Annotated in this window: 48 protein-coding genes and 1 pseudogene (2 of these 49 only partly in view); 11 read left to right on the forward strand and 38 right to left on the reverse strand. The window is 70.5% G+C overall.

The window, feature by feature from the left end; genetic code table 11:
- Together ACF088_RS02950 and ACF088_RS02955 are read right to left on the reverse strand one after the other, a co-directional pair.
- Window positions 1-392, reverse strand: the beginning of a protein-coding gene (locus ACF088_RS02950; RefSeq protein WP_392373591.1) for an APC family permease. 1,324 nt of this gene lie to the left of the window's left edge; 392 of the gene's 1,716 nt are visible here — the first part of the coding sequence; it begins with the start codon at window positions 390-392; its stop codon lies beyond the left edge, outside the window.
- A 507-nt stretch (window positions 393-899) separates the two neighbouring features.
- Window positions 900-1,652 carry a GntR family transcriptional regulator gene (locus tag ACF088_RS02955; RefSeq protein ID WP_392373592.1) on the reverse strand — a complete coding sequence of 251 codons (753 nt, stop codon included), beginning with the start codon at window positions 1,650-1,652 and terminating at the stop codon, window positions 900-902.
- Window positions 1,653-1,989: 337 nt separating this feature from the next.
- Between ACF088_RS02955 and ACF088_RS02960 the strand changes: the two genes are divergently transcribed.
- Both ACF088_RS02960 and ACF088_RS02965 read left to right on the forward strand, forming a co-directional pair.
- Entirely contained in the window at window positions 1,990-2,739 is a 750-nt protein-coding gene (locus ACF088_RS02960) for a PIG-L deacetylase family protein (RefSeq protein WP_392373593.1), read from the forward strand.
- 326 nt (window positions 2,740-3,065) lie between these two features.
- Window positions 3,066-3,734: a carbonic anhydrase gene (locus tag ACF088_RS02965; RefSeq protein ID WP_392373594.1), complete on the forward strand. Its 669-nt coding sequence runs from the start codon at window positions 3,066-3,068 to the stop codon at window positions 3,732-3,734.
- Between the two features lie 112 nt (window positions 3,735-3,846).
- On the opposite strand, the gene ACF088_RS02970 is transcribed toward ACF088_RS02965, so the two are convergent.
- Window positions 3,847-4,449, reverse strand: a complete 603-nt coding sequence (locus ACF088_RS02970) for a helix-turn-helix domain-containing protein (protein ID WP_392373595.1) — start codon at window positions 4,447-4,449, stop codon at window positions 3,847-3,849.
- 18 nt (window positions 4,450-4,467) lie between these two features.
- Here ACF088_RS02970 and ACF088_RS02975 point away from each other — a divergent pair, with 18 nt between their 5' ends.
- Window positions 4,468-5,706 carry an MFS transporter gene (locus ACF088_RS02975; protein ID WP_392373596.1) on the forward strand — a complete coding sequence of 413 codons (1,239 nt, stop codon included), beginning with the start codon at window positions 4,468-4,470 and terminating at the stop codon, window positions 5,704-5,706.
- Here the strand turns inward: ACF088_RS02975 and ACF088_RS02980 are convergent.
- The 24 genes from ACF088_RS02980 to ACF088_RS03095 all read right to left on the reverse strand — a co-directional run bounded on the left by ACF088_RS02980 (window position 5,695) and on the right by ACF088_RS03095 (window position 39,149).
- Window positions 5,695-6,600, reverse strand: a complete 906-nt coding sequence (locus tag ACF088_RS02980) for a LuxR C-terminal-related transcriptional regulator (protein WP_392373597.1) — start codon at window positions 6,598-6,600, stop codon at window positions 5,695-5,697. The two genes, ACF088_RS02975 and ACF088_RS02980, sit on opposite strands and share 12 nt — an antisense overlap.
- Window positions 6,601-6,798: 198 nt before the next feature.
- Window positions 6,799-8,142 carry an MHS family MFS transporter gene (locus ACF088_RS02985; protein ID WP_392373598.1) on the reverse strand — a complete coding sequence of 448 codons (1,344 nt, stop codon included), beginning with the start codon at window positions 8,140-8,142 and terminating at the stop codon, window positions 6,799-6,801.
- Window positions 8,139-8,918, reverse strand: coding sequence for a thioesterase II family protein (locus ACF088_RS02990; protein ID WP_392373599.1), 780 nt, complete (start codon window positions 8,916-8,918; stop codon window positions 8,139-8,141). Before ACF088_RS02990 ends, ACF088_RS02985 begins: the two co-directional genes overlap by 4 nt.
- Complete coding sequence (locus tag ACF088_RS02995) at window positions 8,915-9,676, reverse strand: thioesterase II family protein (RefSeq protein ID WP_392373600.1); 762 nt, start codon at window positions 9,674-9,676, stop codon at window positions 8,915-8,917. Before ACF088_RS02995 ends, ACF088_RS02990 begins: the two co-directional genes overlap by 4 nt.
- Window positions 9,673-10,572 carry an alpha/beta hydrolase gene (locus tag ACF088_RS03000; protein WP_392373601.1) on the reverse strand — a complete coding sequence of 300 codons (900 nt, stop codon included), beginning with the start codon at window positions 10,570-10,572 and terminating at the stop codon, window positions 9,673-9,675. The genes ACF088_RS02995 and ACF088_RS03000 overlap by 4 nt, the downstream gene beginning before the upstream one ends.
- An 11-nt stretch (window positions 10,573-10,583) precedes the next feature.
- Complete coding sequence (gene pat / locus ACF088_RS03005) at window positions 10,584-11,135, reverse strand: phosphinothricin N-acetyltransferase (RefSeq protein ID WP_392373602.1); 552 nt, start codon at window positions 11,133-11,135, stop codon at window positions 10,584-10,586.
- 82 nt (window positions 11,136-11,217) lie between these two features.
- Window positions 11,218-13,122, reverse strand: a complete 1,905-nt coding sequence (locus ACF088_RS03010) for a non-ribosomal peptide synthetase (protein ID WP_392373603.1) — start codon at window positions 13,120-13,122, stop codon at window positions 11,218-11,220.
- Between the two features lie 33 nt (window positions 13,123-13,155).
- Window positions 13,156-14,478, reverse strand: coding sequence for a pyruvate carboxyltransferase (locus ACF088_RS03015; protein ID WP_392373604.1), 1,323 nt, complete (start codon window positions 14,476-14,478; stop codon window positions 13,156-13,158).
- Window positions 14,475-16,127 carry a PhpK family radical SAM P-methyltransferase gene (locus ACF088_RS03020; RefSeq protein ID WP_392373605.1) on the reverse strand — a complete coding sequence of 551 codons (1,653 nt, stop codon included), beginning with the start codon at window positions 16,125-16,127 and terminating at the stop codon, window positions 14,475-14,477. The genes ACF088_RS03015 and ACF088_RS03020 overlap by 4 nt, the downstream gene beginning before the upstream one ends.
- A 62-nt stretch (window positions 16,128-16,189) precedes the next feature.
- A complete protein-coding gene (locus ACF088_RS03025) occupies window positions 16,190-17,590 on the reverse strand; it encodes an aldehyde dehydrogenase family protein (RefSeq protein WP_392373606.1) in 1,401 nt (466 codons plus the stop codon).
- Window positions 17,591-17,664: 74 nt separating this feature from the next.
- A complete protein-coding gene (gene bcpA, locus ACF088_RS03030; RefSeq protein ID WP_392373607.1) occupies window positions 17,665-18,552 on the reverse strand; it encodes a carboxyvinyl-carboxyphosphonate phosphorylmutase in 888 nt (295 codons plus the stop codon).
- Window positions 18,553-18,626: 74 nt separating this feature from the next.
- The gene (locus ACF088_RS03035) at window positions 18,627-19,814 is read right to left on the reverse strand and encodes a hypothetical protein (RefSeq protein ID WP_392373608.1); all 1,188 of its coding nucleotides are present in this window, start codon (window positions 19,812-19,814) and stop codon (window positions 18,627-18,629) included.
- Window positions 19,811-21,145 (reverse strand): CMP-5'-phosphonoformate--3-phosphoglycerate phosphonoformyl transferase, encoded by a 1,335-nt coding sequence (locus tag ACF088_RS03040; RefSeq protein WP_392373609.1) that lies wholly within the window; start codon window positions 21,143-21,145, stop codon window positions 19,811-19,813. The genes ACF088_RS03035 and ACF088_RS03040 overlap by 4 nt, the downstream gene beginning before the upstream one ends.
- The gene (locus ACF088_RS03045; RefSeq protein WP_392373610.1) at window positions 21,126-21,683 is read right to left on the reverse strand and encodes an adenylyltransferase/cytidyltransferase family protein; all 558 of its coding nucleotides are present in this window, start codon (window positions 21,681-21,683) and stop codon (window positions 21,126-21,128) included. Before ACF088_RS03045 ends, ACF088_RS03040 begins: the two co-directional genes overlap by 20 nt.
- The gene (gene aepY / locus ACF088_RS03050; RefSeq protein WP_392373611.1) at window positions 21,680-22,885 is read right to left on the reverse strand and encodes a phosphonopyruvate decarboxylase; all 1,206 of its coding nucleotides are present in this window, start codon (window positions 22,883-22,885) and stop codon (window positions 21,680-21,682) included. Before aepY ends, ACF088_RS03045 begins: the two co-directional genes overlap by 4 nt.
- A complete protein-coding gene (gene aepX / locus ACF088_RS03055) occupies window positions 22,882-23,823 on the reverse strand; it encodes a phosphoenolpyruvate mutase (RefSeq protein ID WP_392373612.1) in 942 nt (313 codons plus the stop codon). Before aepX ends, aepY begins: the two co-directional genes overlap by 4 nt.
- A 43-nt stretch (window positions 23,824-23,866) precedes the next feature.
- Window positions 23,867-24,877: a C-terminal binding protein gene (locus tag ACF088_RS03060; protein WP_392373613.1), complete on the reverse strand. Its 1,011-nt coding sequence runs from the start codon at window positions 24,875-24,877 to the stop codon at window positions 23,867-23,869.
- Between the two features lie 10 nt (window positions 24,878-24,887).
- Window positions 24,888-26,219: a 2-hydroxyethylphosphonate dioxygenase gene (hepD, locus tag ACF088_RS03065; RefSeq protein ID WP_392373614.1), complete on the reverse strand. Its 1,332-nt coding sequence runs from the start codon at window positions 26,217-26,219 to the stop codon at window positions 24,888-24,890.
- Entirely contained in the window at window positions 26,210-27,412 is a 1,203-nt protein-coding gene (locus ACF088_RS03070) for an iron-containing alcohol dehydrogenase (RefSeq protein WP_392373615.1), read from the reverse strand. Before ACF088_RS03070 ends, hepD begins: the two co-directional genes overlap by 10 nt.
- 108 nt (window positions 27,413-27,520) lie before the next feature.
- Window positions 27,521-30,211, reverse strand: a complete 2,691-nt coding sequence (gene acnA, locus ACF088_RS03075; protein WP_392373616.1) for an aconitate hydratase AcnA — start codon at window positions 30,209-30,211, stop codon at window positions 27,521-27,523.
- A gap of 121 nt (window positions 30,212-30,332) precedes the next feature.
- On the reverse strand, window positions 30,333-33,584 hold the full coding sequence (locus ACF088_RS03080; RefSeq protein WP_392373617.1) for an amino acid adenylation domain-containing protein: 3,252 nt from the start codon (window positions 33,582-33,584) through the stop codon (window positions 30,333-30,335).
- Window positions 33,585-33,652: 68 nt separating this feature from the next.
- On the reverse strand, window positions 33,653-35,311 hold the full coding sequence (locus tag ACF088_RS03085; protein ID WP_392373618.1) for an OPT/YSL family transporter: 1,659 nt from the start codon (window positions 35,309-35,311) through the stop codon (window positions 33,653-33,655).
- Window positions 35,308-38,943, reverse strand: coding sequence for an amino acid adenylation domain-containing protein (locus ACF088_RS03090; RefSeq protein WP_392373619.1), 3,636 nt, complete (start codon window positions 38,941-38,943; stop codon window positions 35,308-35,310). Before ACF088_RS03090 ends, ACF088_RS03085 begins: the two co-directional genes overlap by 4 nt.
- On the reverse strand, window positions 38,940-39,149 hold the full coding sequence (locus ACF088_RS03095) for an MbtH family protein (RefSeq protein WP_392373620.1): 210 nt from the start codon (window positions 39,147-39,149) through the stop codon (window positions 38,940-38,942). The genes ACF088_RS03090 and ACF088_RS03095 overlap by 4 nt, the downstream gene beginning before the upstream one ends.
- Before the next feature lie 688 nt (window positions 39,150-39,837).
- Here ACF088_RS03095 and ACF088_RS03100 point away from each other — a divergent pair.
- A complete protein-coding gene (locus ACF088_RS03100; RefSeq protein WP_392373621.1) occupies window positions 39,838-40,218 on the forward strand; it encodes a CPCC family cysteine-rich protein in 381 nt (126 codons plus the stop codon).
- Window positions 40,219-40,409: 191 nt separating this feature from the next.
- Here the strand turns inward: ACF088_RS03100 and ACF088_RS03105 are convergent, their stop codons facing one another.
- From ACF088_RS03105 to ACF088_RS03125, 5 genes are all read right to left on the reverse strand, one after another.
- Entirely contained in the window at window positions 40,410-41,090 is a 681-nt protein-coding gene (locus ACF088_RS03105) for a hypothetical protein (protein ID WP_392373622.1), read from the reverse strand.
- Window positions 41,091-41,265: 175 nt separating this feature from the next.
- The gene (locus ACF088_RS03110) at window positions 41,266-43,311 is read right to left on the reverse strand and encodes a hypothetical protein (protein ID WP_392373623.1); all 2,046 of its coding nucleotides are present in this window, start codon (window positions 43,309-43,311) and stop codon (window positions 41,266-41,268) included.
- The gene (locus ACF088_RS03115) at window positions 43,236-43,766 is read right to left on the reverse strand and encodes a peptide deformylase (RefSeq protein WP_392373979.1); all 531 of its coding nucleotides are present in this window, start codon (window positions 43,764-43,766) and stop codon (window positions 43,236-43,238) included. Before ACF088_RS03115 ends, ACF088_RS03110 begins: the two co-directional genes overlap by 76 nt.
- A gap of 161 nt (window positions 43,767-43,927) precedes the next feature.
- Window positions 43,928-44,458 (reverse strand): NUDIX domain-containing protein, encoded by a 531-nt coding sequence (locus ACF088_RS03120; RefSeq protein WP_392373624.1) that lies wholly within the window; start codon window positions 44,456-44,458, stop codon window positions 43,928-43,930.
- Between the two features lies 1 nt (window position 44,459).
- Window positions 44,460-45,827, reverse strand: a complete 1,368-nt coding sequence (locus ACF088_RS03125) for a tetratricopeptide repeat protein (RefSeq protein ID WP_392373625.1) — start codon at window positions 45,825-45,827, stop codon at window positions 44,460-44,462.
- Window positions 45,828-46,037: 210 nt separating this feature from the next.
- On the opposite strand from ACF088_RS03125, the gene ACF088_RS03130 reads away from it, so the two are divergent.
- The 4 genes from ACF088_RS03130 to ACF088_RS03145 all read left to right on the forward strand — a co-directional run bounded on the left by ACF088_RS03130 (window position 46,038) and on the right by ACF088_RS03145 (window position 49,082).
- Window positions 46,038-46,787: a hypothetical protein gene (locus ACF088_RS03130; RefSeq protein WP_392373626.1), complete on the forward strand. Its 750-nt coding sequence runs from the start codon at window positions 46,038-46,040 to the stop codon at window positions 46,785-46,787.
- Between the two features lie 76 nt (window positions 46,788-46,863).
- Window positions 46,864-47,775, forward strand: a complete 912-nt coding sequence (locus ACF088_RS03135) for an aminoglycoside phosphotransferase family protein (RefSeq protein WP_392373627.1) — start codon at window positions 46,864-46,866, stop codon at window positions 47,773-47,775.
- A 1-nt stretch (window position 47,776) separates the two neighbouring features.
- Window positions 47,777-48,469 carry a class I SAM-dependent methyltransferase gene (locus ACF088_RS03140; protein ID WP_392373628.1) on the forward strand — a complete coding sequence of 231 codons (693 nt, stop codon included), beginning with the start codon at window positions 47,777-47,779 and terminating at the stop codon, window positions 48,467-48,469.
- Between the two features lie 34 nt (window positions 48,470-48,503).
- Window positions 48,504-49,082 (forward strand): HAD domain-containing protein, encoded by a 579-nt coding sequence (locus tag ACF088_RS03145; protein WP_392373629.1) that lies wholly within the window; start codon window positions 48,504-48,506, stop codon window positions 49,080-49,082.
- A 61-nt stretch (window positions 49,083-49,143) separates the two neighbouring features.
- On the opposite strand, the gene ACF088_RS03150 is transcribed toward ACF088_RS03145, so the two are convergent.
- From ACF088_RS03150 to ACF088_RS03165, 4 genes are all read right to left on the reverse strand, one after another.
- Window positions 49,144-50,844, reverse strand: a complete 1,701-nt coding sequence (locus ACF088_RS03150; RefSeq protein WP_392373630.1) for a relaxase/mobilization nuclease domain-containing protein — start codon at window positions 50,842-50,844, stop codon at window positions 49,144-49,146.
- Window positions 50,834-51,409, reverse strand: coding sequence for a hypothetical protein (locus ACF088_RS03155; protein ID WP_392373980.1), 576 nt, complete (start codon window positions 51,407-51,409; stop codon window positions 50,834-50,836). The genes ACF088_RS03150 and ACF088_RS03155 overlap by 11 nt, the downstream gene beginning before the upstream one ends.
- Window positions 51,410-51,724: 315 nt before the next feature.
- A complete protein-coding gene (locus tag ACF088_RS03160) occupies window positions 51,725-52,903 on the reverse strand; it encodes a DUF3631 domain-containing protein (protein WP_392373631.1) in 1,179 nt (392 codons plus the stop codon).
- Between the two features lie 592 nt (window positions 52,904-53,495).
- On the reverse strand, window positions 53,496-53,690 hold the full coding sequence (locus tag ACF088_RS03165; RefSeq protein WP_358978449.1) for a helix-turn-helix domain-containing protein: 195 nt from the start codon (window positions 53,688-53,690) through the stop codon (window positions 53,496-53,498).
- Between the two features lie 121 nt (window positions 53,691-53,811).
- On the opposite strand from ACF088_RS03165, the gene ACF088_RS03170 reads away from it, so the two are divergent.
- A complete protein-coding gene (locus ACF088_RS03170; RefSeq protein ID WP_392373632.1) occupies window positions 53,812-54,312 on the forward strand; it encodes a helix-turn-helix domain-containing protein in 501 nt (166 codons plus the stop codon).
- 24 nt (window positions 54,313-54,336) lie between these two features.
- Window positions 54,337-55,455 (forward strand): tyrosine-type recombinase/integrase, encoded by a 1,119-nt coding sequence (locus tag ACF088_RS03175; protein WP_392373633.1) that lies wholly within the window; start codon window positions 54,337-54,339, stop codon window positions 55,453-55,455.
- A 108-nt stretch (window positions 55,456-55,563) separates the two neighbouring features.
- Here the strand turns inward: ACF088_RS03175 and ychF are convergent, their stop codons facing one another.
- The gene (gene ychF / locus ACF088_RS03180) at window positions 55,564-56,652 is read right to left on the reverse strand and encodes a redox-regulated ATPase YchF (RefSeq protein ID WP_392373634.1); all 1,089 of its coding nucleotides are present in this window, start codon (window positions 56,650-56,652) and stop codon (window positions 55,564-55,566) included.
- Window positions 56,653-57,250: 598 nt separating this feature from the next.
- Here ychF and ACF088_RS03185 point away from each other — a divergent pair.
- Window positions 57,251-57,589: pseudogene (locus tag ACF088_RS03185) on the forward strand (DUF6542 domain-containing protein); the annotation flags it as partial.
- A 13-nt stretch (window positions 57,590-57,602) separates the two neighbouring features.
- Here ACF088_RS03185 and ppgK read toward each other — a convergent pair.
- Window positions 57,603-57,671: the 3' end of a polyphosphate--glucose phosphotransferase gene (ppgK, locus tag ACF088_RS03190; RefSeq protein WP_392373635.1), read on the reverse strand. It continues 825 nt past the right edge of the window; the window shows 69 of its 894 coding nt (coding positions 826-894); the start codon falls outside the window, past its right edge — the gene reads right to left on this strand; the stop codon is at window positions 57,603-57,605.

Consider the following 57,671-nt stretch of genomic DNA (forward strand, 5'->3'; position numbering starts at 1 on the left):
CAGCCGAAGTCCCAGGAACTCATGTACTGGACGGAGGCGGTGGCCTCACCCGGGATGACCGAGACGATCGCGATCCAGTTCGCCCAGGCCGCGAGGTACCCGGCGAGCGAGCCGTGCGAGTACTGGCCGTAGCGGACCATGCCGCCGGCCTTCGGGAACATCGAGCCGAGCTCGGTGTAGGTGAGCGCGATCGTGAGGGCGACGAGCGCCCCGATGACCCAGGCAAGAATCGCGGCCGGGCCCGCAATGGCGGCGGCGCGTTCGGCTCCGAAGAGCCAGCCGGAGCCGATGATGGACCCGAGACCCGTGGCGGTCAGGGCGATGGTCCCGAGGGACCGACGGTAATTCGAGTGCGAGCCCTGCTCCGCGCTCGGGGTCTTCGTCGTGCTCACGTGCTTGGTCTCCTGGTCTTCCCCCGTGCCGTGCACAAACTTCGCCATCGTAAGAGCGAATCGGAGCGTCGGCTTCCCACAGCAGCCCGAAAAAGGCGCCTAGTTGAGACTCTGTGAGTTATCCAACACAAGGTTTCAGCCATATTTTGCGTACGAATAGTCACAAACCGGACGCTCATCTGAGAACCGGGACCGAGATCAGGGCGTCTCGCGCACGCGCACGGGCCGATTCGAGACGCGTCTCGCGCACGCGCAGGGGGATTTAGCGGGAGGCGTCTCGTGGACGCGCACGCGGATTACACGGGAGGAAGCTCGCGCACGCGCACGCGCACAGGAGGGGCGAGGGCTTCCCGCGCTCGCGGGAGGCGGGAAGCGTCTCGTGGACGCACACGGGAGACGCACGCGCACGGGCGAGGAGACGAGAGAGGCGGAAGGTGTCTCGCCGCAGGCGCAGGCGCACGGGGGTGCGGGGGTGCGGGGGTGCCGGGGTGCGGGAGCGGTCCGCGGCTACTTCACCGGCAGGTGATACGTGACCCGGTACCGGTCCGCGAGGGTGACGACATCGGCCGTCTCGACCGGCCTGCCGCCCGCGAAGTACGTACGCGAGACGACCAGCACCCCGTGCCCGGGGACCCCGCCCAGCGTCATGGCCTCCTCCGCCAGCGCGGGCCGCGCCCCGACCTCCTCGACGACGTTGTCCACCACCACATCGATGGCCGCCATCCGCTCGACCACCCCGCGCCCCGCCAGCGGCCCTTCCTCCGGCAGCATCACGGGCGTCCGGCCGGTCACCTCCAAGGGCTCCCAGGAGGTCGAGAGCATCGATGGCTCCCCCTCCGCCCGGAAGACATAGCGCGTCCGCATCACCTTGGCGTCCTGCGGGATGCGCAGCCGGGCGGCGATCGCCGCTCCGGCCGGCTCCTGCTCGCTGTGGGACTCCCAGGTGCCCCGTACCCGCTCGTCCGTCTGCTCCTGCCGGAACGGCGTACAGCCGCCGGCCGAGTGGAAGCCGACGCGGGCGATACGGCGCGGAACGGGCTGTTCGCGTACGTAGGTGCCCGACCCCGAGCGCCCCTCGACCAGCCCCTCGGCCATCAGGACCTTGCGCGCCTCCAGAGCGACGGTGTCCGAGACGCCGTACTCCTCGCGGATGCGCGCCTGGGAGGGAAGGCGGGTGTGCGGTAGCAGCACCCCGTCGACGATCTTCTGGCGTAGGTCGCCGGCGACGCGGAGGTACGCGGGCTGCTCACCGAAAGGCACGTGCCCCTCCCAACAGCTTGACGGTCAGCAACAGCCTGGCAACCCCGCGTTGCCGACCGCAAGCTTGGGCCAGATGTTCACCTGATGTGATGAAACCCAGCTCAGCCCGTGTAAACGACCGAGACCGGGCACCGTGGGCTCTCGTACCCCCACCCCGCGCCACCCCACCCTTCCTTTCCACCCGGTAGCCGGCGCCCATGCGTGTCACGATCGAAAAGGAAGCACGGTCGACTCGAAGAGAGTCGAGTGGAGTCGAAGAGAAGAGACGGCCGAACGGCGCACAGCACCCGGCAACGGAACGCGGGACGCGGTATCAGGACGGGAAGGAAGGGATCCCATGCCCGCCGAACCCCAGCTCTCCCCCATGCCCAGGGACTGGCAGCGGGCACTCGCCGTGGTCGCGCACCCCGACGACCTCGAATACGGCGCCGCGGCCGCCATCGCAGAATGGACCGCCGCGGGGCGCGAGGTCAGCTATCTCCTGGTCACCCGCGGTGAGGCCGGCATCGACGGGCTCGCACCGGGGGAGGCCGCCACGGTCCGCGAGACCGAGCAGCGGGCCGGCGCCGCGCTGGTCGGCGTCCACACCGTCCAGTTCCTCGACCACCACCACGACGGCATCATCGAGCCCGGCCGGGCACTGCGCCGCGATCTGTCCGCGGCCGTCCGGCGCCACCGCCCCGAGCTGCTGCTCACCCTCAACCACCACGACACCTGGGGCGGCGGCCACTGGAACAGCCCGGACCACCGGGTCGTCGGCCGCGCCGTCCTCGATGCCGCGGGTGACGCCGGCAACCGCTGGATCTTCCCCGAACTCGCCGGCGCCAAGGGACTTGCACCCTGGAACGGCGTCCGCTGGGTGGCCGTGGCGGGCTCCCCGCATCCCACGCACGCCGCGGAGGTCGGCCCCGGCATCGACCGCGCGGTCGACTCACTGGCGGCACACGGGGCGTACATCAAGGGCCTGCGCGGCGCCGAACAGGATCCGCGCGCCTACGCCCGCACCTTCATCGAGCAGATGCTGCGCACCGGCGGCGAACGCTACCGGGGCCGCCCCGCCACGCTCTTCCAGCTCTTTCCCCGCTGAGGGGGGCGCGCCCTCTCCGGCGGCCCGGGCCGGCGCGGCCGCATGTGCGGGCGGCAGCCGGTAGCCGCCGTCCCCGGGCGGGTAGTCGACGATGCCGCCGGCCGGGCCGGTTCTGTGGGCCGTCGGTGGCACAGAAGGCCGCGTCCGCTGGCGCCTACCGCCGAGCTCCCCCGCCGCGCTGAACAATCGCCCTGGCCAGGACCTACGTACGCGTCTCAGCCGACTGAGGGGAACAACCGATGGACGGAGCGGGACATCCGGATCGCAGGGCGCTGCTCGCCGGCGGACTATTCGTCGCCACGGCTGCGCTCACGGGGTGCTCACCGATGAGCGCCGACCCGTTGCCGGCCGGCGCTTCACCGCAGGGGCGGCCGGCTTCGCCGCAAGCGCGGCCGACCACGCCCGCCGCGGCATTCGCGCGGCTGATGGAAGGCAACAAGCGCTGGGTGAGCGGGGACCTCCAGCATCCCGACCGGGATCCGGACCGGCGCGAGTTCGTGGCCCAGGAGCAGCAGCCCTTCGGGTCGGTCCTCTCGTGCATCGACTCGCGGGTGCCGCCCGAACTCCTCTTCGACACCGGGCTGGGTGACCTCTACGTGATGCGCACGGGCGGGGAGGCGGTCGGCCCGGTGGTCACGGGCTCCGTGGAGTACGGGCCCATGACCAGTGGCACGCCGCTCATCGTGATCCTCGGGCACCAGCGTTGCGGCGCCGTCGAGGCGGCGTACAAGTCGCTCCGCGACGGCAAACCGCTGCCCGGCAACCTGGAGGCCATCGCCAGGGCGCTGCGGCCGGCGTACGAGCAGACGGTCGGGAGAGGCGGCGCCGACCCGGTCGACACCATGGCCCGCGCCCAGGTCACACTGACCGCGGCCGACCTGCGCTCCAACAGGGACCTGGCACCGCTCGTGAAAGAGGGCACCCTCGCCGTGGTCGGCGCCTACTACTCACTCGACAGCGGCACGGTGGAAGTCCTGGCCGGCGCGCCGTCCTGACCGAAGCGCGATCTTCCCGGCTCTGGCACACCGGGCAGGTTTCCCGGCCACGACGAAGAGCCGAAGTCCACCCCACCGGTCTCGGCAAAGCCCTCAGCCGTGACGGTGCCGTTCAGTCAAGCGCGACCGGGCCCTGGGGAGAGCGCGCAGCAGTGCCGCGAGAGCGTGGGCGCATGATCAGCGCCGCGACGTAATAAGTGCACGCCGTCCGGCCCGGGTTCGCGTACGCGTGCACCGCGTCCGCGGCGAAGTAGGCGGAATCCCCCGCTTCCAGGTGGACGGTGGTCTCCCCGACGGTCAGCCGCAGGGTGCCGGACTCCACGAAGACGTACTCATGGGAACCGGTGGCGTAGGCGGGGTACTCGCCGACGTCGCAGTGCGGCGGAAGTACCGAGCGGATCCACTCGAAGTTCACTCCCGCTACGACCGGCGTCAGAATCGTCCGGCTCCAGCCCCCGGGCTCTTCGACGACTTCTTGTTCGGCCGCGCGCCGCACGCTGAGGTGTTCGGGTTCCGCGAGCAGATGGGCGGCGGTGACGCCGAGCCCCTCCGCGATGCGCCCCACCACCGTGACCGTGGGCGCTTTCCGGCCGCGTTCCACGGAGGAGAGCATGCTCACGCTCACCCCCGCGCGGTCCGCGAGGTCCTGCAGCGTCAGGGACTGAGCCAGCCGAAGTTCCTGAATCCGGCTGCCCAGTGTTGCCAGGGCAATCATCGTAAGTACTATAGCGATGTGATTTTCTCTATAGAGAACAGGAGGGGGGAACTCCTCCGGTCCACACCGTCGGAGGAACCGGAGTTACGCCGCGTTCTCCTCGCACTGTCCGTCACGGAGATCATCAGCTGGGGCACGCTCTACTACGCGTTCCCGGTGAGCTTGCCCAGCATCACCCGCACCACGGGCTGGTCGGTGACCGCCACCATGTGCGCCTTCTCCCTGGGGCTGATCACCAGTGCGGTGGCCGGCATTCCGGTGGGCCGGCTACTGGACCGGTACGGCCCACGCACGGTGATGAGCGCGGGATCAGTTCTCGGCTGCGTAGCACTGACAGCGGTGGCCGCCGCGCCGGGGCTGGCGTGGTTCGCCGCGGCGTGGGCACTCGTCGGCGTCGCCCAGGCCGCCGCACTCTACCCGCCGGCCTTCGCGGCACTCACCCGGTGGTACGGCTCCCGTCGGCTGCGTCCCCTCACGCTCCTGTCCCTGGCCGGCGGCCTCGCCAGCGTTCTCTTCGCGCCGCTCACAGCGGCTCTCCTGGCCCACCTGGACTGGCGCACCACGTACCTCCTGCTCGCCGCGGTCCTGCTCGCGGCGAACACACCACTGCACCTGCTCTGTCTGCGCGTGCCATGGCCCGGAGCAGGAGAAACGCACCCCAGCTCGTCGTTCGCCGAGGTGCGTCCCGTGGTGCTCAGCAGGGAGTTCATCCTCCTGTCGACGACACTGGCGCTCGCCGCCCTCGGTCTCTACGCCACCACTCTCAACCTCGTCCCGTTCCTGGTCGACAGAGGTCTCAGCACCGGCACCGCGGCCATCGCCCTTTCCCTCTGCGGGACGGGGCAGATCATGGGGCGGCTCGGCTATCCGACCCTGACCCGCCGCACCGGCATCCAGCGTCGGATGACCGTCCTGCTGACGGCCGGGGCCCTCGCCATAGCACTGCTCGCGGCTCTCCCCGGGCCGGCGCCGCTGCTCTGCGCGGCGGCCATGGCCGCCGGGGCGGTACGCGGCATGTACACCCTGCTGCAGGCCACGGCGGTCAGCGACATCTGGGGAGTGCAGCGGTACGCCACGCTCAACGCCTTCGCCACGGCTCCCGCCACCGCCGCCCTCGCGGTGGCACCCGCCCTGGGAGCGGTGCTCGCCGCCGAATTGAGCAGCTATCCCCTCGCTTTCTTCGGGCTGGCCGGGTGCGTCGCGGCCGGTGCCGTACTGACGTCCACCACTAACCCAGGAAAGGAGCTACCACAGTAAACTGCATTCGGCGGCACGTGCTCCCAGTTGAAATCTGCTGCTGACCCCGAGCTTGCCCATGAGATCCGTTATCACCCGCCGGAGGGTCCGCGTGGAAATCCCGAGAGAGCGCGCCATGGCCACGTCCTTCATGCCGTTGGCCAACAAGCGCAGAATGATAATCTCGCGGTCGGAAACATCAATAGCATCGGCCGTCTCGCACGCCTTCGATGACGTTCTCGTCACCCAGCAGTAGTCGAATACCCGGTGCACAAACCGGCAGGTTTCCGGACTTCTGATCTCCAGCGTCGAATTCTCGCCGTGGCAGTCGACGAAACTGACGTAGGCGAACATCCGGTCCACAAGCATGAGCCGGAACGGCAACAGGGGGGCCACCCGGATCTCCGCCCCCGCCGCCTGGAGCTCCTGGAGGTACGACTGGCCACCCGGCAGGTTGACCATCGACTCCGCGCAAATGCACCGTGTGGTCACCCCCCGTAGGGAGGCTCCATGGACGCACTCCAGCAGATAGGAGAAACGTTCCTGCTCCAGATCGGCCGGGTCCAGACAGAGCAGCACCTCGCCTTTGGCAGCCACGAGGGGATCCATCGCGAAACAGCCCACCGCGCATTGTTCCGCTTCGAGCGACGCGCAGTCGGTGCGCGACAGGGAACTGCGCACCAGCTCGCCGAGCGCGGACTCCAGGGCTTCCAGCAGCCGACTCTGATCCGCCACCACTTTGCGGTGGGCACTCAGCAGGCGCGTCACGGCCCCCTCGGCGTCCCCCGCCTGCGGGTCGGCGAGATCGGGGGGCGTGAGGTCGGGGGCCGTGAGCGGACCTTTCCCCCCAGCCGGCCCATCGGATTCCCACACCGCATACGGGATCTCATACGCCGCCATCTGATGAAAAGTCAATGCCGCCTCCCCGTAAACTCCACGTGCGGCACCCTTGACGCACAAAATCAGATGTAAATCTTCAGTGTAGAGAGTCAGCCCGTCGAGGCAAGATCATCCGCCCTGTGAACAGGGTATGTCTTGAAATTGACCTGGAGGATCCAGACCCCTCCGGCGAACCTCAGACGCAATGCCACTATCACCTACACAGACGGAAAATCAGGCATGCCGCTCGAAGTCCGGAGGTAAATGCTGCGCCGGCGAGGCCGGTCCGTCGCACGTATCGGGCACCGGCCGCGGCAGCCCGATCGCCGTCAGGGCCGTCAGCAGGCACAGCACCGCCACATACCAAGGGAAGAAGTCATTCAGGCCCATGGATTTCAGCCATGTGCCCACGTAGGGCGCGGTGCCGCCGAACAATGCTACCGACGCCGCGTACGGAAGCCCGATGCCGCGCCCTCTCAGCTCTTGCGGGAACAGTTCGGCGTTGATCGCGCCGGAGACCGACGTGTACGCGGTGAGGACCAGCATCCCGGCGCATTGCACAGCCAGCACCGACCAGAACCATCCGGACATCGCCGTCAGGAGGGGCACCGTCAGCACGGCGGCGGCGACGCCGAAGCCGATCATCATGGCCCGTCCGCCGATCCGTTCGTAGAGCAGGCCGCCGAGTGGCTGGATCAAGCCGAAGAAAATGAGCGAGACGGTGCCCGCCAGTACGGCGCTGTCCTTGTCCGCGCCCGTGCTCACCGTGGCGTAGGTGGGCAAGTAGGTGGTCCACGTGTAGAAGGCGACATTGCCGCCGATGGTGAGGCCGACAACCAGCAACGTCTGCCTCGGGTGGGAGCGCAGCGCCGCGAACGCGCCCGTGCGGGTCTTCTTTCGGCCACCTTCCGTCCCAGTGGGCAAGGTCTCCTCTGCCGTGCTCCGGATGGCGAGCCCGGCCAGGCAGATCACCGCACCCCAGACGAACGGCAGCCGCCATCCCCAACGGTCCATGCCGTCCCCGGAAATCTGGGAGGCGGCCAGCGTGGACAGTCCCGCCAAGATGTGGCCGACCGACGACGCCACGTACTGGAAGCTGCTGAACAGCGCCCGGCGGCCGGGGGCCGCGGACTCGACGAGGAAGGTGGTCGCGGCGCCGTATTCGCCGCCGAGCGAGAAGCCCTGGACCAGGCGGGCCGCTATCAGCATCGCCGGGGCGACCGGCCCCGCCGTCGCGTAACTCGGGGTGAGCCCGATCATCAGGCTGCCGAGGCCCATGAGCAGGATGGTCACGATCAGGGCGCTGCGGCGGCCGAAGCGGTCGGCGTACCAGCCCATCACCGTGGCACCGACCGGGCGGGCGGCGAAGGCCAGCGCGAAAACGGCGAAGGTGTTGAGCAGCGGCACCAAGGGGTCGCCGGACGACTTGGGGAAGATGTCGTCCGAGAAGTAGACGGCGAGGAAGGTGTAGACGTACCAGTCATGCGACTCGACGGTGTGGCCTATGCCGCCGCACACCAGCTGGCGAAGGGACCGGGACCGCGGAACGGTCGTCCGGTCGCTCTCCCTCACGGTCATCTACGGGCCTCCCGGGACAGAGCGGGTATCAGCTCGGACAGCAGGTCCTTGGTGTGCGAGAACAGGTAGAAGTGATCCCCTGGCATCTCCAGCAGGCGGAATGCGCCGCTGGTGGCCTCGGCCCAGGAACTCATCAGGGCGGCCGGGCTCGCCGGATCGGACCGGCCGGCGAAGGCGAGCACGGGTGCCCGCACCCGTGTGACGGGGGAAGTCGGGTGGGTCTCCAGCAGACGGCAGTCGTCGCGTAGCACGGGCAGCAAGAGCTCTCGCAGCTCCGGGTCGGCGTAGGCGTCGGCGTTCGGCTGGATGCCCATGCCCCGGGTACGGGCGACCAGGGCGTCGTCGTCGAGCAGGTGCAGTCCGGCGTGGTCGACCTGGAGCGGGCCCTCCCGGGCGGAGACGGCGAGCAGAACCGGCCGGAAATCGTGGCTGTTCTCCAGCCGTACGGCGACCTCGTGTGCGATGACCGCGCCCATGCTGTGGCCGAAGAGCGCCAGGGGGACGTCTCGGCCAAGTCCCGCGGCGACCGCCGCCGTGAGGTCGTCGGCCAGTTCGCCCAGGCTGGTGGCGAAGGGATGCGCCAGCCGGTCTTCGCGTCCGGGGTAGCGGGCGGCCCACAGCTCGGCGTACGACGGCATGTCCTCGGCCCACGGCCGGTAGACGCCGGGCCCGGCACCAGCGTGCGGAAAGCACAGCAGCCGGACCTGAGGATCGGGCACCGTGCGATGGGCCCGCAGCCACTGGGCCGGGTCGGCCGGCCGCTGCTCTCCCGTCACTCGGACCTCCCCGGCTGCGCCGCCCTCGCGCCGGCCAGCGCCAGGGCGCGGACGCGGGAGACCGCGTCATCACTCTCGTGCAGGAAGAAGTGCCCGCCGGGCAGCGCCCGCGCGGTGAACTCCCCGGTCGTGTGGCGCTGCCAGCCGTGCAGGTCGGTGACCGTCACGTAAGGGTCGTCGGCGCCGACCAGCGCATGGATGTCCACGGAGAGGGGTTCGGTCAACCGGTGGCGGTAGCCCTCGAACGCGGCGAAGTCCGCGCGCAGCATGGGCAGCATGAGCTCGAACAACTCGTCCTCGTCGAGCACGGCGGGCGGGACGCCACCGACCTCGCGCAACCGCTGGCGCAGGTGTTCGGCGCTGCCGTCGCCGTAGGGGCGCTCCGTGCGCAGCCGGTCGGGTGCCGGGTAGGAGGCGACGACCAGGCAGTCGGGCGGGGCGGCGCCCCGGCGGCGCAGGGCGCAAGCTGTCTCGAACGCGAGCAGGGCGCCCATGCAGTCACCGAAGAGCACGTACGGGCGGGCAGGCAGGGTGGTGAGGGCGGCGGCCACCTCTTCGGCGATCTCGTGCAGATCGCTCAACGGTGGCTCGTGGAAGCGGTCGAGCCGTCCCGGCAGTTGGACCGCCGCCAACTCCACGTCATCACCCATGGGTTCGCGCCACCGGTCGAAGTCGCGTGCGCTGCCGCCCGCCCGGGACAGGCACACCACCCGGGCCACGGCGTCGGGCGCGGAAACGCTCTGGATCCAGTCGGTCACTTCAGGCCCTCCCCCGTGGCCGTGCGCAGAAACGCTCCGGCCGCCTCGATGGCCCGGCGCCCCTCGGGCAGCACCGGGTGGTACCAGTGCCAGACGTGGAACATCTCCGGCCACTCCTCGAAGGTGACGGGTACGCCGGCCTTCAGCGCGGCCTGCTCCAGCGCCCGCGCGTCGTCAAGGAGGACCTCCTCGGAACCGACCTGGATGAGGAGGGGCGGCAGACCGGTCAGGTCGCCGTGGGCGGGTGAGGCGAGCGGGTGCCGGGGGTCGGTGCCGGCCAGGTAACGCTCCGCCATACGGCGCAGGTCCGCTGTGTCCAGCAGGATCTCCCGCGCCTTGCGGGTGGTGTGCGACGCCCCCTCGCAGGCCAGGTCGGCCCAGGGCGAGATGCACACCGCGGCGGCCGGCAGCGGAGTCCCGGCGTCCCGCAGGGCCTGCAGGGCCCCGACGGCGAGGCCGGCGCCGGCCGAGTCTCCGGCAAGCGTGATCCGGCCCGGCGGGCAGCCCTGTTCCAGCAGCATGCGGTAGGCGGCCACGGCGTCCTCCAGCGCTGCCGGGAAGGGTGACTCGGGCGGTCTGCGGTAGTGCAGGGCGAGCACCGCGGCTCCGGCCGCGCCGCCGAGGGCGCTGGAGAGATGCCGGTGCGACTGCGGTGAGCCCAGCGCGTACGACCCGCCGTGCAGGTACAGCAGTGTCCTGCCGTCCTGCCGTGCGGGCCGTACCCACTCCGCGGTGCAATGGCCCACGGTGACGACTTCGCCAGGGGGGACGCCGAGGTCGCCGAAGGCCTCCTGGGCACGGTCGTACGCGATCCGCCGCGGTGCCACCTCACCATTGCGGGTATGCCAGTTGAGTTCGATGAGTTCCCGTACCAGCTCCAACTCGGGCGATGCCACGTGCACTCCGTTCAGGTCTCGGTGACGGGCAGGACCGGACGGGGCGGTACCGGCAGTGTGAAGTCCAGCTGCCAGAAACCCACGTCATGCCAGTTCCCGTGCTTGAAGCCGGCCGCCCGCAGCATGCCGCGGGGGGCATATCCGAGCGCCTCATGCAGGCGCACGCTCGGGTCGTTGGGCAGCCCGATGACAGCGACCACGCTCTTGAAGCCCTGCGCCTCCAGGGACTTCAGCAGGTGGGTGTAGAGGGTGGAGCCCAGTCCCGTCCGCTGGTGGCGGGGGGAGACGTACACGGTCGACTCGGCCGTCCAGTCGTAGGCGCTGCGTGCCTTCCAGGGGCCCGCGTAGGCGATGCCGGCGACCTCGCCGTCCACCTCGGCGACGAGCCAGGGATAGCGCTCCCGGAGACGGACGAGGTCGTCCGTCCACTCCTGCGGAGCCTGCGGCTCGGTACGGAAATTGACCGTGCTCGTCTCGATGTAGTGGTTGACGATGGTGCAGACCGTCGGCATGTCCGCCTCGGTGGCAAGGCGGATGTCGGCCGGGCGTCGTTCTGGGCTCACGTGTGGTCTTCCTTCGGTCTTCCTCGGCGCCGGAACCGGGCCTCCTCGCCCCGTGTCCGGACTCGTGTACTGGTCGATCGTTCTACGCGTCGTCGAGTCCGCGCAGTACGGATTCGGCCACCGCTTCCAACGATGGCGTCTCGAAGATGACAGCGAGCTTGAGCGGGACCCCGAACTCCTTACGGATGCGGGAGACGACCCGCAGTGCCGAGATGGACGTGCCGCCGAGGGAGAAGAAGTCGTCTCCCGCCATCACGGGTCCGGCGCCGAGGATGTCGCTCCAGATATCGGCCACCTGGGAGATCACCTGCCCCCGGCGGTCGTCGGAGTCCTCGCCGGACCCGGCGGCCGGTGGGGCGGGAGCCGTTGGAGCGGCGGTCGCCGGGGCGGGAGTCGGCTCGGCGGCAGGCGTCGCTGTGGCGGTCGTGCCGGAGGAGGACGCGGTCGCCGGGTCGGGGAGCGCCTTGCGGTCGATCTTGCCGTTGCGGGTCCGTGGCAGCCGGGGCACCACCAGGACGGCGGCGGGCACCAGATGGGCCGGCAGGGTCCCGGCCAGGGCGCGCCGGAGTCCTGCCTCGGTGAGGTCAGGGTCCTTCGCGACCACGTACGCGGCGAGTTCGGTCTCCGCGTCGGCCGCCTGGAAGGGGACGACCGCCACCTCGGCCACGCCGGTCACCGCGGAGACGGCGGACTCGACCTCGATGGTCTCCACTCGGTAGCCACGCACCTTGACCATGCCGTCGGCGCGGCCGAGGTGGACCAACAGACCGGCTTCCTCCAACTGGCCGCGGTCGCCGGTGCGGAACTCCTGGCGGGCCGGTCCACCGCCGGGGCCGGCCCCCGGCACGGGCTCGGCAAGGGGCCGGGGTCCCTCGGCCGTCCACTCGGCTCCGTGCAGGTACGGGCTGCGCACGACGATCCGCCCGGCCTCGCCCACGTCCGCCGGCCGGCCCGACGCGGTCTCCACGCGGACCTCGACGCCGGGCACCGGCCCGCCGACGGGCACGGGGTCGGGCACGGCGGTGTCCGGGGGAATCAGGTGGAGCCGGGTGAGGCCGGTCTCCGTGGAGTTCAGCCCGACCGCGATGGTGGCGGCCGGGAACAGCCGCCGGGCGGCAAGGACGTCGCTGCGGTGCACGCTCTCCCCGCCGAGGTAGGCCAGGCGGACGCGGCTCGCCGTGCGTCCCTCGGCCACCGTGGCCGCCTGCCTGAGGAAGGACGGGAAGGAGTAGTAGACGGTGACCCCCGCCTCGTCCAGGCGCTCGACCAGATCGTGCACGCCGTCGCCCTGGAAGGAGTACGGCACCAGGGCCGCGCCGTTGAGGAGCGCCATGTACGGGTTGGACACCGCGGCGACGAAGCCGTCGGCATTGATCAGGGTGACCCGGTCGTGCGGTCCGATGCCGAGCGCCGCGTGCCGCTCGACGTTCTGTCGCATGTCGGCCCGGTTCTGCAGGATGCCCTTGGGCGAGCCGGTCGAGCCCGAGGTGTACAGCGCGTACGCCCACTCGTCCGGGCCGGTGGCGGCGTTCGGCGGGCCGGGCGTGCCGGGCCGCGCGTCGAGGTCGGCGATGCGGAGCACGGTGGCGTCGGTAAGCGGCTCCGGGACGCCGGGGGCATCGGTGACGACGAGGGCGGCGCCCAGCCGGTCCAGCAGCTCGCGGTTGCGGGCCGCCGGGTGATGCGGATTGAGCGGAACGTAGAACTTGCCCGCCTTGAGCACGCCCAGGCATGCAGCGAGCATCCAGGCCGGGTCCAGCACCATCAAGGGGACCGGCTCGGTCCCCTCGCCCCGGCAGTCGATGAGCGCGCGGGCGACGGCGTCGGCGCGCGCGCCCAGCTCCCGATAGTCGACCGTCCCGCCGGGCAGGATGACGGCGGGCCGGTCCGGGCCGGTGTGCACCTGGTGCTCGAACTCCGCGACGACGGGGCAGGACGGCGGACGGCCGGTGCTGCCCGACGCCTCACCGGATGTGGCGACGGTCATGAGCAGTTGCCTCCTCGCGCCGGTCCGTTCATGTCAGCCCACCCCTTCCTCGGTGGCGAACGCCTTCTCGACCACCGGCTCCAACTCGCTCCACTCGACGGCCGAGACCCGGCCGGCGTCCCACTGCCGGTCCATCCAGGCCAGCACCTCCGCGACCCGCGGGTCGCCCTTCTCCAACTGCAGCCCGAGCCGCTTGTTCAGGACGAACAGCAGCCCCGCCTGGCCGGAGTCCTTGGTGAGGGCGACGTCCAGCTCCCGGCCGGTGAGCAGCGGGGCGTTGAACGGTGCGTACATCCACCAGAACTTGTTCAGGCCGTCGGCGTGGATGCCGGCCCGGGTGACGTAGGCGTCGCGGCCGAAGAAGGGGTACTTCTGCGACGGGCCGGCTCCGATGCCCTCGTACAACTCGACGAGCTTGTTGACCGCGGGCAGGTTGACCCGGGCCCCGGGCCAGTAGCCCATCCCGAGCAGGTGCACCATGACGGCCTCCAGCGGTGCGTTGCCGGTGCGTTCACCCGTGCCCAGCGTCGTCCCGCTGATCACGCCGCAGCCCTCGCGGATGGCCGCCAGGCAGTTGGCGACGACCAGCCAGGTGTCGTTGTGCGGGTGCAGCTCGATCTGGGCCGGGGAGAGACCGAAGCCGCGCAGCAGCCGGATCCAGCGGGGGATGCTGCGGGGCAGGCTCACGTCGTCGTAGGGCAGGCCGATGCCGAGGGTGTCGCAGACCCGGAAGCGGGGCTGGAGTTCGGCCGGATAGCGTTCGGCGGTCTTCAGTACCTCTTCGACCAGGGAGCGGACGAAGTCGGGAGAGGACCGGGTCGTGTCCTCCAGGTGGACGCGGGGCCGGATGCCGTGGTCGAGCGCCATGGTCACCGCGTCCAGGTACATCGACGCGGCCCGGGTCCGGCCGCCCGAGCCGAACTTGTGGAAGGTGTGGTAGTCGGAGGAGGAGCTGAGCAGGCCGGTCTCGATGACGCCGATCCGCTTGATCAGCTCGACGTCCTCCCGGCGGGCCCGGATCCAGGTGGTGGGCTCGATCGGAGCGCCGTCCCGGTGCCTTTCCAGGGCGTAGATCAGGGCGTTGCGGTCGGAGTCGCGGTAGGGGAAGAACTCGGCGTGCCGGATCGCCGTGGAGTCGTCCGTGATCTCGCAGAGGATGTCGTAGATACGGCGGCTGGTGTCCAGCGACAGAGGCAGTCCCCCTTGCTGGCCGTCCCGGTGGGTGGTCTCCGACAGCCACACCTCGTGCGGCAGGGTGATCGGCCGCATGCCCTCGTCCCAGGCGTACCGGGGGAAGGCGTCTTGGGGGAAGACCTCCGGGAAGTACTCGGGTTCCTGAGGATTCTGGACGGTCATCGAAACTCACTCCCTGCGGTGCGGTAGCGGGCGGGTGCAAGGTCCAGGCCGGTGACGAAGTCGCGGAACCGGCGTTCCGCGGTGGCGGCCTCCTCCGCGCTGCCGCGGGAGACGTTGGCCACGGTGAGCGGTTTGGCGAGGTCGAGGAAGCGGACGATCTCGGCGTGGCTCAAGCCCTTGCCCAGGAGGTAGGGGACGCCCCAGAAGTCGAGTCCGTTCACGGGCATCCAGGCGGCGTTGACCACCGAGTCGAAGATCTCGTCGGCGGCTTCGAGCGCCTGATGGGAGTTCATGGTGCGGTGCGACCAGGTGTGGCCGTTGCCGGTGAGGTCGAACTGGGGCGCCCGGACGTGGATGGGCGTGGACTGCATGTAGTACCAGTGGTTGACCGCGAAGGTGTCCGGTCCCGCGGAGTTGATGAAGTCGATGGTGTTCTGCACGGTCTGGGGGCTCTCCCCCGGGAAACCGACGACGAACGAAGCATGAGTGAAGATGCCCCGGGCCTTGAGCTGTTCAATACCGTTCTGGTAGTGCGCGGTGGTGGCCCGCTTGTCCATGTTGAGCAGCACTTGGTCATCGCCCGACTCGATGCCGAGCAACACGCCCCGGCAGCCGGAGTCGTACATCAGGTCGTAGACGTCGGGGTCACGGGCGTGGCCGCAGCGGAAGTACGAGAACCACTCGATGCCGAAGTCGCGGCGCACCAGCATCCGGCACAGGTCCTTGAACCGGCGCATCGGCACGTTGAAGGTGTCGTCGATGAAGGCGACGCGCTTGACCCCCAGGCCGGCCAGTTCCTCCAGTTCACGCTCGACCGTGGACAGGTCGGCCAGGGTGAGGGCGCCTGCCCGTTCCGGGTAGTCGCAGAAGGCGCAGCTGAAGGCGCAGCTGCGGGCGGTGCGGGTGGACAGCGTCGGCCCGAGGACGGTGGGGTCGAAGCGGTTCCAGCGCACCGAGAAGGCGTTGAGGTCGTTGGCCTCGGGGCGCTTGCGCGTCAGCCGCCACTCGCCGGTGGCGGCGGAGCGCAGGAAGACGTTGGGCACCTCCGTGGGGGCGTCACCGTTGACGATGGCGCCGACCACGGCGGCCAGAGCGGCCTCGCCCTGGGACTCCCAGACGTAGTAGTCGGCTCCGACCCGGTCGAAGAACCGGTTGAGCTTGTCGCCACGGCCCTCCCGGCACTGGTTGTCGACGAGCGGGCCGCCGACGATGATCGGCACGTTCGCGTTGTGCCGCCGGATGAAGCGGATGATCTCGATCACCGGGGCGGGCATCATGTAGAAGGTCGTGGTGATCGCGACCGATGCGGGGTTGTCGGCGAGCAGTTTGACCAGCTGGTCCTGCTCGAAGCTGAAGCTGTTGACGAAGTCGGCCGGATGGCCGTGCTCCTCCAGGTAGTTGACGAGGTACAGGGTGCCCAGGCTCGGCAGCTCGGAGACGGTGTAGGCGTGGTCCGTTCCCGGGCCCTCGTTGCGCACCAGGCTGAGGGCGTCCATGTACGAATAGTGGCTGCCGCCGAATGTGATCTTGGTGCGGAGCATGCTGCGGATGGGCGCGGGCAGGTCGTCTCCCCCGTGCTCCAGGGCCAGTTGCAGCTCCTCGCCGGACATGTCGGTCTCGTGGTAACCCACGACTATGCAGTGCTTCACCGTCTTCTCCTTTCGCGTCCTTGCGCGGAACCAGCTGAACCAGGCCGCCGGCCTGGGTGAAATCAGTTGGTTCCGTAGGGGCCGGGGAGGGTCACCGTCTTGGTCACGGTCATCTCGGCGATCGCGTACCGGATGCCCTCCCGGCCGATGCCACTGGCCTTGACACCGCCGAAGGGAATGTGCGGCGAGTCGAAGTGGGGGCCCTCGCCGAGGTTCACGGCACCCACCCGCAGACGGGCGGCGAGATCCCAGAATTGGGCGCTGTCCCGGGTGACCACGCCCGCCTGGAGGCCGTACGCCGTCGAGTTGGACAGCCGGACCGCCTCGTCGGCACTCCGCACCCGGATCACCGGCGCCACCGGGCCGAAGGTCTCCTCGCGCACCAGTTCCGTGTCGGCCGGCACCCGGTCGAGCACGGCGGGGTGCACCAGCGCGCCGTCCCGTTCGCCGCCCGTGACCAGACGAGCGCCGTCCCGGACCGCGTCGGCGATCCGGCGTTCCACCACGAGCGCCGCCTCCTCGCTGATCAGGGGGCCGAGGTCGGTGTCGTTCCGTCGCGGGTCGCCGGCCTGTTTGCCGGCGACCTCGGTGCTCAGCAGCTCGGTGAACTCGTCGGCGACCTCCTCCCAGACGAAGATCCGCTTGATGCCGCGGCAGGACTGGCCGGCGGTGGCGCAGGCGCCGCCGGCGGCCAGCCGTGCCGCGTGCGGCAGGTCGGCGTCGGGGAGGACGAACAGCGGGTCGTTGCCGCCCAGTTCGAGCAGCTGCCGCTTGCCTGCCGCCAGTGCGGCCACCGAGTGACCGGTGGCGACACTGCCGGTGAAGGTCACCATGGCGACGTCCGGGTGGGACGCGAGGAGCGGTCCCAGTTCACCGGGGTCGCCGGTGACCACGCCGAGCATGTCCTTGGCACAGCCGGCTTCGATGAGCAGTTCGGCGAAGGCCAGTGCCGTCAGCGGGGTCTTCTCCGATGGTTTGAGCAGGAGCGGACACCCGGCGGCCAGGGCAGGCGCCGCCTTCACCACGACCTGATTGAGGGGCCGGTTGAAGGGCGTGATGCCGAGGACGACGCCCACCGGCTCGGGCAGCGTGACGGCCAGCCGGGTGCCGTCGGGCAGGGGGATGGACTCGCCGCGGATGCGTTCCGCCTCCGCGGCGGCCACCTTGAGGTTCCCTGCCGCGCGGGACACTTCGCGAAGCGTCTCCTTGCGGCACACCCCCGACTCGGCGGTGATGAGTGCCGAGAACTCCTCCGCCCGGGACTCCAGCAGGGCGGCCGCACGGCTCACGACGGCCGCGCGCTGCTGCGGCGTCATGGCACCGCGCGCCGCGGCCAGCGCGGAGACGGCGGCCGACACCTCCGCCGCACCGTCCCGCGGGACGGATCCGATGGACTCGCCCGTCCAGCGGTCGTACACAGGGATGTGGTGGCGGGCCGGCTGCAGTGCTCCGTCGACGAACATGGTGTCTCCCGTGCCGCGTGGGGTCGAAGGAATTTTTGGGGGACTTCGAGGGGGGTTGCCGAGCAGGCCCGGGGTCAGTCCTGGTCGCGGACGAAGCGGGCCTCAAGCTCGGAGATCTTCGAGTACTCGAAGACCTCGAAGAGTTCGGCGAAGGACATCTTCAAGCCCATGTCGTCCCAGAACTTCTGGGTGGTGCCGGCCTCCCTCAGCTCGGTGAACAGCTTGCGCAGCACCGAGGCGGCGGCCATCCAGCCGGACAGCGGGTAGATCGCCAGGTTGTAGCCGATCGCCTCCAGTTCCTTGGTGGTCAGCCAGGGCGTCTTGCCTCCCTCGACCATGTTGGCGAGCAGGGGGGCGTCGATCTCGTCGCGTACCCGCTTCATCTCCTCGACGTCGAGCATGGCCTCCAGGAAGATGCAGTCGGCGCCGGCCGCCACGTACTCGCGGGAGCGGCGGATGGCCTCGTCCAGGCCGAACGACTCGCGGGCATCGGTGCGCGCGATGATCGTGAAGTCCTCGTCCTCGCGGGCCTCGACGGCCGCCTCGATCTTGCCGGTCATCTCCTCGGTCGAGATCAGCCGCTTGCCTTCGAGGTGGCCGCAGCGCTTGGGGTTCACCTGGTCCTCCAGGTGGTAGCCGACGATGCCGACCCGCTCGAACTCCCGGGTGGCCCGCCACACCGACATGGCGTTGCCGTAGCCGGCGTCGGCGTCCATGATCACCGGCACATCCACGGCGAGCACGATGTTCTTGGCGTTGGTGGCCTGCTCCGAGACGCTGGTGAAGCCCAGGTCGGGGAGGCCGAGCATGCTGGCTGACGTGCCCGAGCCGGTCATGTGCACCGCGGGGAAACCGGCCTGCTGGATGACCTTGGCGCTCAGAGCGTCGTACGCACTGGGGACGACGAGGATCTCGGGGGCGTTCATCAGCTCGCGGAACGTACGTGCCTTGGTCACGGCCATCTGTTCTCTCCTCGGTGTGCTGTGTCGGAGCCGGCGCGGGGCCGCACCAGCGGTTCATGGAAGTCAGGGGCGGGTCACGGGGCCGCCACGGACTCGTCGAGCCGGAGAAGCTGGTTGTACTTGGCCAGGCGGTCGCCCCGGCGCGGACCGCCCACCTTGATGAGCTCCGCGCCGACCGCGACGGCGAGGTCGCACATGGCGGTGTCCTCGGTCTCGCCCGAACGGTGGGAGACGGAGAGCAGCATCCCGGCGCGGCGGGCCGCCTCGGCGGCGGCGAGCGTGGCGGTGACGGTGCCGGCCTGGCTGAGCTTGAGCAGGATGCCGTCCGCCCTCCCCGGCTCGATCCGGGTGGCGTCGGTGGCGAACAGGTCGTCGCCCACGACGCTGGTCGTGGCCGGGAGGGCACCGCGCAGCCGGGCCCAGCCGGCATCGTCCGCCGCGTCGAAGGGGTCCTCCAGGAAGCTCATCCGGAAGCGGCGTGCCAGGTCGGCCAGGTGGTCGGCGAAGTCCGGGGCGGTGAGGACCCGGTCGCCGAACCGATAGCGCCCGGACTCGGTGAGCAGGTGTTCGGCTGCCACGTCGACACCGAGCGTGCACACCTCGGTGTGGCCGGTTTCGGCCACCGCAGCCTGCAGCAGGTCGAGTTGTTCGGCGCTGTCCAGCGGGACCATCAGCCCGCTGGAGGCGGAGAGCGGCACGGGCCCGAAGCGGCGCTCGACGCTCCGTTGGGCGGCGGTGAACACCCGGTCGGCCACCTCGAAGTCGGTGTGGAGCCGGCCCGTGGCAGGCAGCACCATCACCTGCTGGAACCCGCGCGGCGGCCCGGTGCGGTGGATGCCGCCGGAGAACACGTTGACCATCAGCCGGGGCAGCCCCGGCGCGGTGAGGCTCCCGTACAACTGCCAGAGGTGGGTGTGGAGTGGGATGCCCCGGGCTGCCGCTTCGGCCCGGGCGTGGGCCAGGGACACCGCCAGGGTGAGGTCCGAGCCGGCCTCGTCCGCCTCGTACAGGCCGACGAGCCGTGTGTCGCACTGCCGTTGTCCCTGGACGGTGCCATCGGTGAGCGCCGCGGACACGGCCGGAGCGGTGATCGGGCCGAGTGCCGGTTCAGGACCGCGTCGCCGCTCCAGCCGGCCGGGGGCGATCGCCCGGGGGGCGGAACCGGTGCCGGTGTGGCCGGAGGCGAGGGTGACCTCGGCCTCCAGGGTGACGCGGGCCCGGGAGTCGAGGATGCCGCGGAGCCTGACGGCGGTGATCGTCATCCGCGCTCTCCGTCCGGCCCGTGCAGCAGGGCGGCCAGGAGGTCGCTGGCACGGTCCGCGCCGAGCGTGCCGCCGAGTGCGGCCTTCTCACCGAACCCGGCCACCCGGTCGGCGGCCACCCCTGGGCCGACGGCGACCGCCGGCACCGGGTCGGGGCTGTGGATGCCCAGTTCGCAGGGGGTCGCGTGGTCGCAGGTGACGACCAGCGTGTCGGCCGGGGTGAGCGCGTCGGCCAGCGGGCCGACGAAGTGCGCGTCGATCTCCTCGATGGCCCGGACCTTGTCATGGGGCCGACCGTCGTGGCCGGGCTCGTCCGGGCCCTTGAGGTGGACGAACACCACGTCCGCGGGGTCGGCGAGCAGCTGGGGCAGCAACTGCCGGTAGTAGTCGGGCTCGCTCTGGCCGCGGGCAGGCCGGGAACGGGTGAAGCGTGCCCCGATGAGCCGGGCCAGGCCGCGCTCGGCGGGCACCTGACCGTACATGGACAGCGACAGCCCGGTGCGTTCGGTGAAGCCGGGCAGCCGGGGCAGGGTGTCGCCCGCGTCCCGCACCAGCAGCAGGTTGGCGGGGCGCCGGCCGGCGGCCCGGCGGCGCTCGTTCACCGCGCTGCGCTGCATCACGTCGGCGCTGGCACGGACGAACCGGTTGACAAGCCGTGCCGTGGCCGCGGCGGCCGGGTCCTCGGCGAAGGGCGTGCAGGTGGCCGGGGTCGCAGCGGGGGTGTTCACGGGCACGCCGAACGGGCCCCGGCTGACGAAGCCCGGGTCGGTATTGGTGACCTGACCGGACAGCGGAACCGTGCTGCTGGTCAATGCGAGGATCCCGCGGTGCCGGCCGAAGCCGGTGAGGCGGAAGGCGACGTCGTCGCCGAGCGTCACGTGCGCGGTGATCTCCTCGACCAGAGCGGTCTGGTCGTCTTCCTCCAGGTCGCGGGAGGTGCGCCGGTCGAGCCGTCCGGTATCCGGGTCCCAGCTGGCGAAGTTGACCCGGAAGGCCACCGAGTAGCCGTCCGGCTGCCAGAAGTCCATGCCGAGGCCTTCCAGCGGGCCACGCCCGGTGTAGTGGGTGACCGGGTCGTAGCCGAGCAGGGCCATGGCACCCGAATCGGACTCCGGGGGGATGTCGGGGGCGATCACCTCCAGCGCGGCGGAGCTGCCGCGCCGGGCGAGGTCGTCCAGGTGGGGGGTGGCCGCTGCCTCGAAGGGGGTCAGGCCGCCGAGTTCGGCCACCGGCCGGTCGGCCCCGCCGCACAGGACGGTGATGAACAGCCGCCCCCGGGACGGTACGGCGCCCGGCTCGGTGGGGCGGGTGTCAGCCCCGGATGCGCTCATCGATTCCACACTCCTTCACGACCTTCGCGACGGCGGGCGGCACCAGGTGCTCCCAGGGCTCTCCGGCGGCGATCGACCGGCGGACCCGGCCGCCGCTGATCGGCTTGTCCTGCTCCGTACGGCGCCACATGACCTCGGTGCGTAGCCCGAGGTCATGGAACCGGTCGAGTTTCGCGTCGCCCCAGTCGTCGTAGACGGTGACCAGGTACCGGGCATCCGCCGGCGCGTAGTGCGCCAGCCGCTCCGGGAAGCTGTGCGGGAACGGGACGATGCGCAGGCGCTCGCGGGCGATCCCGGCCTCGGTGAGCGCGCCCTCGACCATGAGGTAACGCTCGTAGAAGGTGCACGGGTTGGACTCGGGCAGGCCACGTTCGGGGTCGGTGGCCTCGTTGGTGGTGGTCCATGGATCGGGGTTGGTGATGCCGACGATCAGGGTGTGGCATCGTTCGGCGCCGGCCAGCAGGTACTCCAGGTGGCCCAGGTGCAGGGGCTGGAAGCGCCCGTGGATGACGCCTGTCTCGGCGACCGGCGCGCTCATCGGTCACCCGCCCTTCCGGCCGCGGCCCGGGTGCCGGAGCCGACCGCGGGGGCGGGCCATGGCTCGGTGGCGAACTCACGGAAGCGGCGGGCCACTTCGTGCGGCTGCACCGTCGGCCGGCCCAGTGCGGCCAGCGACCCGGGTCTGATCGGCAGGTGGACGAGGGTGGGTCCGTCCGTGGCGAGGGCACCGGCGAGGGCGGCGGTCAGGTCGTCGAGGGAGCCGCAGGCATGGACCGCCCGGTAGCCGCAGGCGGCAGCCACTGCGGGCAGGTCGACGGCGGAGGACAGGGTGCGCTGGCCCCCGGTGGAGTCGTGGACTCCGTTGTCGAGGATGAGGTGGACCAGATTGCCGGGGGCATGGGCGGCGACGGTGGCCAGGCTGCCCAGCCGCATCAACGCCGAGCCGTCGCCGTCGACGACCACCACCGGCCTGGGCGTGTGCAGCGCGACGCCGAGACCGACGGTGGCCGCCGAGCCCATCGCCCCGACCAGGTAGAAGTGCTGGTCCCGGTCGTCGAGGGTGTACAGCTCCCGGCTGGTCTTGCCCGTGGTGGACACCACCGCAGCCGCCGGGGGCAGTTCGGCCAGCAGCCGTTCCAGGGCCGCGACCCGGGTGGGTGCGGCGGCGGACGGCCCGGTTCGTGCATGCCGTACCAGCCGTCCGGCTCGGGAGCCGGGTGCCTCCTCGTCCAGCGGCTCGTCAGCGATGACCCCCTGCGGGAGCAGGAAGCCGTACGGCAGTTCGCGGCGTGCCAGCGCCTCACGGCACACGTCGAACTCGCCGCGCAGGGCGTCCGGGGTGTCGGGGAGCACGGACCACTCCATGTCGCACAGGCCGAGCAGGTCTCCGGTGACACGGCCCATCAGGTGGTGCTGGGGCTCGTCCTTCTCACCAGGACGTCCCCGCCAGGTGGTGATCACGACGGCTGGAATCCGCGCGGGGTGCAACAGGGAGGTGAGCGGGTTGGTCATATTGCCCAGGCCGGAGTTCTGCGTGATGGCGCAGCCCAGCCCGCCGCCGAGCCAGGAGCCGGCGGCGACGGCGGCGGCCTCGCCCTCCTGCGTGACCGTCAGGTAGCGGGTCGCGCGGTCGCTGATGACCCGGTTGATCAACGGGGTCAGGTAGGAGCAGGGCACCCCGGCGACGGTGGTGACGCCGAGGCCGGTGAGCCCCGCCAGCATGTCGGACGCACTGATCATCCCTGCACCGCGGCCAGGTCGGGGGCCGGTGTGTAGCAGTTCTCGTCCTTCTCCAGGCCCTCGTAGTCGAAGAGGCCGAAGATCTCCTTCAGGGGCGCCACCTGCTCCTCGACGCCGAAGATGCCGCGATCGGTGCGGATCCGCTGGCAGACGTCGCGCATCGCGGCGAACGCGGCCCGCATGCTGTGGTTGGCCCAGATGCAGCCGGCGATGCCGAGCGCGGCGAAGTCGTCGACGGACGGCGTGTGGTAGGTGGTGGGCGCGATCAGGATGGGAGTACTGCCCTCCCACCGCTCCATGAAGGTGGCGATCTGCTGCGGGGTGCTCATCCGGGAGTGGATGAACAGGGCGTCGGCACCGGCCTCGGCATAGGCCGCGGCCCGGTCCAGCGCCTCTTCCATCGGCAGGTTGGAGATCAGTGCCTCGGTCCGCGCCACCACGACGAAGTCCGGGTCACGCTGGGCGTCCTTGCAGGCCCGGATCTTTCCGCAGAACTCGGCGACCGGGGCCAGCTGGTGGCCATCGCCGAAGAAGGAGTTCATCTTCGGGAAGACCTTGTCCTCGAAGCACACCCCGGCCGCGCCGACCCGCTCCGCGCGGCCGGCGAACCGGCGGGCGGTGTTGAAGTTGCCGTAGCCGGTGTCGCCGTCGACGAGGACGGGCACGCCGGGGACGGCGTCGGTCATGGTGCCGACGAGCGTGAGCAGTTCCGTCCAGGACGCCTCATCGCTGTCCCGGACGCCACGCGCTGTGGACATGCACAGGCCGGACGCCCACAGCGCCTCGAACCCCTCGGCGACGGCAATCCGCGCGCTCAGTCCGTCGTGCACACCCATCAGCTGGCAGGCGCCTGGAGTGTGCAGCAGGTGCCTGAGCTGGCCGCCGGCGGATCGTGTGGTGCCCCGGTCGCCGCTCGCTGCCTGCTCCGTCGCGTTCATGAGTGCCTCCAATGGGGGACGTGCGGTGCTGTGTTGGTTGGGGTCATGCCACGCGGCCCTCGGCGGGCGGGTTACCGTCCCGGAGCACCGAGCGAACCCCCTCGGCCACACGGCGGCGCAGGCTCTCCTCCGACTCGGCGGACAGGAACGCGCGGTGGGAGCTGACGACGACGTCGTCGCGTTCCAGGAGCTTGCGGGCGACCGGTGAGTGGTTGGGGTCCTCGGGGGAGAAGACGTCCGAGGCGAAGCCGCCGAGCTGTTCGCTCTCCAGGGCCCGCAGCACGCACCCCGGGTCGACGAGGGCACCACGGGCGGTGTTGACGAGGAAGGCGCCCGGTTTTGCCTGTTCCAGGATCGATCCGCTGATCAGGTTGCGGGTCTCGTCGGTGAGCGCGGTGTGCAGGACGACCGCGTCGCACCGTTGGAGCAGTTCCTCCAGCGTGTCGACCGGCGTCACACCGTGGCCGGCCATGACGTCGGCGTGGACGTGTGGATCGACGGCGAGCACCTGGCGGTAGAACGGCTGGAGCTTGCGGGTGGTGGCGCGGCCGATGCGGCCGAAGCCGACGATCCCGACGGTGCGCGCGCAGGTGCGGCGCGGGATGCCGCCCCGGTGGATCCCCCACCGGTCCGCGCGGACGAGCCGGTCCTGCACGCTGACCCCGCGTTCCAGGGCGAGCAGCAGGGCGAGGGTGTGCGTGCTCACTTCGTCGCCGCAGTAGTCGGGGACGTTGAAACCGATGATCCCGCTGTCGGCGAGCAGGGGAGCGTTGAGGTTGTCCACGCCCACACCGCTGCGGGCGATGACCTGGCAGCCGGGTGAGACGGCGTCGAGGAGTTCCGGGGTGACCTGGCAGCGGTAGATGACGAGGGCGTCCGCGCCGCGCACGTGCTGGAGGAAGCGGTCGCCGGAGGTGACGAAGGAGTCTTCGAAGCAGCCGAGTTCGATGTCGATGTCCGGGCCGAGCACGGAGCGTTCGACAGCGGCCAGGGCGGGGTCGGGACGGCCATCGGCGTCCAGGGCCCAGGCGGGGTCGGTGTAGACGACGCGCACGGGTCTCCTCCTAGTTGTCGTAACCCCAGCCGGCGACGTCGTGCCGGCCGCGGCGCAGGGTGGCCGTGGGTTCGTAGGTGTGGGTCAGCTCCAGCCAGTCCTGGTAGCCGAGGTGGGCACCGGAGCCGAACTTCAGGACCGTGCCGTCGCCGTGCCAGCGGTGCCGGACGAACGGGGCCGTCCAGGCCGAGCCGTCGGGCCCCAATTCCACCGAGGCGGGGCCGTCGGGGCCGTCCCATTCGAGGGTGAGCCGCCCGTCGGCCACGAAGTAGTGGTTCTCGGCGTGGTCGATCAGATCGGCGCCGTTGCCCTCGCCGGAAACCCGAAGGAAGGTTCCGGTCAGGTCGGGGAGGTGGGAGGCGGACGCCATGGAGGCCGCCTGATATGTGCCCCAGGCGCGCGCCGAGCGACGGGAGTCGTCGATCGTGGTCCAGGTCTTGCCGACGCCGTCGTGCTGGTCGTCGGCGGGCAGCAGGACCCGGTAGTCGAATCCAAGGGCGCGACCGAGCCGCCGCAAGACGTCGATGCCGTGCTCGGAAAGGGGAGCCCGCACCGCCTCTTCCAGTTCGCGCGGTTCGAGTCCGGCCACCGCGGCGGCGGAGGTGCGGGTGTGGACGCGGCGAGCGAGGAAGAGGTCCAGGACCGGGCCCGCGGTCACCTTGCCGGACAGGGCCTTCAGCGCCTCCTCGAACGCCCCGGGAGACCAGCTGTTCGCCTCTGCCATGAGGGGAGCCACGTTCGACTGGGCGGTGTAGGAGACGATCCGGGCGGGCGCCTCGCCGGCGAGCGAGTAGCTGTGCGGGCAGTACGACGGCTCGACGTAGGAGTCGCCGACGATCCACTGGTCGGTTCCCTGGTTGGCGTGCAGCACCCGCCAGGTCTGCGGAGTGATCTCCTCGCCCCACCGGCCGTTGATGTCACCGGGGCCCAGGTTGACGGTGATGGCCGGTTCGAGGTGGCCGTTGTTGAGCGCGGGCAGCCGGTCGGGCGGGCAGAGGATGTCGAGGACGACGGGGGCGACCCGCCCCTCGGGGGCGGCCAGCGTGTAGTAGTTGTAGAAGTGGCTGCCGTCACGCTGGATGGGGCGGCGGGAGGCCTGCATCTCGTCCGCGGATTTGTGCACCACGGTGAGGTTGCGCCGGGCGTCTCCGGCGAGCTGGGCGGGTTCGAGGCTCAGGGCTGCGGCCAGGGCGCTCGCCTGCGCCGGGTCGAGACCGCGGTCCTCGTCGGAGAGCAGGCGGCGCAGGTCGTCGTGCGGGAGCCCGGCGCGGTCGGCGGTCTGGGCGAGCGTGTACTTGCGGGCATTCATCCAGTGAGCGAGCTTGAACGGGTCTATCCGCACATCTCCTCCGTTTCCGATCGTTCGCCCAGGAGCCGGCTGAGGGAGTCTTGGTCCAGCCGACGGGGGTTGTCGTGGCAGCGCGGGTACGACACGGCGTCCGTGGCCACGGCCCGGTGGTCCACGGCAAGGTCGTCGTACCGGGTCAGTCCGCACGCGGCGATGAAGCGCTCCAGGCGGGCGGCGGCCTCGTCCGGCGAGCCGCCGAGCGGAGCAGCGAGTGTGTCGAGCACCCGGTGTACGTGGTCGGGGCCGCGTGGGTCGGCGCAGTCGCCCGGGGACACCGCGCGGTTGTAGCGGAGCAGTCGGCCCAGGGTCACTCCGCAGGCATGGCCGTGGGGCAACCCCAGACGGAGCGTCAGGGGGTAGGAAAGGGCGTGGCAGGAAGAGGTCTGGGCGAGGGCGATGGCCCGCCCGGAGTGGTGGGCGGCCTGCTGGAGCGTGAGTCGTGCCGCGCCGTCCAGGGTGCCGTCCTCGACGCGGTCGAGGACCTGGGCCGCCCGGAGGACGGCCGAGGCGCCCCAGCGCATGGAGTCCTCGGTGGAGCGGATCGACCAGGCTGCCTCCGCGCCCTGGCAGAGGGCGTCCAAAATGCCCGTGGCGAGGTCGCGGCGGCCGAGTCCGACCAGCAGGCCGGGGTCGAGCACGGCGGCGCGGGGGCGCACTCCGGGGCCGGTGAGGGACAGCTTCCGGCGGGTGTGCAGGTCCCACAGGGTGGCGAATGGGGTGGCCTCGGCGCCGGTCCCGGCCGTGGTGGGGACGGCGATGACCTGGAACGGGGCATCGAGATCCGGGGGTACCGTGCCGGTCGCGCAAGCCTGCCGTACCCGGTCGACGTCGGTGGGGCCGGTGCGGGCGAGAGCCGCCGCCGCCTTCGCCGCATCCATGACGGTGCCGCCGCCTACGGCCACCACCGTGTCCGCCCCGGTCTCGCACAGCCGACGGGCGAGCGCGGCGACGCCGGCCGGCGTGGTCGGCCCTTCGTGTACCAGCAGCGTCGGGTCGAGGGGGCGCAGCGCCCCGGTCACCCGGGCCGCCCAGGCCCGTCCGGCGAAGCCGGCGCCCACCACCTGCGCCACCCGTGGCACGCGGCGGCGCGGGCCGAGCACGCGCCGGATGACGTCGGCGAGGTCATCCACGGCGCCCACGCCTTCGGACACCATCAGCCCGTCGGCGGCCGTCCCGTCAAGGGACATCACAGCACCCTCCTTTCTGCGACATGCAATACGGACAGGAACCACGTAGCGACATACGAGAAACGCGCAGGGAATTGCGGACGGGGAATGTTCAGGGGGCGGGACCGGTCAGCTGCCGTCCAATCCGAGCACACTGCGCAGGGTGTACGGAAGGATTCCGCCGTGTCTGATAAATTCTGCTTCCATAGAAGTGTCGACCCGGACGACAGCGTCGAAGGAAACCGCTCCCGCGGAAACGTGGACGGTACGCGGCACGGATTCAGCAAATCCCTTGACGCCGACAATGTCGAACTCCTCGGACCCGGTGAGGCCAAGTGTCCGCGCGCTTTCGCCGGGCGGGAATTCCAGCGGCAGAATACCCATTCCGACGAGGTTCGACCGGTGGATTCTCTCGAAGGACTCCGCGATCACCGCACGGACCCCGATCAGCGCCGGCCCCTTGGCCGCCCAGTCCCGGGAGGACCCGGTGCCGTACTCGCGTCCGGCCAGGACGACCAGCGGGACGCCCGCCTGCCGGTAAGCGAGTGCCGCCTCGTACATGCCGGTGGTGCCACCGCTGAGGTGGTCCCTCGTGTAGCCGCCCACCGTGTCGGGCACCAGGCGGTTGCGCAGCCGGGCGTTCGAGAACAAGCCGCGCAGCAGCACCTCGTGGTTGCAGCGCCGGGCGCCGTAGGAGTTGAACTCCTCGGGCCGTACGCCGAGGCCACGCAGGTAGGCGCCGGCCGGCGATTTCTCCGGGATGCTGCCGGCGGGTGAGATGTGGTCGGTCGTGACCGAGTCCCCGAGGTAGGCCAGCACCCGGGCACCGGCGATGTCGTCGAGGGCCGGCGGCTCGGCCGCGGTGCCGTCGAAGTACGGCGGTGGCGCGATGTAGGCGGACTCCTCCGACCACGGGTACAGCTCCCGGGGCTGCGCCGGGAGGGCGCGCCACCGTTCGTCGCCGGCCACGAGGGATTCGTACATCGCGGTGTACATGTCGGGGCTGACGGCCGTCCGGGCCACGTCGGCCACCTCCCGGCCGTCCGGCCAGATGTCGGCCAGCCGGACCGGGCTGCCGTCGGGCGCGGTCCCGATCGGGTCGGTGGTGAGGTCGATGTCCATCGTCCCGGCCAGTGCGTAGGCCACCACCAGCGGCGGCGAGGCCAGGTAGTTCATGCGCACATCGGGGTTGATCCGGCCCTCGAAGTTGCGGTTGCCGGACAGCACCGCCACCGAGGCCAGGCCGGATTCCCGCACTGCGGCGCCCACGCCGTCCGGGAGCGGTCCGGAGTTGCCGATGCAGGAGGTACAGCCGTAGGCCACCAGGTTGAAGCCGAGCTTGGCGAGGTAGGTGTCCAGGCCGGCCTGAGCCAGGTACTCCATCACGGCGGCCGAACCCGGGGCGAGGGTGCTCTTGACCCAGGGGCGTGGCTGCAGACCACGTTCGACGGCCTTCTTGGCGAGCAGGCCGGCCGCGATCATCAGGGCGGGATTGGAGGTATTCGTGCACGAGGTGATGGCGGCCAGCACCACGGCGCCGTCGGCGAGGGTGTGGCGGCTGCCGTCGGGTGCGGTGACCTCGGCCCGGTGCGCTACTCCCCCGGTGATGTCGGGCACGGCATCGGCGAAGGCCGCGCGCGCATCGGCCAACGGCACCCGGTCCTGGGGGCGCCGCGGCCCGGCGATCGACGGGACGACCGAGGCCAGGTCGAAGGCGATCCGCTCGGTGTACCGGAATCCGGCCACGTCCGCGGGGTCGTACCACAGACCCTGCTCCTCGGCGTAAGCCCGCACCCGGTCCGCATGGGCCGGCGAACGACCGGTGGCGCGCAGGTAGCGCAGGACCTCCTCGTCGATGGGGAACAACGCCGAGGTCGCGCCGTACTCCGGGCACATATTGGCGATGGTGGCCCGGTCGGCGGCGCTCAGCGCGGCCAGACCGGGACCGTGGAACTCGATGAACGAGCCCACCACGCCGTGCGCGCGCAGCCGTTCGGTGAGGGTCAGGACGATGTCGGTGGCCGTCACCCCCTCCAGGGGGCGGCCGCTCAGCTCGCAGGCGATGACCCGGGGCGTGCGCAGCGACAGCGGCTGTCCGAGCATCGCCGCCACCGCCTCGATGCCGCCGACCCCCCAGCCGAGCACGCCCAGGCCGTTGACCATCGGGGTGTGGGAGTCGGTACCGACCACCGTGTCCGGGTAGAGGGCGGCGGTGCCCGTGCCGTCGTCGGCGATCACCACGCCGGCCAGCCGTTCGAGGTTGACCTGGTGGATGATGCCGGTGTTCGGCGGGACGACCTTCAGCCGTTCGAAGGTGGACTCGGCCCAGCGCAGCAGCTCGTAACGCTCCCGGTTGCGGGCGTGGTCGAGCGCGGCGTTGCGGGCGTAGGCGTCGGGCGTACCGAAGGCATCGGCCATGACGGAGTGGTCCACGACGAGGTCCACCGGGACACGGGGGCTGATGGCCGAGGCCCGGCCACCGAGGCGTACGGCCGCCTCCCGCATGGCGGCCAGATCGACCAGGCACGGCACGCCGCTGTAGTCCTGCATGACCACCCGGGCGGGGTGGAAGAGGACCTCGGGCCCGGGCTGTGCCGGGTCCCAGCCGGCGAGCGCGGTGACGTGGTCGGCCCGTACGCGAACGCCGTCCTCGTGCCGCAGTAGGTTTTCCAGCAGAATGCGGATGCTGTACGGAAGAGATTCCGCTCCCGGTACCGCATTCCGCAGCCGGAAGATTTCGAAGGTGTCCCCCGCAACGGTCAGGCGAGCGCGGGCATCGAAACTGTCGGGGTGTTTCACCTGCCGGGACCGATGGCTCACGCAGCTCTCCTCCGCATATGGCAGTGAACTATTTTCGCGCCGCACCAATCATCACGCGCCGGAAGCAGCCAACGCCAGAGTTCCTGGCGTTCCACTTGTGGTCATGTCCGGCTATGGAAGTTCAGCGGACTGCCGTTCCGGTGACACTTTTGGCAAGTCCGGACACAGTGGATTCCACGAACAGGGTGCGCACCGGCAGCCGGGTGCCGAAAATCTGGTTGACCCGGGCCATCACCCGCGTCGCGGAGAGGGAGTTTCCGCCCACTTCGAAGAAATTGTCGGCGCCGCCGGGCAGGGCGATGCCGAGGACCTCCCGCCAGACCTCGGCGACCTGCGCCTCCACCGGGTCCAGAGCCGGCCGGTCCTCCCCCGCACTGTCGGCGGACAACCGGAGCGGGTCGGGCAGGGCGTCGCGGTCGAGCTTGCCGTTGGGGCCGGTGGGCAGGGCGTCGAGCAGGACGAACAGCTCCGGGATCATGTATCCGGGCAGCCGGTCCTTGAGCCACTGGCGCAGGTCCGCCGAGGTCGGCCGGCCCGCGCCGGGCGCGGGTACGGCGTAGCCGACCAGACGCCGCCCGGTGCCTTCGCCGCGGACCTGGGCGACGGCGGCGCGCACCCCAGGGTGGTCCTCCAGCCGGCTTTCGATCTCGCCCAGCTCGATCCGGAAACCGCGCAGCTTCACCTGGTGGTCGGCGCGACCCAGGAATTCCAGCTCGCCGTCGGCGCCCCAGCGCACCAGGTCACCCGTCCGGTAGAGGCGGGCGCCGGGTTCGGAGCCGACCGGGTCGGGGCGGAAGCTCAGTCCGGTGGCCTCGGGCCGACCGAGGTAGCCGCGGGCGAGTCCGACGCCGCCGAGGTACAGCTCTCCTTGCCGCCCGAAGGGGACGGGGCGCAGTGCGTCGTCCAGGACGTGGACCGTGTAGCCGACGACCGGGCGGCCGAGCGGCGGTACCCGGTCCGGTGTACAGCGCGCAATGGTGGCCAGGACGGTCGCCTCGGTGGGTCCGTACCCGTTGAAGACCTCCCGGCCGACGCACCACTGCTGGGCGAGTTCGAGGGTCGCGGCCTCCCCCGCCATCACCACGGTGCGCAGGCCGGGCAGTTCGCTGCCGGTGAGAGTGGAGAGTGCCGATGGCGACAGCAGGACGGTGGTGATCGCGCGGTCCCTGATCAGCTGGGCCAGGTCGTCGCCGGGTACGAGCGCGGCCCTCGGCTCGACGACCAGGGTGGCTCCGGCGTCGAACGTCATCAGCAGTTCGAGGAGGGAGACATCGAAGCTCGGTGAGGCGAAGCGCAGGACGCGGCTGTCCGGGGCCTGTGCGAACTGCTCGGCGCTGCGGGTCAGGCTGCCGATGCCGCGGTGCGGCACCATGACGCCCTTGGGCGAGCCGGTGGAACCCGAGGTGAAGATGAGGTAGGCGAGCCGGTCCAGCGGGACGGAGACCTCCGGCCGTCGCTCCGGCCGGGCGGCGATCGCGGCGCGAGTCGCCTCGTCGTCCAAGAGCAGCGCGGTGACGTCATCGGCGAACGCGAAGCGGTCGGCCAGGGCCCGCTGGGTGAGCAGGAGCCGCACCCCGCTGCTGCCCGTGATGTCGGCAAGCCGCGCCGGGGGGTACTCCGGGTCGAGCGGCAGCAGCGCGGCACCGGCCTTGAGGACGCCGAAGGTGGCCACAAGGGCGTCGGCCGTGCCGTCCAGGGCCACGCCGACCGGCTGTTCGGGGCCGACGCCGAGAGCGATCAGGTGGTGGGCGAGCCGGTTGGCTGCCGTGTCCAGCTCGCGGTAGGTGAGGTGGCGGTCCGGTGCCTCCACCGCGGTGTGGGCCGGGTGGCGTCGCGCGGCCTCTTCGAGCACCTGGTGCAGGGCCCGGTGGTGCCGGGGGTCGTCCGGGACGGGGGCGTTGATCTGCCGCAGGTGATCGATCTCGTCCCGGGTGAGAACGGGCAGGGCGGCCAGGTCGCGGTCGGGTTCGGTGGTGATCGCCCGCGCGAGCAGTTCCAGCCGCTCGGTGAGGCGGTCGATGGTCACCGGGTCGAAGAGGGCGGAGCTGTACTCGAAGTAGCCGGTGAAGGTGTGCTCGCGGTCGGTGAGCACCAGGGTCAGGTCGAACTTGGCGGAGTCCGGGGTGTGCGTGTCGCGGGCGCGTCCGGGCAACAGGTTGTCCAGCTCGCTGGCGTCCCGGCCGTCCTCCATGACGAACGCGACCTGGAACAGCGGGTTGTGGGTGAGGCTGCGCTGCGTCCGCACCTGCTCCACCAACCGTTCGAACGGCAGATCCTGCCTGGCCAGCGCCTCCACCGTGGTCTGCCGGACCTGGGTCAGCAGGTCCTCGAAGGTGGTGCCGGGCTCCACCTGGACGCGCATCGCCAGGGTGTTGGCGAAGAAGCCGATCAGGTTCTCCAGCTCAGGGTGGGCACGGTTGGCCACCGGGGTGCCGATGACCATGTCGTGCTCTCCGCTCCACCGGTGCAACAGGGTGGCGAACAGCGCGAGTAGGGCCATGAAGGGGGTGGCACTGCAGCGCGCGGCCAGCTCGCGCACGGCCCCGGTCAGCTCGGCGGACAGGGCGAATCGGCGGCGGGCCCCCTCGTAGGTCGCTTCGGCGGGCCGGGGATGGTCGAAGGGCAGATTGATGGCCGGGGGCGCGCCGCGCATGCGGTCCTGCCAGTAGTCGAGCAGTTCGGCGAGGCGCTGGTCGTCCAGTCGGTGGCGCTGCCAGTGGGCGAAGTCGGCGTACTGCACCGGCAGCGGGGGCAGCGGGGTCTCCTCGCCCGACTCGGCGGTGCGCAGTAGGGCGTTCAGGTCACGCCGCAGCAGCCCGATCGACCAGCCGTCGAAGACGGTGTGATGGAAGGTCAGGAACAGCAGCGCCTCGTCGTCGCGCAGCCGTAGCAGCAGGCAGCGCAGCAGGGGGCCGGACGCCAGGTCGAAGGGCCGTTGCTTGTCCTGCCCGCACAGCCGCAGCGCGGCTGCGGCCCGGGCGCTCTCCGGCATGCCGCGCAGGTCGGTTTCGGTCAGCGGCGGGGCGAGGTTCGCGGCGGTGGACTGCCGGGGCTCGCCGGCGTCAGCCGGGAAGGTGGTGCGCAACGTCTCGTGCCGCCGGGTCAGCTCGCCCAGGGCCGTGCGGACCGTCTCGGTGGACACGGGACGGCGCAGCCTGAGCGAGGCGGAAACGTTGTAGACAGCGCGGCCCGGCTCCAGTTGGTCGAGGAACCACAGCCGGTGCTGGGCAAAGGACAGCGGCACCGGCCGGCCGTCGTCGGGCCTGCGCGTGATCCCGGTGTCCCGCCCCTGGCCGGCCGCCCGCAGACGGCTCTCGAACAGCGCTCGCTGCTTGGGCGGCAGCGCGGCGATCCTGCTCTGGAGGTCTTCCACTGCTGTGCCTTCCCTCTCTGTGGCGACGTCGCCGAAGTCGTGTCCGGCGGCGGGTTCACGGTGGCCGGCTAGCCGACGGCTCGGGCTGCGACGATCACGGCCGAGACCACGCCCTCTCCGATGACCAGGCCGGAGGCCACCGTGCCCACCCATTCCTTCAGGTGGGGTGCCTTGCGTGCGATCAGCCAGGCCGTGCCGCCGCCCAGGGACATCGTGAGAACCGTCGTGGGCGGCAGCACCATGCCGAGGCCCAGGGCGGAGGGCGAGACCGGAAGGAACGTGAGCAGGAAGCCGGCCGGCACGGCGGCGGCGAGCGACGGTCCGACCTGGTGCGCTTGGGAGGAGCCCAGCGTGTAGGCAGTCGCGACGAAGTCGAAGGCGCGGGCCAGCGGGGCGGGGAACTCCGGCTGTCCGACCAGGCCTGAGCGCAGCAGCACGGCCATCAGGAACAGGCCGACGATCGCGCCCAGCCAGCCACCGAGGGCCTGGGTGGACAGCGTCGTGCGCGGCGCGGGCCGCGCGGCCACCGCGGTGTCGGACACACGGACCGCGTACGTGTAGTACAGCGCGGCCATGGCGGCGCCGGAGACAGCCGTACTGAGCACGATCGCGTCGCCCACCGGCAGCCCGGCCAAGCGCAGCAGGATGATGCCGAGGAAGATGGCCGGGGACAGCGGGGCGATGCCGGTCTCGGCGCCGACCCGGATGAAGAACAGCGCGAACAGCAGCGTCATGGCCGACAGGAGCAGCGTGACGCCGAGGCCGCGGCCCGCCCCGTAGTACCAGCACAGGGCTGCGGCGCCGACCAGGAGCAGCCCGCACAGGGCCACGCCCGCGCGGCGCTCGCCGCCGACGCGGGGGGCGACGCCGCGCCGCATCACCCGCAGCGACCTGACCACGGTGGCGATCGAGTATCCGGTGATGACACCGATACCGATGGCCAGGATGGGGCCGGTCGACAGGTGTTCGGTGTAGCTGTCCGCCGGGTCGCTCCGGCTCCAGACGATGGCGGAGCACACGCCGCCGACGAGCATCCACACCGCGGAGCGGCTGCCGGCGAGCGCGCCGACGCCGAGCAGCATGGGCGACAGGGCGAGCCCGACGAAACCGGGCGTACCGGGGAGGTGCACGGATCCGTCGGCCGTCGTCAGGGAGACGGCCAGCGCGACCGCGGCCGAGGCCAGCGCCGACCACACCAGCGGGCGGGCGGAGGCGTCCCGTGCGCGGCTGAAGCCCTCCATCAGCACGATGGCGGGCCGAAGCGTGGGGAACGGCAGTTCCTCCCGCTGGAGCATGCGGGCGGTGAGGAGGCCGAGCACCAGTCCGATGGCGTTGGAGAGCAGGACGACGGCGGCGAGGGCCGCCCACGGAGGCACCGACCCGTCTCTGAGGTGGTTGGCAGCGATCCCGGAGCCGATGGCAGCGGCCGAGAGGTATCCGCTGGAGGCGATGGAGAAGACCACGAACAGGCTGTGCCAGGCCAGCCGCCGCCGCAGCCGCAGCCAGACCGCCCCCACCACCACGACCAGGGCCGACCCGCCGAAGGCCACCCCCGTCTTGAAGATGACGAGGATGTTGAACACACACAGCAGGGCGCCGATCAGAATGCCGCCCGTCACCGCCCACCAGTCGGTGCGGGCGGATTCCCGCTCGGGGGTGGCCTGGGCGGCCGTACGGGGTACCTCGTCCTCGAAGCCGCGGCAGGCTCCGGCCTTACCGTCTTTCACCGATTACCTCGCAGGCCGTTCCCGGCGTCGCCGGCCGCGTCGGCCGCGCCGGCCGTCTCGGTGGCAACAGGGTCATCCGCGCCGGTGCCGGTCTCCTCCTCCGCCTCGGCCAGGGCCTCCAGCTCTGCCAGCAGCCGCTGCGTCTCCGCACTGTCCACGGCCGCCCGGGCCGCCACGGCCGCGAGCGCGAACTCCCCCAACGTGGGATGTTCGAAGGCCAGGCCGACCGACAGGTCCAAGCCGAGCGCCACTCCGGCGCGGCTGGTCATACGGGCCGCCAGGAGCGAGTGGCCGCCGATCTCGAAGAAGTTGTCCTCGACATCGACGCCGTCGACCTCCAGCAACTCGGACCAGATCACGGCCAGTTCGCGTTCCACGGGGGTGCGGGGCGGGGCGCCCGTGCGGGTGGTGCTCCGCTCGCCCGGTCCCGGGTCGGGCAGCGCCTTGCGGTCCGTCTTGCCGCTCGCCGTCAACGGCAGTCGTTCCAGGCTGACATAGGTGCTCGGCCGCATGTAGGCGGGAAGCCGGGCGGCGGCCAGCGCGCGGATCTTGTCGACCAGTTCCGCGGCCCGCTCGGGCCGGGCGGGCCGCACGTAGGCGACGAGCCGCTTGCCGAGTGCGTCCGTTCCCCGGACGTCGACCACCACGTCGGCCTCCCCGGCGTGACCGGCCAGGGCCGCCTCGATCTCGCTCAGTTCGATGCGCTGGCCGTGCAGCTTCACCTGGCCGTCCTCGCGCCCCAGGTATTCGAGGACGCCGTCGCGGCGCCAGCGGGCCATGTCGCCGGAGCGGTACATCCGCGATCCCGCCGGGCCGTAGGGGTCCGGCAGGAAACGTTCCCCTGTCAGGTCGGGCCGGCCGTGGTACCCGCGGGCGACCGGCAGGCCGCCGAGCCACAGTTCGCCGGGCACCCCCGGGGGCACCGGTTGGAGTTCGGCGTCGAGGACGTAGCACCGGGCGCCCGCGATGGGGCGACCGATCGGCACGGCGGATTCGCCGGGGCTGCAGCGCCAGTGCGTCACCTCGATGGCCGCTTCGGTCGGGCCGTACAGGTTGTGCAGTTCCACATGGGGCAGCCGGGCGAAGAGCTGATCGCGCAGTGCCGCGGGGAGCGCCTCGCCGCTGCAGAACACCCGGCGCAGCCCGAGCCCGTCGAGGAGCGGCCCGCCGTCCAGGAACACCGCGAGCATGGAAGGTACGAAGTGCACGTCCGTGACGCCCTCGTCGGCGAGCAGACGTGCCAGGTAGGCGGGGTCGCGGTGGCCGCCGGGCCGGGCGAGCACGAGCGTCGCGCCGGAGGCGAGCGTCCAGAAGATCTCCCACACGGAGATGTCGAAGTGGATCGGCGTCTTCTGCAGTACCGTGCCGCCCGGTCCGAGCGGGAACGCCGCCATGCCCCAGCGGATCCGGTTGCACACCGGGCCGTGCTCGTTCAGGACACCCTTCGGCCGGCCGGTGGAACCCGAGGTGTAGATGAGGTAGGCGAGGTGGCCGGGGGCCAGGGTGGGCAGGGGCGTCGTGTCGTCCTCTGCGCCGTCGAACAGCTGGAGGTCGTCGAGAGGGACGACGGTCGTCCCGGGTATGTCGGGCAGCCCCGGGGCATGCCTGGCCAGGGTCAGTATGAACCGGGTGCCGCTGTCGCTCAGCACGTACCGGGTGCGCTCGGACGGGTCTTCGGGGTCGACGGGCAGGTACGCGCCGCCCGCCTTGAGCACACCCAGCAGCGCGACGACCATCTCCACGGAGCGCTCGCAGGCAACGGCCACCACGTCCTCCGGGGCGAGCCCACGGTCGAGCAGCGACCTCGCCAGCCGCTCACCGGCCCGCACCAACTGACTGTACGTCAGCTCCGTGCCGTCGTCGGTCCGTACGGCGACGGCGTCGGGCGTACGGCGAGCCTGGGCGTCGACGAGCGCGGGCAGCGTGTCCGCTTCCGGGCCACCGGGCAGGTCGATCGCGGCCGTGTCGTTCCAGGCGTGGACCATGCGGTCCCGCTCCTGGCGGTCCTGGAGCGGCAGGAGGGCGACGGGCAGGTCCGGCCGGTCGAGGGCCGCGTCGAGGAGAGTGACCAACTGACGTCCGAGATCGCCGATGCGGTCCTCGTCGAAGAGGTCGCTGTCGTACTCCCATTCCCCGCGCAGGCCGGAGCCGGACCGGGTGAGGAAGAGCGTGAGGTCGAACATCGCGGTGCCGGTGCCGACAGCGTTGTCCTCCCGCAGAAACGGCCCCCGGTCGCCGTTGCGGCCGTCCCGGTCGGGCGTGTTCTGCAGCGCGAGCATCACCTGCACGAGCGGTGTGTGGGCGGTGCTGCGCACCGGCGCAAGGTGCTCCACCAGGCGGTGGAAGGGGAGTTCCTGGTGTGCGAAGCACTCCGCGGCCGAGGTGCGCGTCCGCCTGACCAGTTCCAAGAAGGAGGGCCGCCCGGTCAGGGTGCAACGCACCGCCACCGTGTTGACGAAGAGACCGACCAGGCCCTCGGTGTCGGTGCGGGTCCGGTTCGCCACCGGCGAGCCGACAAGGAACTCCTGCTGCCCCGTCAGCCGGTGCAGCAGCGCACCGAATCCGGCGAGCAGCACGCTGTAAAGGGTCGTCGCCTCGGCGCAGGCGAGCAGTTCGAGCCGTCGGGCGACGGACTCCGGTATGTCGAAGGCAAGCCTGCGGCCCCGGTGACGCTTGACCGCGGGCCGCGGCCGGTCGGCGGGAAGCTCCAGCACAGTGGGCGCACCCGCGAGGTACCCGCGCCACCGGTCGAGCTGCTCGGCCTCGGTCCGGGCCGGCTCCGAGCGCTGACGCCGCGCCCAGTCCTGGTAGCTGACCGGGAGCGGCGGTAACGCGGGGGCCGTCCCCCGGGAACGCGCGCGGTACAGGTGGTTGAGTTCCCGCACCAGAATGTCGTCGGACCAGGCATCGGTGATGATGTGCGGCAGGGTCACCAGCAGCCGGTGACGCGTCTCGGTGAGGTGCAGGACGCGGACGCGCAGCAGCGGTCCGGCCGCGAGGTCGAAGGGGTCGCGCGCGTCCCGGGTCGCGATCCGGGCAGCTTGGGCCTGCCGTTCGGGCTCGGGAAGCTCCCGCAGGTCGGATACCTCCACGGGCACCCGCATGTGCTCCAGGACCCGCTGGCAGGGCCGGCCCCCGACGGTGGGGAAGACCGTGCGCAGGACCGTGTGGCGTTCGATGAGATCACGTACGCACTGGTCGAGGACGCCGAGGTCCAGCGGCCCGTCGAAGCGCGCCGCGAAGTGGATGTGGTAGGTGGCGCTGCCCCGCTGGAGCTGGTCGAACAGCCACATGGGCTCCTGCTGGAACGTCAGGGGCGCGGTCGCCGGATCCTCGTGCGCCGCTTCGCCGTCCGCGGGTGCGGCCCCCGACGCGGTGAGCGTCGGCGGGTCGGAGGGTGCGGCCCGAACCCGCTCGGCGAGCGCCGCAGCGGACGGTGATTCGAACACGTCCCGCAGCGGCAGCGGGGTGTTCAGCACCTCACGGATGCGAGCGGCGGCCCGGACCGCCATGACCGAACTCGCCCCGAGCCGGAAGACGTTGTCGTCGGGGCCGATCTCCGGGCGGTCGAGGAGCCCGGCCCAGATGGCGGCGATCTGTGCGGTAACGGTGTCGGCTTCGGGGAGCGTCATGCGGCGCCCTCCGACGGGTCCTGCCGCAGGGACAGGGGCCGCATGTCGTGCCAGTGCGCGCGGATATGATCCAGGCATTCGGCACGGGCCCCGCCGGCGCCGTGGGGCAGCCAGCCGGCCGGTGGCTCTCGGTCCGCGGGCCACAGGGAGAATTGGCCCTCTTCGTTGATGACCACCAGGAAGCGTGTCGATTCGCAGTCGAGCATCCTCGTCCCCTCCACCGTTTTGCCACCTGTCCGCACAGTTCGCACCAGTGGGCCGGAACCAGCAGACCAGTCCTGATCATCGTCCACCGGTCCGCGGCTTTCACCCGACGCGGACTTCCGCCAGCGGACATGGCCACAAGTGGACTTCCCTCGGCTGGCATCCCTCCCCCGCGGTGCGACGCCCCCGCACTGACGACCCGGTGTCCCCGTAGCGACAGCGAGCCGCGAGCCCTCCCCGCCCTGCCCCTCGAAGACCGGCCGCACTCGGCACCCGCAGCAGGGTCCGCCGCACCCGGATCGATCAGCTCGCGCTCCGACACATCGATGTCACCCGGAGCGAGCAGGGTCAGGCAGGCTCCCCCTCAGGAAACCCGGCACCGTCCCAGCACGCCAAGAAACCGCAAGGGGCCGGCTCCCGAACGGGCCGACCCCATCTGACCTGCATGTTTGCCAGGTTGACAACGTGGTGTTACGCCATCCGCTACACGTTGAAGCGGAATGTCTGCGGTCTGGTCCTGACCTGCGGCGGAGCCTCATCCAGGGCTCTGACCTGGGATTTCCTCGCTGGCGTGCGTTGGCTCCCGACGGCCGTTTACGGGTGTCCTGCGGACTGGCTGCGGACTGGCCGGGGGTGCGGAGGCCGAGAAATCCATGGCGCACCGGCCGGACCTGCAACAAGACTGCGCAGGTGAGCGACTGCTACTCCTGTCCCTGCTGCGGGCACCGCGTGCTCGACGCCATGCCCGGCTCGTACGAGAGCTGCCCCGTCTGCTTCTGGGAGGACGGCGGGGTCCAGTTCCGCTGGCCGACCATGGACGGCGGAGCGAACAAGGTCTCCCTGATCGAGGCCCAGCGCAACTACCAGGACTTCGGCGCCTGCGACCAGCACGGCCGGCGGTACGTCCGCCCGCCGACCGACGACGAGCCCCTCGACCCCGCCTGGCGCCCCATCGATCTGGCACGGGACTCCTTCGAGGACTGGGCGGCCGAAGACCGCGTCCCGTGGCCCGACGACCACTCGGTGCTCTGCTGGTGGCTGCCCACCTTCTGGCGCCGGGACCACCCATGACCGCCAGCGGGGCCAGTTCGGACCGCGCTACCGGACCCGCAGGCCGACCGGCACCGGGAGGAGCATGGGTTCGTCGCCTCGCTGACCCGGTGTCGGCAGCCAGGCCGGCAGGGCCATGCGCGCTGCCTGGCCGAACCGTGCTCTGCAGGTACGGCCAAACTGTGGCGGTGGTACCGATGCGCCAGGGAGCGTCAGCGGCCGGTGTGGGCCTGATTGGCGATCTTCCCGCTGGATGTGCGGCACAGCTCGCCGACCGCTGCTTCGCAATAGGAACAGGCTGCTGTGCTGGCTGTGTTGGTGTGGAGCCACAGGTTTTCTCGGGCGCCGTGTAGCTTGGGTCGCTCTTCGCCGTTCCGCATCGAGCAGCTTCCGCCGGGCTGCGCGTCGCAGTATGGGCACGCCACCCCTAGGGTCCCGGTGCGCCGCTTCTCAGCCTCCTTGCGAAGCTCCTGCTCGCGCGCCTCGTGCCTCCGCAGTTCCTCCTCCTCATCGGCTCGAATCACCTCCATGTACTTCTCGTAGGAGTCGGGGTGATGCGCACAGGCGCCCTTACGGAGATCCCACCGGCACCATCCACCCTTCTTCCGCTCCGTGGCGCAGTGGAAAGACTGCGGCGTCTCACAGTGATGCGGGCAGGGTCCGTACAGGCGGGTGTTGTGGCGGCAGGGACGATAAGTGGTGCGCCCCAGGACTCCGCATACGTCGTCAGAACGTGCCTGTTCGCCGGCCTGTGCGAACATCTCGGCGTACTCCGGCCAGTCGGCATGCTGTCCCCACCGACGCCACCATTCCGGTTGCGCCTGTACGGTGACAAGGCCGGTTTCGTCGGCGTGCCATACAGCTTTGGGCACATCGGCGAAGGTATTCGGCATGGATGCTCCCAGTTGGGTAGAGCCCGCTCTGGCGGGATGGCGATGCTGCAGGAGACGCTAAGAGGCTTAAACCCCGGCCCGGCCGTGGTTCACGCGCATGGTCGCCCTGATTCACCCGTTCGAGTAACCCGTGTGTCGTAAGCCGACGCTGCTGGAGTTCCCCTATGGAGCTCGCTCACCCGCCAGTTCGGACGAAGCGGCAGTAGGAAGGCTCAAACTTCAGCGAGACGGATTTCTTGAACCGCTCGCCCCGAACCTTCAAGGCCCGCACCGTGGCTGTGTCGGCGTCGGGCAAGCTGGTCCAGTAGACCCCGTCACGGTGTAGTTCAACGATGGTGTCGGCGCCGCGTGCGATAGGCGTCGGAACGTCGTGCAGCTCAAGCGGCTCGTCCGGCCCTTCGCTCAGCGCTCGCGCTGTGATGAGAACCGCAAGGTTGTGTTCCATCGCGACGCGGCGCGCGACATCCATACTCACCGCCACGCCCTCTTCGTCCAGCTCGCTGTAGCTCTCGATCGTGTCGACCACCCACAGAGCAAGGCGCCCTCGCTGCGGCGGGATGACGCGGGTGGCAGCTTCCCGGAAGACCTGTTCGAGCGGGAGCCCAATAGTCGGAGTGTGCCAGCCTGGAACCCTGACTGAGCACTCGGACGCACGGCGACGCAGGGAGTCAAAGTCCGCCGTGTCGGCGGGGTATCGCAGATCTGCTCCACATGTTGCGCTGACGAGCTTCTGCTCGATCGAGTCCGAGTTGATCTCGCAGGTGCTGAAGACGGTAAGCCGTTCAGCTGCGGCGTTGTGAAGGGCGATGTTCAGCGCCATCGTTGAGCGGCCGGCAGTTGGCACAGACACGATCGCCGTGACTGTCCCGGGCTCTAGACGCAGGAGCTCATTGACATCTGGCCACGGAGTTGCGCCGGGAACCCTGCCCAGGTCGATCCACGTGCCTTCCTCATCGATGCCGGGTACCGGGTTCGCCACTTCCGCGGGTCCCTCGTCGGCAGTGCCCTCGGCGGTGTCGACAGCTGGCCAGGCGTGCAGGGGGACCTGCGCGTCGCGGGATGGCACCTGCATCATGTCCGGCTGCCACATCACCTTGCTGAAGAACGTCTCCCCGATGGCCGAGAGAGGGAGGTTCCAGGGCCGGCCGAAGGGCTTGACCTCCCAGCCATTAGCGCGGGCCCTGTCAGCGCTGGCACTGATGCGTCCGATGGTGCTGTTGGCAGCTTGGCGCTTGTTCACTCCGCCGCGCTGGTAGTAGGCGGCGGAGTCCTTGGCCGCCCGGTAGATGAAGTTGAAGACCTGGCCGAGGCTGAAGGTGCTCAATGCGTCCTGGAGGGCGGTACGGGTCCCCTCTCCTTGCTTCATCTCAAGGTGGTGTTCGCCCAGCTTCATCGTGAGGTAGTCCTGGGCGTCCGCCAGCGCCAACTCGTCCCACAAATCGCGCCACTGACCTGTCCAGGAGGTCGGCCACGGGCCCTCCCTGAAGGTACGGCTCAGGGCCTGCAGAAGGCGGGGGTGCCGGTTGGTGAGCTCGTCGGCCTCTCCCATGAGGTAGTAGCTGACGCGGCCAAGGTAGAAGGAATCGCTCAGCTCCCCTTCGTCGTCCAGTGCGAACGCATCGAGATGAGAGTCCGGGTGCACCTTGATCAGCTGCGGCGCGCGCTTCAGGAGCCCACGCTCGAATTCGAACCGCAACTGCTCGGGGGCCCAGCGGCGATCCTTCGGCCAGATGTCGGTGGGAGACGTCAGCCCGGCGTCTTCGACCGCCGGGTCGCTGAAGAGGACGTGCAGCGAGATGGCCTCGAAGAGTGTGAGATCGGCGGGCTTCAAGTCGGGACCACTCAGGACGGGGTACTGCTCGTAGACCTCAGCGCGGTGTCGCGCCTTCTGCTCCCGGATCCGCGCGGCGTGCTCTGCCACTTCGCGCTCGTGGCAGCTCGAGCACTCCCACTCCGTTAGACGGAGGGCTTGGGCAAGGTCGCTTCGGCTCGACACCGAGTAGGGGCTTTCGCAGGACTTGCACGACAAGTTTCTTAGGTAGGCCGTGCCGGCCTGCTGGGCGATGCGGGTCATCTGCTGCGACTTCAGCTCGTACTCCGCGCGGATCGCGGTGACGGTCTGCGCCCACGTCTCACCATCGTCGTTTAGGCGCCAATACGCCTCGAAGGCTGCTGCCTCGCGGACATCCTCCGTGAGCACTGCGAGTTCGAGCTGGGACACGTTCCCCCCTGGGTGTTGTCGGCACGCACCCAAGTATTTCGAGTCTGCCGACAACCGACGGGCGTTTCAGCCAACGTCCGTGACCGGCTTACTAGTACGCCCATACCAGGCCGGCCTGCCGGTACTCCTCCACGAGGGATCGGGGTCCCCCAGGCGCTCATGCGTGCGATGTACAGCATGCCGTCGAGGTGGTCGATCTCGTGGTGGATGAGGTGGGCGAGGCCGCGTTCGTACACGGTAGTCACGGGCTCGCCGTTCAGGGCGGTGATCTTCAAGGGGCGGGGGACCAGGCCCCGGACGTCGAAGAAGCTCAGGCAGCCCTCGCACTGCTCGTCCGTCTCGTCCGACCGGTCAGTAATCTTGGGGTTAAGCAGGATGATGGCGGGGGCCTGGCCGGGTGGCATGACCACTGCGGCGGTGCGGCCGATGCCGCTCTGCGGAGCCGCGATACCCATGCCCTTGGCGAAGGGGTGGACCTGGCCGATGCGCTCGGCCTCGTCCCCGCTCGGCGGGCAGCTCAAAGGAGCGGGCCGGTCCGGTGAGGATGCCGGCGCCTTGCTGGACGACTCCGAGGTCTCGTTAAGGACGGGGCGATGGGGGCGGGCATTGGACGGCTCTAATGCCAGCCGTCGAGGGACACCTCCGGTCCCCCCGTGAGGTATCGGTGAAGGGCGCTCAAAGTGGTGTCCACGAAATTCTCGGGTACTGCGTCGGCGTCGACCCAGCGGACCTGGGAGTGCTTGCGGGGTTCGCGGTTCTCGGGTTCGCCGGTCCATTCGTGGGCGGCGAAGACGACCGTGAGGAAACCGTTGGGAGCTTCGACGCCCCAGGCGCCGTGGATGATGTGGGCGACCTTGAGGGACTCCGGCTTCACCGTGAGGCCGGTCTCCTCGTAAAGCTCGCGGACCGCCGTCTCCGTGATCGGCTCGCCCGGTTCGCTTTTACCGACGGGGAGGTCCCACATTCCCTGGGCGAACTTCGCTTTCTCACTGCGTTGGAGAAGGACCACGCGGTTGGTGGCCTTGTCGTGGACGATGACGGCCGCGACCAGCAGGGTCATCGATTCGAGCGCCGGCTTGAGGGCCTTCGGCTGGTCGTCGGTCTGCTGGGCCACGGTGTTCCCTTCGTCGGGCGGGTTGTTGGGCATGTTAGGCGAGGGCCTCGCGGGCGCGGCGAGCGAGATCGGCGGCGCCGGGCACTTTGCGGCGCTGGTAGACCGCGAGGGTGGAGCGGATCGAGGAGATCGCCTTGCGGGTGCGGTCGGAGGTCATGCCTTCCATGAGGACAAGGGCCTGGTTCCAAGCGGCGACCGCTTCGTCAGCTCGGGCCTGGGCGGCGAGGCTGTCACCGAGGTCAGCGTGGGTGAGGGCGTGGACGCGCTTGTATTTGTCCGGGTCCCAGCGGGTGAGAGCCTCGCGGTGCTGCTGCTCGGTGCCGATGTGGTCGGCGAGGTCGGTCAAAGTGCGGGCGGTGTGGCTGGCCACGGTGCCGGCGGCGGGGCCGCTGACACGGGAGAAACTGGGCTGGGGGTCGCCATCCCGTAGGAGGGCGTCCTCGGCGGCCAGGAGGGCGCGTGCCGCCAACGGGTTCTCGTCAGTGGCTGCATAGGCGCGGGCGTGGGTGATGTGGAGGAGGGCCTCAGTCTGGCCGTCGACGTGGCCGAGGCCGCGCCGCAGGGCGCCTTCGACGAGGTCGACGCAGTGGTGAGGCAGCTTGAGGCTCAGGGCCTGGTGGGCGAGGGCGCGCATCATCCAGGCAGCATGACCGTGGGGGTCGGCTTCGCAGGCGAGCTTGTAGCCGACCTGGTAGTAGCGCTGGGCCGCGCCCTCGTGACCCAGGTCGTGGTGCTTCCACCCGGCGAGGTAGGCGAGTTCGGCGACGGCGCCGAAGGCGGCGCGGCGTAACGGCTCCGAGGGGAAGCGCCCGCGGAGCATTGGGGCGGCGGTGTCGGCCAGGTACGCGGTGACGGTGGTCAGACCGTGCCCGCCGCCGAGGCGCTCGTCGGCGGCGCTGAAGGCCGCGGTGATCTGGCGTACGACGTCCACGTCCTCCGCGCCTACCACGGACGTGCCGGTGCGCGCACGGAGCATGCGGGCGGTGGCTTCGTGGTCGTAGCCGAGTGGCATGGCGACGCCGGCGGTGGTGAAGGCCGCGATGGCGAGGAAGCGGCGGCGCTCGACGTCGGCACGGCCCAGGTCGGTGACCGCGAGGACGGGGTCGGATTCCGCCGGCGGATCGTCATCACCGGGCTGGAAGCCAATCTCGGTCTGGGGGATCACGCGTCCTGCTCGACGGGACAGTGCCTCGGCCAGGTACTGACCTACCCGGCCCGAAGGGGAACGGGCGCCGTTCACCCAGTGCGAGATGGCCGACTTGTTGGTCTGGAGGATCTCGCCGTTCTCGGAGGCGATGCGCCGCACGTCTCTGGCGAGGGCCTCGTAAGTGCAGTCGACCGAGTCGATGGCGTCGCGCAGACGGGAGTTCGGGGCTTTCTGCACCGCCACGATCGCCTCCACACCGGAGCTGTAAACCGCGTATACCGCTTCAACTACCTTCCACCGTACCCACTGAGCGTGACCACCGGTTCACTTATCAGCAGCCGCCCGGAACGGCGCGACCGTGATCCAGGCTCCCCCTTGGTCCGGGCGGCTCCCCGAAGTTCCGTACGCCCACACCGGGTTCGGGCATTCCTGTGCCCGGACCGGACGAACAGAGACGGAGACACGGTGACCACCATCGACACCATGGCCATCACGGTCGAGCTGCCCGAGGCGTTCGACCCGCGCTGGAACCGGCTGCCCGGCATCCAGGTCGACGGCCGACGTATCACGATCGACCCGGCCGAGTACTTCTTCCGCTTCGAGTCGAACACATGGCTCGTCGCCGACTGGGAGCTGGTCAAGTCCCAGCTCCTGGACGTGGACGAGACGACCGAGAGCGCGGTCGAGCAACTGGCACTCGACTTCATCAAGCACCACGGCGAGTCCACCTCTGACGCCGCCCGTGTCCTGGCCACCGCGTACGAGGTGTACGCCTACCTCTTCCGCGACGAGCACCTCGCCGGCCTCGGACTCCCGCAGATCACGGCCGACCATCTGCGGATGCTCCGCGAGGCCGCCACGCTCATGGCGCTCAACAAGGTCGAACTGGACGGGCACATCTCCAACGTCGGCCCGTGCTGGTTCTTCCCCGCCGCCACCTCCGTCGTCTTCGACCTGGACGACGAAATGGGCGGGATGCTCGACGAGGTTTACCACGGCGGCTGGTTCAACGAGCACCGCCGGATCGAGTCCATCAAGGCACACGTCGCGCTCGGTGGACGCCTGGTGCACGGCTGCCAGTCCGTGCCGGACCAGACCGGTGGTGTCGTCGCGCCCTATGGCGCCTCGATGGCGAACTTCCGTGGTGACCTCGCCGCGTTCAAGGCGGGCTGGATCGAGCAGGTCTACGCCCACCGCGTGAACCCCGCCGCATAACCCCACCCGATCAGGCTCCGGGGCGGGCCGGCCCCACTTGCCCGCCCCGGACATCTCCAACCGCCCGGAGCCCCCAATGAGCACGAACCCCAGCGCCGAACTCCTCGACAACCTGCTCACCGTGACCGGTCAGGCCACCGCTGTACGGGCGGAGGTGCGCGTGTGGTCGATGTCCGGAGTGGAGCGCGTGACCTTCCCCGACGGCTCCACGGCCATCTTCAAGTACGCGAAGAAGCCGTTCGACAGCGAGGATCAGGCCCTCCGCCTGGCCCACACGCTCGGCGTTCCCGTCCCCCAGGTCCACGCCTCCGCCGTTCTGGACGGCTGGCTCGGCATGCTCATGGAGGACCTCGGACCGTCCGTCCGCGAGGCCGATGACCTGGACGGCGTCGCCGCGGCCGTGGTCCTGCACGGGACCCGTACGACTCCGCCCTTGCCAGTCCTGGACCAGGAGCGGTTGCGCAAGCTGCCGGACCGGGCCCTGGAACACCTCGGACTACTGCGCAAGGCCGACCGGTGGCAGGACGCCGACGACGTCGAGGACACGCTCGGCAGGATCGCCCAAGCAGCCGAGGCCCGCTCCGGCGGAGCAACGCTGGAGCCCTTCGGCTGGGTGCACTCCGAGTTCCACCCCACCAGCCTCCACATCGGCGAGCACGGCTGGAGGCTGCTCGACTTCGCCCGCGCCTTCACCGGTCCCGGCCTGCTCGACCTCGCCAGCTGGCACGGCACCATCGAGCCCCCGCACCCCGTACGCCTGCGCGTGTTCCTGGAGCAGTACGTCACCGCCGGCGGTACCCCCGACGCCCTCGCCCCGCGCGGCGGGCTCACCGCCGAGAACTGGGCCCTGGGCTGGCACCGCATGTGGGCCGTCGAGTGGTTCATGGAGCAGTCCATCCGCTGGATCGACGACCGGGCCACCGACCCCGCCTACATCAAGGTCGTCCGCCGCCACCTCAGCGACGTCCTCCACCTCCTGGCGATCTGACGTGCTCGCCCAGGCTTCCCCGTGGCACGCCCACGCCCTTCAGCGCACCGCCGCCGGACTCGCCGAACCTCTCGCCGTACCCGCCCGGATGGAGTGGACCACGAGACCCGGGCAAGGGCCCGGCGCCGAGATCCTCGGCCCCGACCTGCGCGGCAAGCGGCTTCTGGAACTCGGCTGCGGCCCCGGTCACAACGCTGCCCACCTCACCACCAGCAACGGCGCACACGTCACCGGCGTCGACTTGGTCGGCCTCCAGGTCCGTCGCGCCCGCGCCCACTACGGACGGTTGAACAACCTCACCTTCGTCGCCGGCCATGCCCTGCACTACTTGCACGCCTCGGACGAGCAGTTCGACGCGATCTACTCCGTCTTCGGCGCCGTCGGGCTAGTCGCCCCCGAACTCCTCCTCCCGGCCATCGCCCAGCGCCTCAAGCCCGGCCGGGTGCTCGCCTTTTCCGTCCCCCACCCGCAACGCGGCGGCCGAAGCCCCGCCGCCGTTGACCGGCCCCGCCGCGACCACGTCACCCTCCCCGACCGCACCCGGCTCCCCATCGCCCGCTGGGAGTTCGACACCGACCACTGGGATAAGCACCTCAGCCGGGCGGGCTTCTGGCTCACCGCGTCCCAGGAGTTCCACGACCCCCTCATGGGCCACTGGCCCACCACCTTGCTGATCCGCGCTCGCAGGCTCTGACAGCCATTCGCCCCGGCTTCCCCTGGAGGAACCGATGCGCCCGCCCTACCTGCTCCTCGACATCGACGGCGTCCTCATCCCCTTCCCGGACGCAGACGGCTCGACCCCGGCCACCCACTCCCGCCACGACGTCGTTCCTACTGGCCGCAACGCCGACAACCCGGTCACCGTCTGGCTCGACCCCGCCCATGGCCCCATGCTCATGGACGTGATCCGTACGGGGCTCGTCACCCCGGTCTGGTGCACGAGCTGGCGGCAGGACGCCACCACCCTGATCGGACCGCTTCTCGACCTCCCGCCTCTGCCGCACGTCGACCTGCCGCATCCGCAGATCACCACCAGCCACCCCAACGGCTACCTGTGGAAACGCGACCACGTCGACGCCTGGCTGGACGATGCCCCCGCGGTCTGGATCGACGACGACTTCACCGCCCTCGACCACTCCTGGGCCGCAGAGCGCACCGCCCGCGGCGCGGCGACCCTCTTGATCCAGCCTGACCCCCGTACCGGGCTCCAAGCAGAGCACCTGATCGAGGCCCGGACGTGGGTAGGGCGGCTGCTCACTGCGCGGACTGCTGCACCCGCTGCTCCGAACGAAACCGAAGCAGCCTGACGCGAACCCGGGGGCAAAGGGCCGATGCCCCGCCGCGACGTGGCGAGGGCATCTGGCCGGGTCAGCGGTGCCGACCGCGTTCTTCGGGCCTCATGGCCATTGGTGACGCGGCCGGAGGGTGCAACGTGGCAGCCGCGGACGAGGCGCCGCTGGTGGTGCGTCGTCCGCGAGCGGCTTGCACCCGCTTGTTCGGTTGAGCGGTGATGCGCCAGTTGAGGACCTCGGCGGGGTGCTCGACGCTGTCGAGCTCTCGCTCGGAGCCCACCTCGGCCAGAAGGCGTCGGGGAGTGTGGCCGGCGGTCTCGGCGCGAGCGAGGGTTGTGGTGAGGGCGGTCCAAGCGGGGTCGGCGAGGATCCGGTGGGCGTGGTCGGGGAGGGCCACGCGAATGTCCTGCTCGAAGCGGCGGGCGGTCGCGGCTCGCGGTGCGCGGTGGGCCAAGTCCGCCAAGACGGGTGCCACGGCCTGCTGGTAGCCCACCTGAAGGTGGCGGAAGGCTTCTTCGGCCGCAGCGGCCTGCTGTTCGTGGCCGCGCTGTTCGTGCCACTTGGCGGCGGCGCGGGCCAGGTGCACGGTGGCGAGCACTAGGGCGATGGCGAGTCCGCCCGGCTCGTTGGAGGCGTAGACGAGTTCCTTAGCGGCCTTGCGCAGGGCAGTGGCGGCCTGGTGGTCGGCGCGGGTGGCGGAGCGGCGGGCGCGGTTGAAGGCCATCGCCGCCGCCCGCAGTTCCGCCTGGTGTGGGCCAGTAGTGGCGCTGGCGATGTTGTACAGGGCATCGCCGAAGGCGGCCAGGTAGCCCTGGGCGGCGGCATCGTCACCGGAGTCGAGAACCGAGTGCGCCGTGTGTATTGCGGTGGTTGTGTGCCTCCATGGCTCGGCAGGGTCCGCCACATACTGCGGGCGGTCGGCGACTTCCTGGTCGGGGAGGCGTTCGCGTAGACGGTTGATGGAGAGGTCAGGGGCGAGTTTCGAGCCGCCGTACCAGACGGGTTCGTCCGCCGCGTTGGTGTCGCCAGGTGCAGCGAGGCTGTAGCCGATCACGTCACCGGTCTCTGGGCCGAGGCGAGTCTTGACCTTGATGCCGAGGGACTGCAGCACGGTGAAGTAGTCGGCTTCGCTGCTCACGGCGGCGGCGACCGCGTACGCCTGCTCGCGCAGCCACTGCCGTGCCGTGACCGCCTGGCCCTGGCGCTCGGCCTTGGCGCGTTCGGCGCCGGTGGGGGTGCGAGGAGCGGTGAGGTCACCGGACTTCAGTCGGCGCAGGCCGAATTCGGCTTCGATCTTGCGGCATTCGACTTGGGCTCGCTGTCCGTCGCGGTGCGTGCGCGGGCGCCGCCCGTCGGCGCGGACGGTGGTGGCCATGATGTGGATGTGGTCGTCGGCGTGGCGCACCGCGATCCACCGGCATGCCTTCTCGTCGCCTTCGGGGGCGATGCCGGCGGTGTGAACGATGCGGCGCGCGACCTCGGCCCACTCGGCGTCGGTGAGGTAGCGGTCGCCGGGCGCGGTGCGGACCGGACAGTGCCAGACATGCTGAGGTGGTTTCTTGCCGCCCAGCTCGCGGGCACGCAGGTCGACGTGGTGGTCAAGGCGCTTGGCGAGCTGGGAGTAGGTGGCCGCTGGGTCGCGGCCGGGGTCAGGGGCGCCGGCCATGTCCCAGGCGGCGACGATATGAGAGTCCGTGTGTTCGTCGCGTCGGCCGGGGCCGAAGAGGTAGACGATCAGTCCGCGGGAGTCGGAACCGGTGGAGACGTCAGGAACCATGCGCGGTGCCCTCCGCCAGGAGCTGGTCGATCAGTCGGTAGCTGTTCTGAGCCGCTTGCTCGACGCGGTCCAGCACCTCCTCGGCGCGCTCGGGCACCGTTCCTCGGTGGATGGCTGCGGTGATCTGGTTGAGGTTGCCGCCAATGCGGTTCAGCGCGACCCTGTGCGCCTCGACGGCCTCGATCAGCGGGCGGAGTGGATCGTCCTCCGGGCTGCCAACCAGCCCCGCCTTGCCAAGGGCGACGGCGAGGGCGGCGTCCCCGACGAATCCGGCGAACTTCTGCCCGCGCTGGTGAGCGGCGGCGCTGATCACGCGGACCGCGGTCCGCGTGAAGCGGATGGTCTTCTCCTGGTCGCGCTTTTCAACCGTGCGCTTGCGGTTCATCAGCGCGGGCAGGACGGGGGCGTCGAGATCCCGCCAGGAGGGCTGCTCGACGGGCGGTTGGACTTCGGCGGGCGGCTGAGTGATCGGGGCGACGGAATCTGCTGCGGGCAGGCAGCCGATCTCGGCTATGCCCTCCTCCGGCTCGTGCGCCCCCTGGCGCTCGGCCTTCTCCTCCGCCACCCCTGGGGCGGGGGCAAGCGCGGACGAAGCCTCGTTAGAGGCTCGTTCGCTCCAGCTTGCTGCTGATCGACGGGTCAGGCCGAAGAATCCCTTGCGGCGGCGGGCGGGGGCGTTGTCGGTGCCCGTTTCGGACATGGTGGCGCTCCGGTGGTCGTGTGCGGTTGGGCCTCGTCACGTCCGTTGCATCCGTCCCGTAGCTGGTCAGGACAGGTACGGAGGCGGTCGCAGGTACGGAGTGATCCGTATCGGCAAGGAACTCCGTCCCCGCGCTGACCTGCGCGGGGACGGATGCGACGGATTGATACGGAGCTGGTGTCAGCGAGTGGGCTTGGGGCCGGCAGGTCCGCTGGGCGGACCGATGGGCAGCGTCCCGGTGGGAGGGGCGGGCGGCTTGCCGTGGGTTGGCCGTGCGAGCGCGGCCTCGTCGGCTGTGGGGGCCGGCTGCGCAGGGTCAGGGCAGTAGCGAGCCCAGGCGTCGAAGAACTGGTTGCGGGCGTACGCCTTGGCCTGCCTGCCGTTCTCGAAGCGGTGGTTGGCCGGGCTGATGCCGAAGTCGCGGAGCAGGTTGGCGAGGTGGTAGGCGTTCAGGCCCTTGGTGCCGTACTCGGCCCACGGCCCCTCCGCGTCCTGGAGGAGGGCGGCGAGCAGGTCCTGGCTGCGCAGAGCCTCCTTGTTGCCCTCCTGCTCGAACACGCGGCGGACGTCGCGCAGCAGCCGCGTCTTCAGCGTCGTCTGCTCGTCCTGGACCACCTCGTTGCGCGTCATCGCCAGGCAGGCGGCACGGGCCCGCGAGGGCCAGTGACCGCCGGCCAGGTCAGCGACGATCACCAGCGGCTCCCATGTGTCGGCGGCGCGGTCCTCGACCGGCATCTGCGGAACCAAGCCCGCGGCGGTGCTCCGCAGCGGGGCCAGCCAGGCGGTCAGCCGGTCGCGCAGAGCGTGCAGTTCGGGCAGCGAGTACCGCGAGCGGAATGGAGTGATCCGCTCGCCCGGCTTACGCTTCTGCATGCGGATGACGACCGCCCGGTCCATGATCGTGTCCGGTAGGTTGCCGATCCCGGCGAGCGCGGCCATGGCGAAGGTGGGAAACGCCGTCGGCTTGTGCTCCGGCCCGGAGATCCGCCAGGCGGGTCGGTTGCGCTGGTGCCCGGCGTTCAGCAGGCCGCGAAGGTCCTCCTTGTCGCCGGCCTTAGGGCCGAAGATGGTGTCGGCCTCGTCCACCAGCAGCGTCGGCGGGTTCTTGCCGATGACACGGAAGACCACCGCAGGCGACGTGTTCACCGTCATCATCGGCTGGTGCACGGTCTCGTGGAGTACGTCCAGGACTCGGGACTTGCCGCACCCCTTGGTCGGCCCCACCACCGCCAGCCGTGGCGCGTGCTGGAGGGCGGGCTGGATGTGGGAGGCCGCCACCCACAGCGTGACCGCCGTCAGGGCCTCGTCGCTCGGCAGCACCGCGTACCGGCCGATCGCCGCACGTAGGTCATCCAGCAACGCGGCTCCTTCGTCGGCCGTCTCGCTGCTCGTACCGGCGCGGTCCCCGGTCCCCGATTCACCGTCGGGGACCGGGGACCGCGTAGATGCGTGGGGACCGTGGCCCTCGCCATCTACTCGCAGCGCGCCGCGCTGGTCCGAGATTCGGGGACCGGGTTCGGGGACCGGCGGACCGAAAGTCTCCGACCGGTCCCCGCCTTCCGCGCCGACGGGACCGGTCCCCAAGGCGCTGACCTGCCCATATTCCGTGCGGGGGGAATTTCGGTCCCCGACCGGAACACCCGTCGAAGCATCACGGCTGGCGTGTGCAGCAGGGGACCATGACTCCGTTCGGTCCCCGCTTCGGTCCCCGTTGCGCCAGGGGATGCCCTGGCCGGGGACCGCGGTGGTGGGCCAGACAACCTTGGATGTGTTCGAGGTGGCGGGGGACGTAGAGTCCTCCATAGACGTTCCTCTCAAGTGAGGGACGGGACGGGCAAGGTCCCGCCCCTCACCGGTTCGTTCGTTCAGGGATGGGCGACGTGCAGGGGAATCTCCGGCCCTCGGCGTAGGCACGCCGAGGGCCGTTGCTGTGTCCGGACCTCCCGGCGGATCATGAGGCCAGGCCCCACTCGTCTCGGCCGTCGATCAAGGTGCGCTCGTAGCGCAGCAGCTCGGCCTCGGGGTACAGCACCCGCTTGCCGACCTTGATGCCGAGCGGCCCCTTCTTGATGTGGCGCCAGTAGCGGACGGTGCTTTCGGCTGTGCGGTAGCGCTCGGCGACCTCGGCGGTGGTCAGATATCGCATGCATTCCCATTCGGCTAGGAAGTGATTCGATCCGCATAGAGTTGTACCCCAGGATCGGCGGTTACCCAAATCGGGAAGCTCATGATTCAATTGGGATAGTTACGGTGACGATGGAGGTTCGATGGCAGGCGACAAGCCCGAGGGTGGCGAGGTGCCCCTGCTCTACAGCGAGGGGAACGTGGCCGCGCGCGTGGCCCTGGAGCGCGAGGTCAGAGGTTGGAGCACGACCGAGCTGGCCGAGCGGGTGACCAGGGCCGGCGTCAGGATGAACCAGACAGCGGTCTGGCGCATCGAGAACGGCACGCCTCGCCGGCGCATCAACCTCGACGAGGCCCTCGCCTTTACGCGGGTCTTCGAACTCCCCCTCGAAGAGCTCATGTCACCGCCCCTGGAGGGCCTCGACATCGATAGCCGCCGGCTCGTCCAAGAGGCCGTCGAAGCGTTCTACGAGACCCGAGACGCACGCGACCGCCTGCACCACGCCGTGGTCGCCATCGCCAATCACGTCAAGGCTCACCCCGACAGCTCGCGGGCGATCCACGAGCAGTGTCTCCGCCTCATGGGCGACGAGCGGGACGCTCGCATCCTCACCAGTGACATCGAGGACGGCGGCCACTATTGACAACCGACATGAAGGAGAAGCCACTTGGCCAACATCCAGAAGCGCCCCAACGGCAAATGGCGTGCTCGCTACCGCGACCTCGACGGCAAGGAGCACGCTCGCCACTTCGACCGCAAGATCGACGCCCAGCGGTGGCTCGACGAGGTCACGGCCAGCGTGGTCACCGGGCAGTACGTCGACCCGCGGTCGGCGAAGAAGCCCTTCAAGGAGTACGCGGAGGAATGGCGGGCCATCCAGCCGCACCGGCCTTCCACGGCCAAGGCGGTGGCCCAGCACCTGCGCTGCTACGTCTACCCGACCTGGGAGAAGCGGGCACTCGGCGCCATCAAGCCCGGCGACGTACAGAGCTGGGTCACCAGGCTGACCACCACGCACGGGCTGGCCGCCAGCACCTCACGCACGGTCTTCAACACGGTCAACGCCGTCTTCCGGGCGGCCGTCCGTGACCGGATGATCCCTCACAACCCGTGCGCCGAGGCGAAGCTACCGTCGGTACCACGGAAGAAGGTCGTGCCGCTGGCCGTCGAGCAGGTGCGGTCGCTGTCCGAGGAAATGCCCGCCCGATACAAGGGCCTCGTGCTGCTCGGCGCGGCCACCGGGCTCCGCCCCGGCGAGCTCTTCGGCCTCCAACTCCGGCACGTGGACCTGCTGCACGCGACCGTCTCGGTCGAGCAGCAGATCCAGCAGGCCGCCAAGCATGGGGTGTACGTCGGACCGCCGAAGACCGCGCGCTCACACCGCACGGTTCCGCTCCCCCGCATGGCAGTGGATGCGATGAAGGCCCACCTGCGGGACTTCCCCGCCGATGGGCCCGAGAGCTGGATCTTCACGGCGCCGCAAGGCGGGCCTGTGGTCTACACGCACTTCATGGACGGGTCCTGGCGGCCCGCCTGCGAGAAGGCCGGCATACCGAAGGGCACCGGACCCCATGCCCTCCGGCACCACTACGCCAGCCTGCTGATCAAGCACGGCGAGTCGGTGAAGACCGTCTCTGAGCGCCTCGGCCACACCAACGCGGCCATGACGCTGAACATCTACACCCACCTGTGGCCCGACTCCGAGGAGCGGACCCGGGCCGCCGTCGACAAGGCGTACGCGGACCGCCCTGCGGACGGCGAGACGGCGGTCGACGAAGCGGCGTAGCCGCTCCCCCGCGTGCCGGACTCATCCAGCGCGCTGCGGACTCTGCGCGGACAGCAAAGGCCGCCCAACCCGCTCCGTCGCAGGTCAGACGGCCATTCACCGGACGTCTTAGACGTTGAAGCGGAACTCCACCACGTCCCCGTCCTGCATCACATAGTCCTTGCCCTCCATGCGGGCCTTGCCGGCCGCGCGGGCTTCGGCCACCGAGCCGGTTTCGACGAGGTCGGCGAAGGAGATGACCTCGGCCTTGATGAAGCCCTTCTGGAAGTCGGTGTGGATGACTCCGGCGGCCTCGGGGGCGGTGGCGCCCTTCTTGATGGTCCAGGCGCGGGTTTCCTTGGGGCCGGCCGTCAGGTACGTCTGCAGGCCGAGGGTGTTGAAGCCGACGTGGGCGAGGGTGGCCAGGCCCGGCTCCTCCTGGCCCACGGACTGGAGGAGTTCCAGGGCCTCGTCCTCGTCCAGCTCGGCGAGGTCGGCCTCCAGCTTGGCGTTCAGGAAGATGGCCTCGGCGGGGGCGACCAGGGCGCGCTGCTCGTTCTTGAAGTCCTCGTCGGTCAGTTCGTCCTCGTCGACGTTGAAGACGTAGAGGAAGGGCTTGGTGGTGAGGAGGTGGAGGTCGTGCAGGAGCTCTTCGCTGCCGGAGCCCTGGACGATTCCCGCGGAGAACAGCGTGTCGCCCTTCTCCAGGATCGCCTTGGCCTCCTCGACCGCCTTGACCTTCGGGGCCACGTCCTTCTTGATGCGCGACTCCTTCTGGAGACGCGGCAGCACCTTCTCGATGGTCTGGAGGTCGGCGAGGATCAGCTCGGTGTTGATGGTCTCGATGTCGTCCTTGGGCGAGACCTTGCCGTCGACGTGGACGACGTTCTCGTCCTTGAAGGCGCGGATGACCTGGCAGATCGCATCGGACTCGCGGATGTTCGCGAGGAACTTGTTGCCCAGGCCCTCGCCCTCGGAGGCGCCGCGGACGATGCCCGCGATGTCCACGAAGTCGACGGTGGCGGGGAGGATCTTCTGGGAGGCGAAGATCTCGGCCAGCTTGGCCAGCCGCGGGTCGGGGACACCGACGACGCCGACGTTCGGCTCGATGGTGGCGAACGGGTAGTTGGCCGCCAGCACGTCGTTCTTGGTCAGGGCGTTGAACATGGTCGACTTGCCGACATTCGGCAGACCGACGATTCCGATCGTGAGCGACACGTGGCGACTCGACTTCCGAGCGAGAGGTGGTGGGGTGGGCACGGCCCCGGGAGGGCCGATCCACCAGTCTACGGGGCGGCCGGGGCCGAGCCGCCGCCACCGGGGCCGAGCCGCCGCCCCCGGGACCGGCCGCGCCCCCGTCCGGCTCCGGACGCGGAACGAATCCGCACCGAGCTCGGCCCAAAGCGCGTGTCCCGTAGCCGGTTAATCCCACTTAGCGGCCTACCGTTGACGAGTGGAGCAACACGAAGCGCGCACCCCCCAGCACAGCCCGCCGCGGTCCGCACGTCCGCCCGCGGGCCAGGACGCCCGGCTCCCGCGCCCCGCGGAGGCCGTGGCCCCCGACCCCGACGACGATTTCCTCACGGCGATGCGGGCCTCCGGGTTCGCGGCCGTACCGGCGTCCGCACCCGCGGGCGTGCGGACCGCGGCGCGCGGTCCCGCGCCGGCCGGTCCCCTCCGCGCGCCCGCCCGGGTGCCCGGGGCGGCGGCCCCGGGACGCGCCCCTGCCCCGCTGGAGGGCGTGGAGTCCGCAACGGTCTACCGGGCGCGCCCGCAGCGCCCCGTGCCGTCCCCGCCCCCCGCCCTGCGGCGCCGGATGCCGGCGGCCAAGCTCACCGGGCTCGGCTGCTGGCTGCTGGCGACGCTGGCGCTGCTGGCCTTCGCCTTCCTGGACCGGCTGCTGCTCGGTGGCGCACCCGCCCCGTACGGCGTCTGCTATGTGCTGGTCGGTGTCGGTGCGGCGCTCTGGGTCAGGCCGTATGACCTGGTCATCGCGCCGGTCACGCTGCCGATCGCGTTCACACTCGGTGCGCTGCCGCTCCAGCACGGCGCGGGCGGGTTCGACGGGCTGCTGATGGGCGTTTTCACCGTCCTCGCGCTGAACGCCGGCTGGCTCTATACCGGCACCCTGATCAGCGCGCTGCTCGCGATCGTCCGCCGGGTGCTGATCATCGCCCGGCGTCGGGCCAGCCGACCGGCGAGTCGACCGCAGAGCGCACCGCGCGGTCCGCAGGACC

Source organism: Streptomyces sp. NPDC015125 (assembly GCF_043080045.1).
Classification (GTDB): domain Bacteria; phylum Actinomycetota; class Actinomycetes; order Streptomycetales; family Streptomycetaceae; genus Streptomyces.

Coding starts and splice junctions, on each gene's coding strand:
- ACF088_RS03040 (WP_392373609.1), bottom strand. CDS start 21,145: ATGAGCGCATCCGGGGCTGACACCCGCCCCACCGAGCCGGGCGCCGTA.
- ACF088_RS03035 (WP_392373608.1), bottom strand. CDS start 19,814: ATGACGATCACCGCCGTCAGGCTCCGCGGCATCCTCGACTCCCGGGCC.
- ACF088_RS03145 (WP_392373629.1), top strand. CDS start 48,504: ATGCGCCCGCCCTACCTGCTCCTCGACATCGACGGCGTCCTCATCCCC.
- bcpA (WP_392373607.1), bottom strand. CDS start 18,552: ATGGCCGTGACCAAGGCACGTACGTTCCGCGAGCTGATGAACGCCCCC.
- ACF088_RS03135 (WP_392373627.1), top strand. CDS start 46,864: ATGAGCACGAACCCCAGCGCCGAACTCCTCGACAACCTGCTCACCGTG.
- ACF088_RS03010 (WP_392373603.1), bottom strand. CDS start 13,122: ATGACCGTCGCCACATCCGGTGAGGCGTCGGGCAGCACCGGCCGTCCG.
- ACF088_RS03015 (WP_392373604.1), bottom strand. CDS start 14,478: ATGACCGTCCAGAATCCTCAGGAACCCGAGTACTTCCCGGAGGTCTTC.
- ACF088_RS03165 (WP_358978449.1), bottom strand. CDS start 53,690: ATGCGATATCTGACCACCGCCGAGGTCGCCGAGCGCTACCGCACAGCC.
- ACF088_RS03115 (WP_392373979.1), bottom strand. CDS start 43,766: ATGGGTATCGCGGCTCCGCAGAGCGGCATCGGCCGCACCGCCGCAGTG.
- ACF088_RS03105 (WP_392373622.1), bottom strand. CDS start 41,090: ATGCCGAATACCTTCGCCGATGTGCCCAAAGCTGTATGGCACGCCGAC.
- ACF088_RS03045 (WP_392373610.1), bottom strand. CDS start 21,683: ATGAGCGCGCCGGTCGCCGAGACAGGCGTCATCCACGGGCGCTTCCAG.
- ACF088_RS03095 (WP_392373620.1), bottom strand. CDS start 39,149: ATGCTCGACTGCGAATCGACACGCTTCCTGGTGGTCATCAACGAAGAG.
- ACF088_RS02985 (WP_392373598.1), bottom strand. CDS start 8,142: ATGACCGTGAGGGAGAGCGACCGGACGACCGTTCCGCGGTCCCGGTCC.
- ACF088_RS02960 (WP_392373593.1), top strand. CDS start 1,990: ATGCCCGCCGAACCCCAGCTCTCCCCCATGCCCAGGGACTGGCAGCGG.
- ACF088_RS02970 (WP_392373595.1), bottom strand. CDS start 4,449: ATGATTGCCCTGGCAACACTGGGCAGCCGGATTCAGGAACTTCGGCTG.
- aepY (WP_392373611.1), bottom strand. CDS start 22,885: ATGATCAGTGCGTCCGACATGCTGGCGGGGCTCACCGGCCTCGGCGTC.
- aepX (WP_392373612.1), bottom strand. CDS start 23,823: ATGAACGCGACGGAGCAGGCAGCGAGCGGCGACCGGGGCACCACACGA.
- ACF088_RS03170 (WP_392373632.1), top strand. CDS start 53,812: ATGGCAGGCGACAAGCCCGAGGGTGGCGAGGTGCCCCTGCTCTACAGC.
- ACF088_RS02965 (WP_392373594.1), top strand. CDS start 3,066: ATGAGCGCCGACCCGTTGCCGGCCGGCGCTTCACCGCAGGGGCGGCCG.
- ACF088_RS03150 (WP_392373630.1), bottom strand. CDS start 50,844: ATGGTTCCTGACGTCTCCACCGGTTCCGACTCCCGCGGACTGATCGTC.
- ACF088_RS03090 (WP_392373619.1), bottom strand. CDS start 38,943: ATGACGCTCCCCGAAGCCGACACCGTTACCGCACAGATCGCCGCCATC.
- ACF088_RS03070 (WP_392373615.1), bottom strand. CDS start 27,412: ATGTCCCTTGACGGGACGGCCGCCGACGGGCTGATGGTGTCCGAAGGC.
- ACF088_RS03025 (WP_392373606.1), bottom strand. CDS start 17,590: ATGTTCGTCGACGGAGCACTGCAGCCGGCCCGCCACCACATCCCTGTG.
- ACF088_RS03120 (WP_392373624.1), bottom strand. CDS start 44,458: ATGCCCAACAACCCGCCCGACGAAGGGAACACCGTGGCCCAGCAGACC.